Raw genomic sequence first — 50,537 nt, forward strand, 5'->3', positions numbered from 1 at the left:
TATTACTATGTAAATAACTTAATTTCACACATGGCTTATGCAAGTAGTCCCGTTAGGGTTATGCCATGGAGGATAAACTATTTGGAGGAGTAAATATGACAAATTTGCCTAAAGTCACTATACGTGATTTAGCTGAATCTGGTGTGCATTTTGGCCATAAAGTTAGTCGCTGGAATGCGAAAATGGCACCATATATATATGGTATACATCAACAGAATCGTATACACATAATAGACTTACGAAAAACATTACCATTGTTAGAGGCGGCGATGAAAGCTTTATACGATGTTGCATCTCAAGATGGTCGCATTTTATTTGTTGGTACGAAATTTCAAGCTTTAGATATTGTTGCAAGTGAAGCAGTTCGTTGTGGTCAGTATTATGTAAATGATCGATGGCTTGGTGGTATGCTTACTAATTGGAACACTGTTTCTTCTTCGATAAAAACTTTGATACAATATGAGAAAATATCCAATGATGAAGATAGCATCTTAACAAAAAAAGAATTAGGAAACATTGAAAAGAAAAGAAAAAAGCTTGATAAAGAATTGGGTGGAATTAGAGAAATGGGAGCAGTTCCTGATATTTTATTTATTATTGATACTAACAAAGAGCATATAGCGGTTAAAGAGGCTAAAAAACTGGGTATTCCTGTAGTTGGAGTACTTGATACCAATTCTGACCCAGATGGTATTGCTTATCCTATACCAGGAAATGATGATTCAAGAAAATCAATAGAGCTCTATTGTAAATTAGTTGCTGATTCTATATTAGCTGGAATAGAGTCTAGTTTGACAAGGTCTTGAGTTAAGGATGATGAGCTTATTCAAGAAAAAGAAGAGGATATTGTGCAAACTAAAAAGAAGCGTATTAAGGTTGAAACAGAAAGGGAGGTAATAGTAAGTAAATGAAGATGGATTCAAGTAGTATAAGGGAATTACGCGATAGAACAGGGCTTGGCTTAAGCGATTGTAAGAAAGCGTTAGAAGAGTGTGATGGTGATATTAAGAAAGCCGTTGATAGGTTACGTACAATAGGATTTGCTAAAGCTGACAAAAAGTCTGATAGAGTAGCTTCGGATGGGCTTATTGCTATGTGCTTGGCTAAAAATTATGGTGTATTGGTTAAAGTCAATTGTGAAACTGATTTTGTTGCTAGAAATGAGAAGTTCATAGCATTAGTTTCAAATTTAGCATCAATTGCTTGTCAAGAACGTTGTACTAGTCTTGATGAGTTAAAAAATGCCAAATATGAAGATGTTGGTACAGTGCAGGAAGCTATTATGAGTGGTACATCGGTTCTTGGTGAGAAGTTAGAGTTAAGCAATCTTTGCTACCTAGAGACTAAGGATGGGATTATTGCTGGCTATGTACATGGTGATATGCATGGCTTAGGTAAGATTGGTGCTTTAGTAGCATTGCAATCATCTGGTGATAAACAAGAGATTGGAAAGCAAATAGCTATGCATGTAGTTGCTATGAAACCTGAAGCTTTATCTATAGATGATTTAGATCAAGAAAAATTAAACAATGAGCGTTCTATAATTGAGGAGCAAGTAAAGAGCTTAAATAAACCTGAAGAGGTAGCGAAAAAAATAGTAGATGGACGAATGGCTAAATACTATGAAGAAGTTGTTCTGCTAGAGCAGAAGTTTATAAAAGATGATAAAATGAAGATTGCTGATTTTATAGAATCAAGTGCTGTTAAATTAGCTAATTATAAGTTACTTACTTTGGATGGTGCAAATAAGTAACAAAACTTCAGAAATAAAATACCCCAGAGTGTTATTCAAAATCTCTGGGGAGGCTTTGATGGGATCAAAGCTATTTGGCCATGATATGGAAGTTATAGATAAACTATCCAAAGACATAGTTGAAGTTTGTAATCTCGGAGTTCAAGTTTGTATTGTTGTTGGTGGTGGAAATATTTTTCGTGGTGCATCAGCATCTTTAAGTGGCTGTGAAAGAGCAAGCAGTGATTATATTGGAATGCTTGGCACTGTCATTAATGCTTTAATTTTGCAAAATTTTTTAGAAAAAAGCTCTATAGTCTCTAGGGTATTGTCTGCTATACCCATGACTACTATATGTGAGCCTTATATAAGAAGGAAGGCTATTCATCATTTAGAGAAAGGTAGAGTGGTCATTTTTGCAGCAGGCACAGGTAACCCATTTTTTACTACAGATACAGCTGCAGCTTTACGTGCTGTTGAAATGAATTGTGATGTTATTTTAAAAGGTACTCAAGTAAGTGGTGTATATTCTGCCGATCCAAAAAAAAATGAGAATGCTGTGATGTATGATAGGCTTTCTTATACAGATCTGCTAACTCGTGATTTAAAAGTTATGGATGCATCAGCAATTTCACTTGCTCGTGAGAATTCTATCCCAATTGTAGTTTTTTCTTTAAAAAGAGAAAAAATGGTTGATATTATTAAGGGTCAAGGCACTTATACTATAGTTTCAGATTGTAAACATTAGGTAATTTATGTTAAACGAAATAAAAGCTAAAACAAAGGAAAGAATGCTAAAAACTATTCAGTCTTTTCACGATGATATGAAAGGTGTACGTACTGGTAGAGCTAACGCATCATTACTTGATGGTATAGTTGTAAATATCTATGGTGGACATCAAAAACTGAACCAAGTTGCAGGCGTTTCAGCTATAGATAACAAAACTCTATCAGTTAAAGTTTGGGATGCTACTGTTATCGGTGAAGTAAAAAATGCGATAATCAATGCTAACCTGAATTTAAATCCTGTTGTTGAAGGAAATACTATACGTATAGTTCTTCCAGACTTAACACAAGAAACTCGTGAAAAATTAGTGAAATTATTGCATCAATTTTCTGAAAATGCACGAGTTGCAATTAGAAATATACGCAGAGATGTTATGGAAGAAATAGAGGAAATGAAGAAAAATAAGGAAATCTCAGAAGATGATTTTCATGTTGCCAAAAAGGAAATACAAAACATTACTGATGATAATGTAAAAAAAGTCGATGATGACTTATCTATTAAAGAAAAGGATATATTGCATCATTAAGTTAATATGAAAGAATTTTTCAGTATTGAAAAACATAAGAGGATTCGATATAGATACAGTTGTATGAATGCTGTGATTCAGATCTCATCATTACGCACACATTTGATCGTTATACCTTTTGAAATCTAGAAAAAAAGCTTTTCAGTTTGATTTTTTATTACAATAATTAAGTTTATACTCTTGAGTAAAAACGATGCTGAAACGCCTTTTCCTTATTTTTGCATTTGTATTACTCATCCCATTGTCAAATGTTGATGCCAGAAGATATATCAGAATTGTTGGATCTTCAACTGTTTTTCCTTTTATCTCATTTATATCTGAAGAATTCAGCCGTATATTTTCCTTTAAAACTCCAGTTGTAGAATCGATAGGAAGTGGATCAGGGTTCAAAATGTTTTGTTCAGGAATAGGGGAAGGCACACCAGATATCACTACTTCATCTCGCCCTATGAAGGAAGTAGAGAGAGAATTATGTAAAAGAAATAAAGTGAATGAAGTAATAGAGATCATAATTGGCTATGATGGAATTGTTATTGCAAATTCAAATCAAAGCCATAGATTTGATTTTACAAAAAATGACCTGTTTGAAACTTTATCTTCATATTCTGAAGACAATGATAGATTAGTAAAGAATAACAAGAAATTTTGGTCTGATGTAAATCAAGCTCTACCAAAAACAGAAATTAAAATCTATGGTCCACATCAAAATACAGGTACACATGAAACTTTGATTAATTTTATTATGCTTGATCAATATTCATGCATGAACTCAAGGATTTTCAAAGAGAATTATCAAGACCAAGAAAAAAGAAAGAAAGCATGTAGTAATATCAGAGATGATGGAAGATATATAGAAGTTGGAATTAATGAAAACATAATAATACAAAAATTGAAGAGCAATAAAAATGCTTTAGGAATATTTAGCTTCAGCTTTTTAGCGAAAAACCAAGATGAGATTCAAGGAAGCACAATCGCAGGAATTGAGCCAACTTATAAAAATATATCATCGGGGGAGTATATGTTAGCAAGGCCTTTATATCTTTATATAAAGAAAGAACACTTAGATACTGTTGATGGATTAAGGGAATTCATTAGAGAAGTTGTAGACTCTATTAGTACTGAAGGTGGATATTTATCTAGGCTTGGCTTAATTCCACTTTCAAGCGAAAATATGAAAAAAGTTTTGGAAAAGGTTCGTGATATAATATGATGACTTTGATATTTTTTTATTCTGGATACTAGGTTAAAAATAGAACGTTTAAATTTCTTGTTTTTATTGTTATCATGCTTAGATTTCCTAAGAACTTATTTACTACAAAATACAACAAGTTCTATTTATTTGAGAAAGTTGTGCGTCTTGTAGAACAGATTTTGTTGTAGGTTTCTCTGTAGCTATTTCAAGGTTTTCTTCTATGCTTTTTTGTTCTGTGTAATCTTTAACTTCTTGAATGAAATCTTCAAGCCACTTCTCACTACCTATCTTGGCATGTCGTTGTTGCTCACCTTTAAGAAGTTTTATTACAGCTGCATCTTGATTTTCAGGCACTCTTTGATATTTAAGCCGCAAGTCATGAATATCAGGAGGAGCTTTTTTCAAATGAGCTTCAAAGGTTGCTTTTGTGTTTTTTGTACTTTCTTCTTGTTGATCTTGATGGAATTTAAACCAGAAATCGCGAATATCAGAAGAAGCTTTATCCCAAAGAAGTTTAGTAATTTCTTTTATATTTCTCAGATCTTCTTGTTTCAATCTTTTACCATCACATATATATCGTTTATTAAGACCAACTTGCAGAGGATAAAGTAAAAGGGTAGTTTTGCTCTGTGAATGTATAGGTCTATTTAAAATCATTGCTAAATTTGTATCACAATCTTCTAATACTGCTTTAACTTTTTTAACATCTAAATAATCTATTGCTTGACGTAATTTGTGGTGAAGATCACTTGTTCTCTTTAAGTTTTTCACTTTTTGCATATGCGAATCATCACTTCCTTCCTCTTCTTGCATAGCTATATCACACGAAATACTCTCAATTTTTTGCTCCATTTTCTGTATACATTGATTAATTTCCTTTTGATTTTTTTTGAATATAATCAACTGTGAAATGGTACAAGGATTAGGTAGATCGTCTTTAAACTCTTTTTGTATATTACTAGGTAATTCGATTTTCAAAACTTCTTGTATATCGCTATCGTAATTATTTTTTATATTCTCAAAGTTGCCTTGTATAGCTTCACTAATTAATGAATCTCGAATGTTTTTTTGTCTTTCAGTTAATAACATACCTTACCTCTACCTCTTATGGCAAATTTAGCGCTGTAATTATACGTATTTATAATCAAGTCAAGAGAAAAAATTAGCAAAGCGGTTGAAGTTTTAATAACATATAGCTTTCACAGTACTGTCTATGGAAAGTCTGCAAGTTTTACGTTCAATTGCGTTTATTGTGGGAATTTTTCTATTGTTGTTTGGCGTAGCAATGCTTATTCCTGCTATTACTAATAATTATCTAGGTTACGAATGGAAAAATTTTCTGGTTGGATTTATAGTTACCTGCACATTTAGTGCGACTTTTATTCTACTGGGTAAACTAAATAGGGTACATGGAATGTCGGCAATTTTTGCGATTACCAGTTGTACCTGGATTGCATTATCTCTATTTGCAGCTATTCCATTTTATCTTGATAGTTTAAGCTACATTGATGCACTGTTTGAAGCAGTATCTGGGATTACAACCACAGGAGCAACTGTTCTAAGTTACATCGAGCAACAATCTCCGGGGATACTACTGTGGAGAGCAATGCTGCACAGTATAGGTGGTTTTGGAGTAATTACAGTAGGAATTGCAATTTTTCCCATATTTAAGGTTTTGAGCTTAAATAATTTACTCTATTCTGAGTACTCAGATGCTCTTAAAAGAAAGTTACCACATACGCGAAGCGTAGTAATACATATTGCAGAAATATATTACTGCCTAATTTTATTGTGCATATTTTCCTACTATCTAGCTGGCATGCCATTATTTGACGCAGTATGTCACGGAATGTCCGCTGTATCAACTGGTGGATTTGCTAACTATAACGATTCTATAGGCTACTACAATAACCCTATATTGGAGGTCATAACAATTATTTTTATGATTTTAGGCTCTTTACCTTTTCTGAGCTATTTAAAAATTATAAGACGATTAGACGTTTGTTATGATGAACAGGTCTCTTACTTTATTAAGATAGTTGTTATCTCATCTTTGCTTGCTTGTTTTTGGTTATATAAAAATTTTGACTTAGGAGTATTTTTATCATTTAGGTACAGCACATTCACCATTACCTCCTTTATCACATCAACTGGCTATGTAATGTGCAACTACTTGAATTGGAGCTTTATTTCAGTCTTAGCTTTCTTTTTAGCCTTTATTGGTGGATGTGGTGGTTCTGCTAGTGGTGGAATCAAAATCTTCCGTTTAGTCATTTTTCTAAAATCTATAAGGAATTACTTTAGCTCTTTATTAAATCCAAGTGAAAGCGATAGGGTAAAACTCAATGGTAAAATACTGGAAAATGATGAAGTTCAATCCGTCTTTACGTTTTTTGCGATTTACATGTTAACGTTCGCTATATCATCAATAGTGATGTCTTACTTGGGCAATACGGATTTTATAACTAGCATCAGCTCTGTTTCTGCAATGCTTACAAATTCTGGCCCAGGATTTAGTAACCTAATAGGTCCTTCAGGTAATTATTCCTCCTTTAGTGGTGGAGTAAAGCTATTTCTATCGTTTTTGATGCTGCTTGGTAGGCTTGAAATATTGCCAATTTATTTTTGTATAGGTAGTTTATACTGGAAACTTTGCCATTCCAGAGTGTAACGCTAATTCAGGTTTACATTTAAATTCTATTACATATTATTATAAGTATTACAAAACTTTAAAGGACAATTATGGCAGTTATGCCAGATAAATGGATAAGGAAAAAGGCTGAAAACTCTAGAATGATAGAGCCTTTTGTGAATCATAAAAGCAGTAAGGGTGTTGTATCTTTCGGATTATCATCTTATGGCTATGATGCAAGAGTTAGTAATAAGTTTAAGATTTTTACTAATGTTAATTCAGCTATTGTAGACCCCAAGAATTTTTCTGAGAATAGTTTCATAGATAAGGAAACAGATGTATGTATAATTCCACCAAATAGTTTTGTACTTGCCAGCACGGTGGAATATTTTCGTATACCAAGGAATGTACTGGTAATTTGTGTTGGTAAATCAACTTATGCAAGATGTGGTATTATAGTAAACGTCACACCTTTAGAGCCTGGATGGGAAGGTCACGTCACACTTGAATTCTCTAACACTACTCCACTTCCTGCAAAAATTTACGCTAATGAAGGTGCATGCCAGTTTGTGTTTTTAAGCGGCGAAAGTGAATGCGAGAAATCATACGATGATATGAAAGGAAAATATATGAATCAACATGGTATCACTTTGCCGCTGGTGAAATAAGTACTACTTTTGTTGTGAGCTACCAAGTTGTTCTACAGACAATATTCCATTATCGCCAAAGAGTAAAGTGCGTACTGAGTCACTTTGTTTTAGGTTATCAACTGCCCGTTTTCTGCTGCTTCCAATGCGTGTGCTAAAACCACATTGAAGGTCTGTGACACCCTCTTCAATAAGACTACATTGTAAACCAAATCCGGTAGCGTAACCTTCTGTTTTACCAGAAGAAATTATTCCCTTTATAGCTACATTGTGGTTATCTTTAATTGTTCTTACCACTCCTTTACCATCTTCAATATCATCATTTACAATTCCTGCTATAATAGTCCGATCTGTACCTCCTTTCACTGCTCGAGATATTATTTCTGTCCTTGATTCTGTAACGTTCTGCTGTTCCAATTCATCAACTTTTTCTTCAATACGCTTCTTGTACTCTTCATCACTAACTTCTATTGTTTGCTGCTCTATATTTATATTTCCTTGATAAGGAAAACATTTATTAATGCAATAAAGAATAAGCGCAGGTACTAATGAAGTTGCTATATTTGATATGATGAGCGGAATTAAAATTATAGCGGCAGCAATGTAGATGAAGATTTTAGCTGTAAATTTTGCTATTTTAGATAATATGAAGTCGTTTTTTTGAATACTTACTGCATTCAAAAAAAAATAGGTACACGCTACCCATGCTAGTGTAATAGCAGTTGGTATAATAATTGGAATAAGTAAAAAAGCCTCTATCAGCTTTCTTACAGAGCTAGTTGGCTTAATGCTGTCATTATTCAGTGATGCAAAATAATCTTGACCAAGATTGGCAATATGTTTTGCACCAGATAAGACTCGCTCACTATTTTTTTAGATAAGTTAAGTTGCATTTACTTTACCATATTTGTAATCATGCTAGTTATAATAACAATAAATATGATAAAACCAACATAAATCTTTTGCTTCCATGCTTCCTTACTTTTTCTTAGTAATTACTATAGATGGTCAGGTAAGGAAGCAATATTACTACTACTCCCTCCCTTAGAAACGCAGCATACAGGTTTCCCCACACTACGCTTGAGTCCCTTATCTAAGTTCTTCTTTTCTCGAACCGGCTTGTCTTTCATAAATCCTCAGAATACATCAACTTTAGTGGTGACACTAACAGTAGAGAACCTTCTCTTGAAAAGGAGCTTGCTAACATCCTTGTTCGTTTCACTCTCTCATCAAAATACTTTTTCCATTTTAAGTCAAGGGGATTTGCATCCACTCTGATTTTAACATGTCGTCTGATAGGTATATCAATCAGCTTAAGCAGTCTTAAATAACGTATCTCTTTTGGTTTGTTCTTGCATATGGGTGCAGCAAAAACCCATTGGCGTTGACCCATTACTTTGAAGTAACGATTCTTTATCCAACGTAATCCTTTACGAGGATGTCTTTTCTTTGCCCATTTCCATAAACTATGCCAAATTTCATTGTCGATCTTTCTAAACGCTTTTTTAGCACACACATAGTGATAGTAATTTCCCCATCCTCTCAGTAGAGAGTTGAGTGACTTAATTACTATAGCCTGAGTGTTCGCTATATTTGCTTTTATCAATGTACGTGCTTGATTAAGAAGTTTTTTAATACTTTCTTTCGAAGGTTTAATAATTAACTTCTTATTATATCTACGTACATTACAACCAAGAAAGTCAAACCCTGTTGTAATAAATGTAATCTTTGTCTTCTCTTCTGACAGAGCTAGACCTCTCTCATGAAGGAAAGATGATACTAATGGCTTAACTTCATTTTCCAGTAGTTCATGTGTAAAACCTGAAATAATAAAGTCATCTGCGTACCTAATTACATTCACTCCACTTCTGATTTTTCCTCTTCTTTTGCTACCTAATTTACCAAAGCGACTTTCTAATAGCTGTTCAAGACCATCTAAGGTAAAGTTAGCTAGTATTGGAGAAATTATACCTCCTTGCGGAGTGCCAGCAGTTGTGGGATACAAGGTTTTTGACTCTAGGAAACCAGCCTTTAACCAACTATGCAGAATTTTCTTCTCCATAGGAATATGCTTCATAAGCCATTCATGGTTAATGTTGTCAAAGCACCCTTTGATATCACCTTCTAGTATCCATTGTGGTCGATTGCGTCTTGCCAGTAATAAGTGACAAGCAGCAATAGCATCCGCGCAGGATCTTTTAGGTCTAAAGCCATAGGAGTGACGGTCGCTGATCGTTTCAGATACTGGCTCCAGGGCAAACAGATATAATGCTTGCATGGCTCTATCTTTTATCGTTGGTATTCCAAGAGGTCTTCTTTTGCCATTAGATTTACTGATATAAATCCGTTTTAGCGGAGAAGGTTTATATCCTCTTTGCTTTAACTGCTTTATTCCTTGAAATTTAGCATTGCAAGTTGACCATAGTTGACGATCTACACCCGCTGTGTTTTTTCCTTGGTTTTCAGTTACTCTCTTAACAGCCAAAGCTTTTCCGCTAAAAGAGCGTGTGAGAAGATGTTGTAAAGCTTTTACCTTACCCCATCTTCCTTCTTGGACAGCCTTAACAATACGTCTTTGTAGCCTTATAACAACTTTTTGGCACTTCTTCCATGGCAATTGCTTCCATGCTTCGGAGTTGTCGGTAGGTGCACTTACAGCTTTATCTGTAATCATCTGCTTTCCTCCCTTAAGTGGTTAACAAAGTTTCTTGTCACGAGGGACCAAATGGAAGTCTGCTCGTTTTCACGCGAATTAATGTTACAAATTCTATCCATTTCGTTACAAAATGGCATTCGCTTTCTCCATTCTCCTTTACCTGCACTTCCATCAGCATTCCTTGCGGTTTGCTTGCCATGTAGGCGAAAATACAGGCTTACCCTGTTTCTCCAGTCATACAACAGTGGGTTAGGTGGCTTCTCTATACCGGTGGAATTGTTATTTGCGTACATCTAGAAATGAAAAATGTAACTTATCCACATTACCTTTTGGTCAGAGCTTATCAGCATCTTTAGCTCTTTCATCGTATCGGTACTTATAAAGCTTCACTTACGTTCACCATACCACTAAGCCTAGCCCTCCAACCACATGATGCTTGCAGTTTATGCCCCTCTCACGATTGAGCATCTTCTTTTTCAAGAGGAGGTTCATTGTCCGCATCGCTTGGCACCAACCGGTTGCCCGATTCGCACTGATGCATAGACTCAGACGGCAAAACATCTGGTTTAATAAGTTTTATAATCCTTTCAGTTTCTTTCTGAATGAATTCCTCTCCTTTTAAACAATATGACCGAAGACTTTCAGGTCGCACCATTTCTTTATTAATTGATATCCTTTCAAGCCGCTAACACTGATTGCATTTGCCTAGTTACAAAAATAATGTCTGTGCTAAAACATGCTCATATATAGCTCTTTTTCTAATAGTTCGAATAGCTGGATATTCTTTCTGGCTCAATTTTTTATAACAAACCAATGGTTTGATTAAAATCAGGAGAATATGGAGGCAGATATATAACTTCAGCACCGACACTTTTAACAAATTCACTTATTTTCTATGAAAAGTTGCATTATCCAAAATCACCCAGCAAAAAGCTTGAACTAGCTATTAAAAACGTCTGTATCGCAATAGCCTTCAAAAATCATAGGCGCCATAATTTTTCCCTTATTCAAAGCTGCAATCATACTAATACGCTGACTTTTGTATTATCAATTCCAGATTAGTCGATATATACAAGAATTTCAGTGTTTTTTGTTACTATGAGTTTTTTAAGCTCAGCACGTTTTTTCTGCGTCCTTAAATAGTCCTAATTTTAATTTGTTTTAAGTTTAAAGTCTTTCGTTAGGTTTGCAGAATACATTTCCTTATTATCTTGGTTATAGAAAGTAAATTTGTGATCGTCTAAACCTAATATTGCAAAGCCAAAGCCGAAAAAGTTTCTAACTTCGTGTGCTAAGTAATTTCTACTATTTGGATAGTTAAATTCTACGTTTTGATAAACAGGTTCTTGATCTTGAGCGTGTAATAATGCACCGCCGTTTCCAACTATAATCTGATCTGGAACATTATCCATTAATAAAATCTGGGCTATATGAATGTGGCCAGAAACTATGGTAGTAACATTGCTTGGAAATTTATCTCCAAAAGCTTCAATTTGTGTAAGATTACCATGGCTTTTTAATGTCAAAAATTCTTTTTTTGGAGATCTCCAAAGCGGTTTATGAGTCAAAAACCACGTGGGCTTATCTTGTATCAATTTATCAAACTGCCTCTCAAAAGCATCAACTGTGCTTTGGGTTGTAAAAATTTCCTCACCGGATGAAGAGTCGAAGATAAAAAACTTCATCGGCCCAGCATCTAAGAACCAACTGGAAATAAGATCTTCACATTTTTGAGGGAAAAAGGGGTATGAATCTAAATATCTGAACCATCCTTCATAAGCTCTATTACAACTCTCATGATTTCCACGAACAAAAAGAAAAGGAGATTGTGTTAAAATATCTTTTGCAGGCTCAAACCAATCAGCGTACCAAGCTTCTTTGCTATATCCATAAATATCGCCGCACTTTTTTGTGTTTCTACATTTTGTTTGTCTATAATGATAATCACCAACATGGATAATTAAATCTGGTTTATGAAAAGCGATTGAATCTAAATTTTTTTTCAAAGGCCAGCTATCTACAGAATTACATTCTTGCTGAAATAACATATTTATTCTACATCCTGTATCACCAATAAAGGCAATTTTGCTGATCTTTTTTGCTAATACAGGAACCTTTATATTGTCAAGACTAATGTTTTGAGCATTTGTTTCTACTATCAGTTCACAAACTGTTTCGGTATTGTTAATTGAGCTGCGACTTAGCATTTCTACTTCCTTATCATCGACGTAAGCAATGGGACACATGTTATTGTCTATAATTGCACGTATGCTTAATTTATTTTCTGGAATGACTTGGGACCATGTGTATAATATTTGCGCATGGACGAAGTGAAAGCTAATTGTAAGAGAGAGGATTAAAAAAATGAAAATATTAGCTATATTCACTTGTATAAAAACCTAAGTTAAGAATTAGTAGTAATGTTATCTTAAATGATTAAAATTTGTAACCATAAAGTTTATAATTAAATTATACAGGCAATTCCTAAATTATCTTAGTATCAGATTGACACTTTGATGAAAAATCTTAAAATGGTTAAGTAACTTAAAGTAATTATGTAAAAACTAGAATAAAGTGCGGTCGTGGTGGAATTGGTAGACACGCAGCGTTGAGGTCGCTGTGGCTCACAAAGCCTTGGAAGTTCAAGTCTTCTCGACCGCACCAAGTTGTTTGGTGTAGGTGAAATGTTTATAGGAAATCAAAGTGGAAATAAAGTCGAAAGAGCCATCAGCGAAATCAGGCGCGGTCTGCCAATTTTAATATATGATGATGAAAATAACTATCTATTGCTTGCTGCTGCTGAAACTTTAGAAAAAAATTTATTTAGTCGATATAAGCTTATATCAGGTAATGTGTATGTTACTTTGACTGCAAGTAAGGTAAAATACATATGTCAGAGTAAAGAACATAGTAGCAAACGTCTGTTGATAAGCAATTTTGATGAACTGCTCCATTTAATAAACTGTTCAAAGGAAGATTGGGTAAAAGAGTTGCGATGCTCAAAGACAATAGATGCGTATGCTGTTGCCTTGCTTAAGTTCTCAGAATTATTGCCATACGCGTTAGTGGCTGATATGACTTTTGAGAATAAACATGAAATGCGAAATTGGTGTGAAGAAAATGACATTATTGCACTAAATACGTTACTTGTGGATGATTTTCAACAGAATCATAGTGTGTATGAAGTGTGCAAGACATCATTATTTTTAAAACAAACTCAAAAAGTAGATATCATATCTTATAGAACCAAAAGTGGCGGAAGAGAACATTATGCAATTATCATTGGCAATCCAGATAAAGATAATGAGCCGTTAGTGAGAATTCATTCTTCATGCTATACAGGAGACTTATTAGACAGCTTGTCATGTGATTGCAGAAGCCAGTTACATCAAGCGATTCAAATAATGACCGACTTTGGGAATGGCATTATATTATACTTGATGCAAGATGGGAGAGGTATTGGTCTAACTAGTAAGTTAAGAGCATACAGTATGCAAAGAAAATATAATCTTGATACTGTTGATGCAAATAGAGTATTGGGTTTTGAAGATGATGAAAGGAGCTTTGCTGTTGCAGCTAAAATACTTAAGAAATTGAACATTAACAAAATACAATTACTTACAAACAATGGTAGAAAGTTATCAGAGTTGAAAAATAACGGTATAGAAGTTACAAAGTGTATACCACTTATTATGGAACGCAATGAATATAATGATTCATATATGGAAACAAAATTTGGCAAGTTAGGCCATGGATTAAGGGTTTGTTAGCTTTTTTGTTATAACTACTTTGTTAGCTTGCTATGTTCATTAATATAAGTTAAGATTTTTAAGAATATTGAGATGCTGAAATTTTTAAAACAAGAAAAAAGTAATGAGTCATTGGATAAGGATATAAATTGGAATTCAAGTCGCTATAGCACAGTTGTTGCTCAGAGAAATACTTTACTTTTATTTACATTAATATTACTAGTTGCAATTTCTATAAGCATATTAGCTATATTTAAAATTAGCACAAGTAGCACTATTGAGCCATTCGTTATAGAAATTGACAAAAAGTCAGGAATAGTGCAATTGGTTGATCCTGTTACAGTAAAACAATATTCTGCAAATGAAACGCTGAACGATTATTTTATTTCAGAGTATATAAAAGCAAGGGAGGTTTTTGACCCATATAATTATAATTATAATTATTATACAAAAGTAAGGTTGTTTTCTTCGCCTAGTGTATATAGTGAATTTAGCAATTATATAAAATCGCAGAATATGAATGACCTTTTTAATTTATATTCAGATGCTAAAGGTGAGTTGAAAATTCGTTCAATTCAAAAATTAGGTAACGATGCTCTTCAAGTGAGATTTTCTATAGAATTTACACGAAAAGATGGAAATTCCTCAAGGAAAAATAAGATAGTTGTGATGTCGTATAAATATGCATCGCTTGAAATGAATGATCAGCAAAGATATATTAACCCGTTAGGGTTTCAAGTTATTTCATATAGAGTAGATGATGAATATGTGTAGGATATTGTTAGTTTTAGCTTTACTAATAAGTGGCAACTTAAATGCATCTATTAATAATAAACCTATTTCTGTAGATAGTAGAATAAAGACTTTTGTATATAGCCCTAATGAGGTGTTTACAGTAATTTTTAGTCAAGGTTACTATTCTTATATTGAGTTTGCAGAAGGGGAAAAAGTCAAAAATATTGCTGTTGGTGATGCATCAAGTTGGAAAATTAATCCTTATGATAATAAACTGCTTGTCATGCCATTTGAAGTCAGTAGTCGCACTAACATGATTATTACGACAACTAAAAAGAGAAATTACATTTTTGATCTAATTTCAAGACCAAATTACGATAAATACCCAGATGCTGATGCTAAAAAAGTGGATCATGATTATTCCGTCGAAAAGGATATATCTTACGTAATACGTTTTTATTATCCTCAAGAAGAAGATGAATTTGATGTTGATTTAGATGAGGTTTCTTTACCTACTCAAATGCAATACATTACAGAAAAGCCAGAAAAAATAATACAAGAAAATAATACAAGGTACAACTATACATATATTGATGAAGGCAGTAATGTGGATATAGTGCCGATAGAATTATTTGATGATGGTTATTTAACCTATTTAAAGTTTAGAAATAGTGATAAAATTCCTCAGGTTTTTATAGAAGGGAAATCCTGTAAAAGGCTGTTATTAGATGGTTATGTTATAATAAAAGGGGTACATAAAAAGCTATTAATGCGTTATGAAGGTAGTGAAGTTGAAGTTATAAATAGGTCACTTTAGTTGTGGTACATGTAATATGAATAAAGAAAGGAATAATAGTGTAGAAGATGAATCAGAGATAGAAAGCAAGGTAGTAACAGTTGGTTCTAATCAAGGTTATAAGGCATTGATGATAGTTATGGTAGCGTTCTTAGTTGGTGGAGTGTACTATCTTTATTTTAGTCCTTCTAATAAAGAGGGTCCAGAGATTGTTAAAAAAGAGGAAACAAAGCAAAACATTCAAGAATTGAAAGGAAAGTTAGAACAAGTTCCAGATAATGCAATAGTTTCCGAAAGAGTAGTAACTGATCTCTTGCCACCCTTACCTCCTCTTCCTATTCCACAAGTCATACCAGAAGTAAAACAAATCAAAAAAGAGGAAGTGACAAAAAAAGAAGAGCAACTAAAAGAAACTCCCTTGTCAAATATACCTATTTTACCAAAGCAAAATTTTCCTTCTGGTAATGTTATTAGCAATTTGCCTACTTCATTTTCTACAATAGGAAGCGGAGGTTATCCTAAAGAAAGGCGTAGTGCACAAATGTTAGCAATTTCAGGTAGTAGCGGGAAAGATAAAGCTGAAGATGCTGTTTTATCCAATACCTCAGCACAGTCGAGCAAAGCTACCAAAGCTGGAAAGCTTGGTTTAATGATTATTCAAGGTAAAGTTATTGACGCTATTCTTGAAACTGCAATAAGTTCTGACTTACAAGGAATGCTCCGTGCTATTGTTAGTAGAGACGTTTATGCAGAAACTGGTGATACAATTTTAATACCGAAAGGCTCAAGGTTAATAGGTGGTTATTCATTCGACTCAAATGTTGCAAAAGCCCGCGTGAACATAAATTGGAATAGGATCATTCTTCCTCATGGTATAGATGTTGCTATTTCATCATCTGGTACCGATGAGCTTGGAAGAGCAGGAATAGCAGGAATAGTTGATAATAAAATAGCAAGTGCATTATTCTCTTCAGTGGCACTTGCTGGTGTTTCGATTGGTTCAGCTGTTGTAGGACAAAAAGCCTCTAATCTTATCGATGCGCTAACTGCCATGGATGCAGTGAAGTCTATTACTGCAACTGAAATAGATATTTCTTCTCTCAAAGGGGCTATTGTTGAGAGATTGGAGAATTCTATAAAAACTGAAGTTGGGAAGGTAGGAGACGAAAAATGGAAATTGGGTATTAGAGCTATTGAAAAAATTCGAAATGCTAAAAGTGATCAGGATTTGCTGAGAATAATAAAGGAAGAAATAGTAAGTGTGATAAAAAGTTCTGGAGCTAGTGGAGTGGATGCAATTACTAGTGACAATATCGGTATAACTTTAGACGATGTACGTCAACTGTTGAGGCAAACTCAGAAAAGAAGCAAATCTGTTTATGATGAAGCAATTGGGAAGTCAATCAATGATTTTTCCAAAGACATGCGAGATATAGTTGATAGGAGTGTAGATAAAAAACCAACTATTTATGTTAATCAAGGAACTGCATTGAAAGTATTTGTTAACCAAGATATAGTATTTCCTCCACAGTCAATATTAAATAACTGAAATGAACTATGCTGCACTTGATACATACTTGGAGCCATTACAAGGGATATTTCAAGAGGAAGGTGTAAATGAAATATCAATAAATAAACCGAAGGAAGTATGGATTGAAAATCGCGGTGAAATAAGATGCGAAAAGTTAGAAATATTTGATCTCAACCATTTAAAATCTCTTAGCAGGTTGATTGCTCAAGCTACAGAACAAAAACTGAGCGAAGAGACACCGCTGCTTTCAGCTACATTACCAAATGGTTATCGTATACAGATAGTGTTTCCTCCAGCATGTGAGCCTGATAAAGTAGTCATTTCAATTCGTAAACCTTCTTCTATGCAATTGGCATTGGATGATTATGAAAAAATGGGGGCTTTTTCTGAAACTGTTATAGGAGTCACCGATAATCCAGTAGATCGTCACCTAGATTTGCTACTGAAACAAAAAAAAATAAAAGAGTTTTTAGAATATGCTGTAATAAATAAGAAAAATATCATAATTAGTGGTGGAACTTCCACTGGTAAAACCACTTTTACTAACGCTACTTTGCGTGCTATTCCATCTGAAGAAAGAATTATTACTGTTGAAGATGCGAGGGAGATAGTTTTGAATGATCATCCCAATAAAGTCCATTTAATTGCCTCTAAAGGAGGGCAAGGCAGGGCAAAAGTGACCACTCAAGATTTGATAGAGGCATGTTTACGTTTAAGACCAGATAGGATAATAGTTGGTGAATTACGTGGAGCAGAAGCTTTTAGTTTTCTTAGAGCAATAAACACTGGCCACCCAGGGTCAATATCAACTCTTCATGCGGATAGTCCGGCAATGGCTCTTGAGCAAATAAAACTTATGGTTATGCAAGCAAATCTTGGCATTCCCCCAGATCAGATCATACCATACATTAGAAATGTAATTGATATTGTTATTCAGCTAAAAAGAACCAGTGGAGGCAAAAGAAGCATTTCTGAGATATTATTTACTAGATCTTCAAATGAAAATGCTTAAATTTATACGTAAGTTAAGAAAAAGTAGTTTATGAGTAATGGAAATCACCTACGTAATGTTCTTATAGGAGGTGTGGTATCTTTTAGCATATTTGAATTTTGCTTCTATTTGTCTGGTATATTATTCTACCTGCTTGTTGACGGTCCAGATGGTGTAGATTTTAGAGCAATTAATCCTAGCTTGACACCTTTTCCTCAAGCTCTCTGGCCGACAATTTTTGATCATATACAATATTGTTGGCATCATCCAGAGCTATATAGCTTTGAGCTCAAAATTAAATTAGTTGTATCTTCTCTACTGCCTCAAATTGTTTTGATGATTATTTTGTGGAATGTGAGAGAAAGACTAATTGAGTGGCGGCCATTTAAAAAGAAAGAATCACTTCATGGAGATTCACAGTGGGCATCAGAGAAAGACATACGAAAAGCGGGATTAAGAAGCAAAAAAGGTCTATTGCTTGGTAAAGATAAGAGAGGATATTTTATTGCTGATGGGTTTCAGCATGCATTGCTCTTTGCACCTACAGGCTCTGGTAAAGGTGTTGGTTTTGTAATTCCTAATTTGTTATTTTGGAATGATTCGGTAATTGTGCATGATATAAAATTAGAAAACTATGAAATAACAAGTGGTTGGCGAGAGCGACAAGGACAAAAAGTATATGTATGGAACCCAGCGCAGCCAGATGGGGTAAGCCATTGTTATAATCCACTGGAATGGATTAGTGAAAAACCTGGACAGATGGTTGACGATGTGCAAAAAATAGCTAACCTAATCATGCCTGAACAAGATTTTTGGCAAAACGAAGCAAGAAGCTTATTTGTTGGGGTGGTACTATATTTACTTGCTGCACCAGAGAAAGTTAAATCTTTTGGTGAGGTTGTGCGTACGATGCGTAGCGATGACGTAGTTTACAATCTTGCTGTAGTTTTGGACACAATGGGTAAAATAATACATCCGGTAGCGTATATGAACATTGCAGCTTTTTTGCAAAAGGCTGACAAAGAAAGATCAGGTGTTGTGTCAACTATGAACTCGTCGCTTGAATTGTGGGCAAACCCATTGATCGATACTGCAACTGCATCAAGTGATTTTAATATTTTGGATTTTAAAAAGAAGAAAACTACAGTTTATGTTGGTTTAACTCCTGATAACTTAACTAGGCTCAGGCCTTTAATGCAGGTTTTTTACCAACAGGCAACTGAGTTTTTATGTAGAAAATTGCCATCGGATGACGAGCCTTACGGCGTATTATTTTTAATGGATGAGTTTCCAACACTTGGAAAAATGGAGCAATTTCAAACGGGCATCGCATACTTTCGTGGCTATCGAGTAAGGTTATTTTTAATTGTTCAAGATACTGAACAGCTTAAAGGAATATATGAAGAAGCAGGAATGAACTCCTTTTTATCAAACTCAACCTATAGAATAACTTTTGCAGCCAATAATATTGAAACGGCTAATTTGATATCTCAGCTTATAGGAAACAAAACTGTACAACAAGAATCATTAAACAAACCTAAATTTTTAGACTTGAATCCTGCATCAAGATCATTGCATATCTCTGAAACACAGAGAGCATTGCTCTTACCTCAAGAAATTATTATGCTGCCACGTGATGATCAAATAATTTTGATAGAATCGACTTATCCAATTAAGTCAAAGAAAATTTTGTACTATAGTGATAGCACATTCACAAGAAGGCTGATTAAACCAACACGTGTGCCTACACAAGAGCCATATGATCCAAACAAGGTCTTTTCTGCTGCTAACAAAGATAAGATTAGTAATGAAGAAGAGAGTAATGCTATTGAAGCTGCTGATTATCCTGTTGAGGCTAAAACTGAAGATGCAGTATACGATGAGCCAGAGATTGAAGATGGATTTGAAGACGAGGATATTGATGATAAATTTGAAGGTGGTGATGGTTTTGATGATGAGGAAGACGATGATGGGTTTGATGATGAAGACAGTAAGGATGAATTTGACGATGATGATGAATTTGAAGATGAGGACAAACTAGACGGCAATAAAATCGAGGATAGAGGTTAATTTTACCTATTTTTTAGCTTAGAAAATAATTAGTTTTTTCATATTAAATCATTTTTAATTAATTAGTACTAGATTAGCTATTTTAACTAGAGGAATAGTCATGATGAGTAAAAAAACATTAGCAGTTACAGCACTTGCTTTATTGTTGTCACAACAATCTTTTGCAAGTGAAACAGAAGGATTTTACTTTGGTGGTGGATATTACGGTCAATATTTGAACTTGGGTAAGTTGAAAGCAAAAATTGGAGGCAAAGATGCTAAAGATGATAACCGTGTATCTATAAATGACATAGACGCTCAGAGAACAGAAGGTCAGTTAATAAGTAAGTATAAAGGAGATTATAACCCACCTTTTGCTGCAAATGTAGCACTTGGTTACACAGGAGAACTAGGCAATAATAGCTATAGAGCTGAATTAGAAGGAATGTATTCTTCTGTGAAAGTGGATAATGTTGGTTTAACAAGCGGCCAGATGACAATATCGTATACAGAAGGTGGCAATCGATATGGATCAATTATTAACCATGACAAAATTGAGAACATATCTGTAATGGCAAATGTTTATCATTATTGGAAAAGTGATAGTTTCTCTTTTTCTCCCTACGTCGGTATTGGAATTGGTGCAACAAAAATGACGATGTTTGAAAAATCATCAATAAGACCTGCAGGTCAATTAAAGGCTGGCTTTGATTATCATATAAATGAAGATGTAAATATGCATATCGGATATAGAGGTTTTGGTGTTATTGGTAGCAGTGAATACAAACCAGAAACTTTAAAGTTTGATGATAAAGCAAAAAAAATGGCTCAACAAACAGGTAATGATAAAATGACTACTATCATACAGAACAGCTTTTTTCACACACATGGTATAGAAGCTGGACTCACTTTTCATTTTGCAAGCAAAGCTTAACTCTGATAGAGACTATTTTCCTGGTAGCACGTCTGCGTCACACGACTGTAGCTGCTAACCAGGTGACAACTTTCTCGTTATCTGAATATTTTCTTTCTTGTAATTCAGGCTCTTTTTTCTCAGTTCCAGCGTGTAGCGCTGGAACAACAATAAAGAACATATAAAGAGTAGTTATGCAAGGAGTCTATTTTTTATTCTTAATTAACTCTAAGGCTTTCTTCAGATCTATACTTTCAATATCTGCATTCTTGCCCAAAGCAACATTTGTTTTACCGCATTTTATATAGAATCCGTACCTACCGTTGCAGATAAAAACTTCTTTTCCCTTTTCATTAAAACCAAGAGATTTTAGCTCTTTGCGTGGGCTGCTCTCAATAATTTGTATAGCTTCGTTTAATTGTGTGTCTAATACCTCCTTAGAGCTTTTTTTAAGAGAAAAGTATCGACCATCATAGAGAATATAGTACCCAAATCGTCCAAGACCTATTTTTACTTCCTTTCCAGTTTCAGGGTGCTCTCCGATTATTTTCGGCAGGGAAAGTAATCGAGTGGCGGTATTTAGATCAATGTCATTAACATTTATATCTTTTGGTACAGAAATCTTCTTTTTCTTTTCTGACTCACTATTAAACTCCAGATAAAGTCCAAAAGGACCTTTTTTGATCATTACCTCTTGGCCTGTCACATCATCTATACCCAAACTTTTTGGATATTCTGAATTGTCATTACTGCCCGTAATTTCTTTTGTATGATTGCATGCAGGATAGTTAGAACATCCAAGAAACACACCGGCTTTTCCAAAATTTAATTTCAATATACCACCAGAGCAATTAGGACATTTTTTACCTATTTCTTCTTTTCCTTCCTCTGAACAAAACCAATCGACTACCAAGTCATTAATACCGCTAAAAATCTCATCATGCGTCATTTGCTTGACAGAGTTTACAAGACTAAAGAACGGCACCCAAAAGTAGCCTAGTTCTTTTTTCCAATCTGCACGTCCATTTGAGATTAAATCAAGCTTTTCTTCCATTTGTGCTGTGAAGTCATACTCTATACAACGCTGAAAAAAAGTTTCTAAAAATATGGTAACAATCTTACCGCGGCTGCTTGGAATAAATCTTTTATTATCTAGTGTAACGTATTCACGGTCCTGCAATACTGAAATAATTGTTGCATAAGTTGATGGCCGTCCTATACCGATCTCTTCCATTTTTTTTACTATACTCGCTTCACTATAACGAGGTGGCGGTTGAGTAAAATGCTGTTTCGGATCAACAGAAATCAACTTGCACGCTTCCTCTTCCTTCATGGCAGGTAGCAGGCCTTCATTTTCGGCTTCTATGTTATCTTGATAGACTTTATAAAAACCATCAAAGAATATACTCGACCCACTTGCTCGCAGAATTACTTTCTGATCAGCAGAATTAATTTCAACTACCACTTGATCAAGAATCGCCGATTCCATTTGACTTGCGATGGTTCTTTTCCAGATTAAATCATACAATTTAAATTGCTCTGGCGTTAAGTAATCTTTAATACTACCAGGCGTTCTACTTATATCAGTTGGACGAATTGCTTCATGTGCTTCTTGGGCATTTTTGACCTTTTTTACATATTTACGAGGAAACTGCGGTAAATATTTATCACCATATAATGACTTAATTGATCCCCTGATTGAGTTTATAGCCTCATCTGCAATATGAAACCCATCTGTACGCATGTAAGTTATCAATCCTACGGTTTCACCACCAATATTGATACCTTCATATAAATTTTGCGCTACTCGCATAACATTTTTCACATTAAAATACAGTTTATTCACTGCATCTTGCTGAAGACTTGAGGTGATAAATGGAGGAAGCGGGTTTCTCTTAACTTGCTTGCGTTCTACTGTGCTTACAGCATACTGCCTTGACTCGATCTCCCTGACTAAGTTCTTTGCCTCTTCTTCATTCTTAATATCAAATTTTTCTAGCTTTTTATTGTCATAGTGGCTTAGCATAGCAAAAAAAGCCTCATCTTTGCTATTTTGCATTTCTGCCTTTATGCTCCAATACTCCTGTGTTATAAATTTACTAATTTCATCTTCTCGTTCGCATATAAGCTTTAATGCAACAGACTGCACTCGCCCTGCAGATTTGCTTCCCGACAATTTTGTCCACAGCAGCGGTGACAAGCTAAATCCAACTAGATAATCCAAAGCTCTGCGTGCTTGCTGTGCACGCACTAAGTCCATATTAATTTCACGTGGATTTTTTATAGCTTCTTGCACTGCTCTTTTTGTTATTTCGTTAAAGACTACTCTATGAATGTTACTTTCATCATTGATTGCTTTTCTTTCCTTTAGTGCCTCTATCACATTCCAAGCTATTGCTTCCCCTTCTCTGTCTGGATCTGTTGCAAGGTATATATCTGATGTTTTACTAGCTTCCTTGACTAACTCTTTTACATACTTTTCTGCTTTTTCAATAATCTCATACTTCATGGCAAAGTCATTATCAGGATCAACAGAACCATTCTTCGCTGGCAGATCTCTGACGTGGCCAAAAGATGCAGCCACTTTGAATTCTTTACTCAAATATTTACCTATCGTCTTTGCCTTTGCTGGCGACTCAACTATTAATAATGCCATAATTATTAGTACTTAAAGGTAATATGTTGAAATATATAGAATAAAAAGTAAAAAAATATTTTAATGGTCTTTCCAATTTTTCTAAGTAATTGTTTGATGTTCGCAAAAAAACTAATGAAAGAACCTGCTTTATAAATTTTTCCAACTCCCTTACCATAAGGATAACGCTATACTATTTATCTTCGTCTGTGCAGATTAAACGACAAAAGCATAACGCAGTTGTCGTCTTATTTTTAATTTTTTGCACTATGTGCATCTTATTTCTTTACAAAACTTCTAGTTTTTTAACCATATAAGCTGAAACGGTCTGTTTAAGACAGGCCAATTTTCAGGATTAGAGCTAGCTAATAGGGGGTTTCTTTTGTCTTTTTTCTACTTGGTAAATTTCTTGATATTTGTAGCTAAAGTAATTTAAGAGAGGTGTCATCCCAGTGCTCCGACACTGGGATCCAGTTAAATTTACGAGTATAAAAGTAATCAACGTTTCTGATGATGGAAAAATGGATCCCAGTGTCGGAGCACTGGGATGACAAGAAAAGGAGTACTGGAATGACAAGAAGGACATTCCACCATGTCATTCCAGCGGATGACCAGATTTTTTTATTTGATCCCAGACTGGCTGGTTATGCAAGTTCCAATTTTAATAATATTTACATATAAGCCATACGCTTGAGTTGCAAAGTTCTAAAAAGCAGCCAAAATAAAAATAAGTAGACATTTACAAATTAAACTAAGTGTACAATCAACAAACAAGAGTATTGATTGCAACAATACTCTGTAGAATCGCAATATGGTATGACCATATGCTCTTTATTGATCTGGTTAATATAATTAGTAGAGAATTTTGTTATGCAAAAGATATCTACTACAGCATATTGCAATTGTTTGGAATTGCAGGACTGGGTGCAATGGTAAGACCACTTGGTGCATCTGTATTTGGTCACATTGGTGATAGGTATGGAAGGAGAATGGCGTTAACGATTGCTATCTTGCTAATATCGATTCCTTCTAGTCTCGTTGCGTTTATTCCAAGTTATGGCAAAATAGGAATAACCTCTACTATGTTGCTTCTTACAATCCATCTGATACAAGGGGTTGCACTTGGCGCTGAGCAAGGAGGTAGCTCTGTTTATCTCATAGAGCATTTACCTAATAAGAAAAAACTAGGAATGTTTTTTGGAATAATAAGTTTTGGTCGCTCCATTGGCATATTGCTCTCTGTGGTTGCAGTGATCATTTGTAAAAAAAACACTGATTTTAACGCTTGGGGTTGGAGGCTGCCGTTTATTTTTTCAGCCATTTTAGGCTTAATAAGCGCATATAGTATATATACACTAGGAGAAACTCCAGCGTATGAAAAAAATCGAGAACAAAGAAATTTACCTAATTTACCAATAATAGAGCTTACAAAACGCTATAAGAGAGCCCTGATACTTGCAATTTTAATATCTGTACCTGTTAATGTTGCTGTTGGATTTACCATATTTCTTAGAACAATTGCAAAAGAAATAGTGTCGGTTGAGACTTATGTCACAACGTATGTCAACGAAGTTGTACTCATTATAACCAGTATATTAATGCCGATATCTTCAATAGTGCTTGGAATTTTAGCTGATAAAACAGGAAGAGAACGCACTGCAATCTTATTTATAGTGATCACAACGGTAATATGTTGTCCTATGTTATCTATTGCATATTACTATAAAAGCTACCTAATAATTATGTTGAGTGTGATGGCTCTTTCTATAATCGAGAGGGGTATTAATCCTATAGGGATAGTTACTGCTGAGCTTTTTCCTACTAATGTTAGATTTAGTGGTGTTAGCTTATCACGCAACATCTCTTTTGCCTTGCATGGAGGATTTACTCCTATGATATGCACTTGGTTTACTATAATGTTTCCTAAAATAGACTTTGCTGCTGGGCTTTATGTAATTTTTTGCTTATTAGTCAGCTTAGTAGCAATATTGCAAATAAAACCACAAGATAAAAAGTGTGATTGGTAATTTTCTCTATTTAAATTTATTTCACTTATTTAGCTAATTTTTATTACAATTATAATTTTGGCTTTTATGAAAACTGCATACGTATGTCAATTCTGCGGTCATAGCACTGGAAGGTGGGTAGGAAGGTGTATTGCATGTGACAGTTGGGATACGGTTGTCGAAGAAATAGTACTAAAAACAGAAACGAGAAGTACATCTGCACCAATTTCAATAAAAGCGTTATCAGATAGTGAAATTATTACCCCCGATCGTTTTTTAACAGGAATAGAAGAGTTAGATAGAGTTTTTGGTGGAGGTATCGTTCAAGGTGCTAGCATTTTAATTGGTGGTGAACCTGGAATTGGAAAATCTACTCTTTTGCTTAGGATTGCAGCTAATGTTGTACAACTTTCCTCTTTTGAATGTCTTTATGTATCTGGCGAGGAATCTTTAGAGCAAGTGAGCCTCAGAGCAAAGCGTCTTAAAATAAATGAACCTAAAATTAAGCTTTTATCTACAGTATCTTTAACTGATGTAGTAGCAACAATAAGAAAAAATAAGAGTATTAAGTTCTTGATAATTGATTCTATACAAACAATGTATGATAGCAAAGTCACATCAGCACCAGGAACTGTAACTCAAGTCCGTACCTGCGCTCATGAATTGACTGTTCTTGCAAAGCAATATGGTGTTTCTCTCTTAATAGTTGGCCATATAACGAAAGATGGACAAATAGCGGGACCTAAAACCCTGGAGCATATGGTAGATACAGTACTATATTTTGAGGGTGAAAATAGTAATCAATATCGCATTTTACGTACTATTAAAAATAGATTTGGCCCTGCAAATGAAATTGGTGTTTTTGAGATGTCTAAAGCAGGACTCATGCCTGTTGATAATCCATCATCATTATTCTTGACCGTACATGATAGAGAAGTAGTTGGCAGCGCCGTATTTGCAGGAGTTGAAGGTTCAAGACCAATCTTAATGGAAGTGCAAGCATTAATAGCAAGGACTAATATGGCAACTCCAAGAAGAGCAGTAGTTGGTTGGGATATTAATAGATTAGCTATGATAATCGCGGTTCTAAGTGCTCGTTGTAAAATGTTTTTGCATGATAAAGAAGTATACCTAAACATTGCGGGAGGACTCAAAATACAGGAACCATCAGCTGACCTTGCTGTTGCTGCTTCCCTTATTTCAAGTTTAGTAAATTTACCTCTGCCAACTTCTTCAATAATCTGTGGTGAAGTTGCACTTTCAGGAGAAATTAGAAATGTTTCGCATGCTGATCTCAGACTAAAAGAAGCGCAGAAATTAGGATTCAAAAAAGCGATTATGCCTAAAAATGGCAATTATTCTTCTCATGATATTGAGATAATTAAGCTTGGTCATATAAAAGAGTTAAAAGAGGTCTTCAATCACAGTTAAATACTATCTGCATGAACATTTTGCTTGCGAGAAGGATGTCTTCCATAATGTCATTCAAGTAGCTGACACTGGCTTCTTTTTTTCTGGATTCCAGACTGGAATGACACCATAATACCTGTTGGAGTATGTATGTAGCCTTATCTCACACTTCTGTCATGCCAGTGCCCAGACACTGGCATCCAGTTTTTTCGTCATCAAAAACATTGTAAAGTGTTTAGCTGGATTCCAGTTTCATGCACTGACCATTTGCTGTTTTTACTCATAACTACTCTGTCTGGACGAATACGAAAACAAGTAGCTAATTATCGTATAAAAAAAGAAGATATAGAATATCCTCTTTTTTGTTATTAAAGATACATTAAATCTTGATTGTGTATTTCATCTGCTATAAGCAATAATTTTTCGCTCTCATCATAGAGATTTTTTGCACTATCTGCTAATTTCTCAATAGTTTGCAAATGATGTTCGGAAAGTTCAAGACTATAAAATGGTGATTCTCGAAAACATTGTTCTAGGCATTCTCGCATTGATGAAGTATTTTTACATTTGCTGGAGCATATACGAAGAGCGTCTCTCACCCCACTGTAACCTGAAAGATCATCCGACTTTTGTTGTAAGTCTGTTTCCTTTTTTTCACTTTTAAGATTCCGCATATTTCCTATCATAATATACTCCTTAATTTTTTAAATATATTAATACTAGAATACAAATATGAATATTATATTAATATAATTACTTTTAAGCATGAGTGACAAGCTGAAGTGATTTTTTGTTACTCAAAAAATGGGTTAGATTCTTTTCTTTAAAGATTTTCTATTTTTCGTATTTTTTTATAAAAACCATGGGCGCCCATTATTAGCTAAAGTAAAGGTCAAGTATCTGGAATTCTGGACATAAAATCCTCCTGTGTAAAAAAGAGTTAGAAAAAAAATGCAGTGCACATACGACAGATATACACTGAAGAATACATTTTTTAATAAGTTTGATTAAAAAGTCTGCAGACGAAGATAGATTTTGAGCTCTTAAAATATCTCTATTTGTCATTATAATTAGATTGAAAATATGCGGAAGTAATTTTTATACGTTAGCTATCTATAACGGAAAACCCAACCTAATTAATCACTTGCAACCAGCGTCACATGCTGGAATGAGATCATCTAAAAACGTCTTCTCTTATGATAATTAAGCTTGGTCACATAAAGGAATTGAAAAAAATCTTCAATCAGATTTAAACAGCGCTTCAGCAAACTCTTTGCCAGTAAATTCCCTTAGGTCTTCTACACTTTCACCAATTCCTATAGCATGTAATTTCACCTTATAAGCTTCTGCAAGCCCAATCACTACTCCACCTTTGGCAGTACCATCTAGCTTTGTTACAATTAACCCGGTAACACCAACCATTTTACTAAACGCCTCTAATTGGCTATAAGCATTTTGGCCAGTAGTTGCATCAAGAACTAAAATAACATCATGAGGAGCAGTATCATCTAATTTCTTTATTGTTCTATATATTTTTGACAGCTCTTGCATGAGATTTACATTGTTTTGTAGCCTTCCTGCTGTATCAATTAAAACAACATCAACGCTATCTTTTATCGCTTGATTTACAGCTCTATATGCCACACTTGCAGAATCGCTACCGTGCTCTCCAGTAACAATAGAGCAATCAGAACGTTCTGCCCAAATATTTAATTGCTCACTCGCAGCAGCTCTGAATGTGTCGCACGCAACAAGCATAACGGATTTTCCTTTTTCCTTATATTTATAGGCAAGTTTACCTATAGTTGTAGTTTTTCCATTACCATTCACTCCGCATACCATTATTATGTGTGGTTTTTTATTCAAAATGAGCGGCTGCACAACAGGGTTTAATATTGTTTCTATTTCGCTCATTAACTGCTGTGTGATAATGTTATGTTCAACTTCTGATTCAAATTTGATACTTGCGAGCTTATCAATAAGCAGTCTAGAAGTTTTATGACCTATATCCATGCTAATCAGCAGCTCTTCCAGCTCATCTAAAAGCGACTGATCTAGTTTTTTTTTACCAGAAAAAATATTTTTTACTCCATCACTAAAACGGGAGGAGGTTTTTAATAGTCCTTGATAAAGATTACTGAATAAACTCAAGAAATACTCCTTCTAAAATTACCATATAAAGAATGACATGCACTATATGTATTTGTAAAGTAAATACACTCGTAACCTATATATTTTGTGAGTAAAATGTACCGCTTGCTAGTGTATTTTACTTTAGTTTTTAACCTAAATATGTTATAATGTAAGTAATGGTTTACGGGTAATCTATGAGTTATAATGAGAAAATTTTAGATCATTACGAAAATCCAAGGAATGTTGGTTCTCTGGATAAAAATGATCCAAATGTTGGTACTGGTCTAGTTGGTGCACCATCATGCGGAGATGTAATGAAACTGCAAATAAAGGTCAATGACAAAGGTGTTATTGAAGACGCAAAATTTAAAACTTTTGGTTGTGGCTCTGCTATTGCTTCAAGCTCTTTGTTAACAGAAATGATCAAAGGAAGAACTATTGAAGACGTAACACAGATAAAGAACACTCAAATAGTGGAAGAATTGTCTTTGCCGCCAGTGAAGATACACTGTTCAGTACTTGCTGAGGATGCTATAAAAGCTGCTATTCATGATTATCAAAATAAACAAAAACATTGAGGAATATGAGTGAATTTCAAGGAGTAAATTCTGTTAAAAAACCTATCACTCTAACTGCAAATGCAGTAGAGAGAGTAAGGTTTTTATTGGACAAAAAGAAGCATGCTAACCTTAAAGAAGCAATAGGAATAAGAGTTCTAATTAAGCAAAAAGGATGCTCTGGTTTAAAATATGATATTGAATATGCATATGATATTCGTCCTTTGGAGTCGGTAATTGAAGAAAGCTGCAGTGATGGTCAAAAAGTCAAGGTGCTGATTGATCCAAAATCTATCATGTTTATCCTTGGCTCTGAAATGGATTATGTAGAGGAAAAATTCTCATCAGGTTTTATTTTCAAAAATCCTAATGAGAAAGGAAAATGTGGTTGTGGAGAGAGTTTTCATGTCTAGCAACCATTTCACATTATTTGGGATTGAACCGGCTTTTAACATCAGCTTTGATGAGCTGGAGAAAAAATATATTGAGCTGAGCAAAACTGATATAAATGAAAGAGAGTCCAAAAATATGGAAAATATCAACAAAGCTTATCAGGTACTGAAGTCACCGCTAAAGCGTGCCGAACATTTGTTGGATCTTTTTGACGTACAAAGCAAAAAAGAGCATCTTGATCCTGAAATATTAAATGAATCAATGGAAATAAGAGAATACTTTCTAGACTGCGATGATTTACAATTTGCAAGTAGGATGATTGATGAGAAGGTAAAAGATTGTACTAAAAACCTAGTTAATGCTTTTGCTACAAAAAATTTTGATGAAGCTGCTACGCAAGTTTTTAGATTGAGATATTTATATAAGTCATTTGAGGAGATGAAGGAAAATGCGGCCAGTTCAAATTTCTGAACCAAGTTCAAATGAGGTAGTTTTTGGTATAGATCTTGGAACTACTAACTCTTTAATTGCCATGGTAAATAAAGCTGGCAATGTAGAAATATTTAAAGATGAGCAAGGTCGTGAACTATTACCTTCTGTCATTTCATATGAAAAGGATGTACTAAAAGTAGGCTACGATGTTGGCGAAAACGCTATCTGCTCTATAAAACGCTTAATGGGTAAAAGTGTTAAAGACTTGCATAAAGAAGGTATCAATTGTGAAATAGATAACGAAAGTGAAAAAGTTATTAGGGTAAAATGCTCAGAAGAAAAGTATCTCACTCCTATTGAGATCTCTGCTGAGGTACTAAAAACTCTATGCAAGAGGGTAAAAAAATTCACAGGGATGAAAGTTAACAAAGCAGTGATTACTGTACCAGCTTATTTTGATGATTCAGCACGTAACGCAACCAAATATGCAGCAAAATTGGCTGGCATAGATGTTCTTCGCCTCATTAATGAACCAACCGCTGCAGCACTTTCTTACTCCATTGAAAAGAACAATAACAGTGGCATATATGCAGTTTATGACCTCGGTGGTGGAACATTTGACATTTCAATATTAAAATTACATCAAGGAGTGTTTCAAGTTCTTGCAGTTAGTGGTGATACTAAACTTGGTGGTGATGATTTTGATCATCTACTTAGTTTAATCGTGCTTGAAAAGTATAGAAAAGAGGTATCAAGTGCAGAAGAGATGCTTAACACCCAGCTACGCGAATGTTGTACCAAGAAAGGTGTCATCCCAGTGCCCCGACACTGGGATCCAGAAAGTTTGATTGCAAGTGAACACACCAGAAAGTTATATAATAAGAACTGGATTCCAGTGTCAAGCACTGGAATGACACCATCTGATACAACTATCTACAAATTACAACATTCATACACTAAAACTGGTATCTGCAATATACGTGCTATAAAAGAGTACCTAAGTGAAAATGCATCTGGCACTTTTGAATTCAGCATCAATGGTGAATTATTTAAGTGCAAAATTACCAAAGAAGAATTCGAGCAAGCAATCAGTCCTTTGGTTAATAAGACTATAAATATAGTTACTCGTACTATAAGCAACATAGATCTTAAAATCGATGATATAAAAGGGGTAATTTTAGTTGGTGGTGCAACTAGAGTGCCATTAGTGCAAAATTCACTAATCAAACTCTTTGGCAATAAAGTGCTGAATGATGTGGATCCGGACAAAGCAGTTGCCAATGGGGCAGCTTTGCAGGCTCATTATTTAACTTCAAACTCAAAAGATAGGAATATTCTCCTTGATGTGCTGCCTTTATCACTTGGCATAGAAACTATGGGGGGAATAGTTGAAAAAATTATACCAAGAAATACACCACTACCAGTTTCAGAAATAAAAGAGTTTACAACTTACGCTAACGGGCAAACAGCAATGAAAATTCACGTTTGTCAAGGAGAACGTGAAATGATAAAAGATAATAAATCTCTAGCACGATTTGAACTCAAAGGTATACCACAATTGCCTGCAGGTTCTGCAAAAGTTGAAATAGGATTTACAGTTAGCATTGATGGAATATTGACTGTCACTGCAAGAGAAAAAACTACTGGAGTCGAACAGACAGTTGAAATAAATTCAAGCTCTGGCTTAAGTGAAGAAGATATTCAAGATATGGTCAATCAGTCAGTAAATAACTTTGATGAAGACATGAAGGCTCGTTCCCTTGCAGAGGCTAAAATTAACGGTAACAAGCTCATACATCTAGTTGAAAATGTTTCCACTGAGCAAAAGTTAAAAAATTTACTACAGAACGCAAAAGACGCTTTACAGGAAAATGACTTAGACAACATTAATAATGCTATCTCTGAGTTAGAAAACTCTGCTTTAGAATTATGCGAATCAGCAGACAGATAGAGTTCATAAAACTTTGTGAAGTACCCTGTCAAATCTCAGAGCAATAGGTAACCTAAAATCAAACGGCAACCAATCAACTTTACCTAGTTTAAACGATAAACCAACCATGCCCACACGCCCGACAATATTTTCTGCTGGTATGAAACCAATTTCAGGAAATCTACTATCAAAAGAATTATTTCTATTGTCTCCCATAACAAAAAATTGATCATCAGGCACATAATAAACTGGAGTGTTGTATGATAACTTATTAGAAACATTATCTATTAGAATTTCATGCTCCTTGCCGCTCGGGAGTGTTTCGATATATCTTGCTATATTACGCTTTGACTCATAATCAAAAAAATTTTCAATTTGCCTTCGCTCTATTTTTTGATCATTTAGGTACAATTCCCCCTCTATCATTTGCACTTTATCGCCCGGTATTCCTATTACCCGCTTAACAAATCTAATGCTGTCATTTCTTGTAGGCTTGAAAACTATTATATCACCACGCTCCGGAGGGGTATAAAAGATTCTACCGCTAAAGATGTTTGGAGAAAATGGAAAAGAGTGTTTACTATAACCATATGAATATTTACTAGTAAAAATATAATCTCCCTCAAGTAGAGTGCTTTTCATTGAACCAGAAGGAATATGAAATGGCTCAAATAAAAAACTACGTATTGATAGCGCAATTAGTAGCAAAAAAAACAGTGAAGATAAAAACTTTCTCGTTCTTGCTATCCGGTTCTCTCTCAATTCTTTCAATTTTATTTTCTTTATAAATTTAAGCTTATCATAACACATAAAAGTGGTAATGTGAAATTTTACTCATGGGTGTTATTGCTCTTTTTCGAAAGTCGAAATAAGCTCTCAAGTAATTGACAATGATTGACAAACAATAGACATCGTTTGCTATGCAATATTGTATAAATCACAATGCTAGTTTTACTGAAAATTATACTATTTTAGATATAATTATAATATTTAAACTTAAGGTATAGGGATGAACCCTACAATTAGAAAGGTTTTTTGTATTCTACTTATAGTATTATTTATTTCTTTTTCTCATGTTGGAAGTGCTGCTAACTCTAATGACGATACAACTGCTCAAGTAATATGTAATATTATTGGCTACATTTGGGGAATAGGTGGACCGCTTATGACCGTAGTGATAATAGGAGCAGCTTTACTTGCAATATTTGGTAGAATGCCGTGGCCTGCTCTTTTCGCCCTTGGTGTATTTTGCGCTGTATTTTTTGGCGCTAAAACTATTGTCATAAAAGTAATGGGTGGTATAAACTCTACAAATACCTCTTTTATGGAAAAATGTGGAACGGAAGATAAAAAAAAGAGTGAATAGGGCTATTTCTTTCTAAAGCAGACTTGGTGCACAGCTTCAACTATATCTTCCACTTGTGGTAATGCTTTCTTTTCTAGGTTTGCAGCATAAGGTAAGGGGACATCCTTGCCGGTTACCCGTACAACCGGAGCGTCAAGGTAGTCAAATCCTTGTTCCATAACCATGGCTGAGAGTTCTGCTCCTATTCCTGCAAATGGCCAACCCTCTTCTATGCTTACTAATCTATTGGTCTTCTTAATAGAGTTAATAACTGTTTCAGTGTCAAGTGGTCTTAAGGTTCTGAGGTCGATAACTTCAGCTTCTATTCCTTCACTAGAGAGTAAATCTGCTGCATTTAACGCATCCATTAGTTTCAATGAAAAAGCAGTGATAGTTACATCCTTTCCTTCCCGTATAATAGCGGCTTTGCCTATCTCAAGTAGATAATCTTTATTTGATAGCTCAGAATCAGGAATCTCATGTTCATGCCCATAAGCGATCTCGTTTTCTAGAAATATTACTGGATTAGGATCACGAATTGCAGCTTTAAGCAGACCTCTGCAATCAGAGGCAAAGTAAGGTGCTATTACTTTCAAACCTGGAACATGCGAATACCAAGATGCAAAGCACTGAGAATGTTGTGCGGCAACTCTTGCTGCAGCTCCATTTGGTCCACGAAACACTATAGGGCATCCAAGTTGTCCACCTGACATATAATTTGTTTTTGTTGCGGAATTCACAATTTGGTCAATAGCTTGCATAGAAAAATTAAAAGTCATAAACTCGACAATAGGTTTGAGCCCAGCAAACGCTGCTCCAACAGCAAGACCAGCAAATCCATGTTCGGTAATAGGTGTATCAACTACCCTATTTTCTCCGAACTCTTTCAGTAATCCTTTTGTTACTTTATAAGCACCATCATACTCTGCAACTTCTTCACCCATGATAAATACATCAGGGTCATTTTGCATTTCTTCTCTGATTGCCGTGCATAACGCTTCTCTTACACTTAAGCTTGCCATTTGTAAATCTGTAAATTTCAACTGAAATAACTATATCAAAATTACCAGGAAGCGCACAAGTTAAGTTTTACAAGCATCATGTTGCATTGAGCATTGAATACTTACTTCTTTTAATTCAGTAGGTTGCGGTGATAGTGCGTATGTAACTCCACCGACTATCAATGAAGACATCACAGAAGTTGCAATCATCAATAGAATTGGTAATTGGAAGGCTATACTAAAGGCAACACCTACTGTCAACATGATTGCAAAGTTTACAGAAGCAATTTTTAAGAAAGACAGTTTTCCTTTTTCTGTTTTTTCTAGTAATACTTTATTTGCTTTGGTTTTGCTTAATTCACTATTAAGTGTTGTATTCTCGTTTTCCATATCTTTTATTTTTTGCTTTAGTGATTGATTCTCTTCACTGAGCTTATCAAGTATTTCTGACCGAGTCTCATGTCCAGCTAAGTCACTCTTTAACTTTTCTAGTGCTTTCTCAACATGTTTTAATTCTTTACCTGGCTTTTCTAACTTCCGAATTTGTCTACCTTGCAACTGAATTTGAGGTTGCAGACTTTCTAAAATTTGGTCATTAACTTCATTAGCTGCTCCGTCGTTATTTATTTCAGAGCAGAAAGAAGTATCAAATGTAGCCTCAGACTCTAGGCCGCTGTCGTCACTACTAACACTTTCACCAGTAATAGAATGAGAAGAGATTTGCTCACTCTGAATATTATCATTATTCTCTTTCCTTCTTTCATTCCACATTTGTATTTCCACTGCTATTGATTTTTCTCTATCATTTCCTAATTCAGTAATTCCATTCACAAATGAACTGACTCGAGTTATATTATCATTCTGAGATGAGTGGTCACAACTTCCTTCTCCAACTTGGATGTGAAAGCCTTTTATCTTCTTTCGCGAATGATTTTCTTCTGCTTCCTCTAACATTTGTACTATCGCTTCCTTATTTTCTGTATTACCTACCACCTCCCTTGGAGTCTTATTTTTACTTTTTAATGAAGGATTCACTCGATCATCACTTAGTAGTTGTTTTACCATGCTTTCATGTCCACAAGAAGTAGCAATGTGCAAAGCAGTTAGCCCATCATTTTTAGAACCATCTTTTACTCGAGCGCTAACACTTGCTTTCTTTTTTAGTAAAAGTTCCACTATTAACATATTGTTGCATGCTGTAGCAAGATGTAACAACGTCCAATCTTCTGCAGCTTCTTCTGAAATTTTTATACTAAATTGATGTTCTTTACTAAAATTTTTACTAAACTTGTTGTACTCTCCTGCATCTTTTCCTTTTAATTCATTCTTTATTCTTTCAAGTAAATTATCTTCATCCAAATCGCTACTTTCACTTACCTCATTTATTATTTCAAAAAACTTCTCCTTCTCTATTGCCATGACCTTTCCCTCTAAATTTATTTTTATCGCTGCATAATCTCACAAAAAAGTTAAATTTATCAAAATTCTATATTTTATATAAAATAAAATTTGCTGTTTCCAAAAATTGGTAAGCATGTTTTTGATGAGGTTATAGAAAACATACTTTTATGACACCATTTGTTGTACGAACTACCTTGGCGAAAATAGATGTTTATATAGTTATGTGGCAAAATGTTTTGCACTAGTTGTGCTATCTCGTTTTCCGTAATAGTTGAAAAAATTAGTGGAAAGTTGTTGTAAGTTTATGTATTTTGAGGCTGTAATGGTCAAAGGTACATGAAGTATGATCAGAGTTAAAGGTGCAAGAGAGCATAATTTGCAGGGTATTGATGTCAATATACCAAAAAATAAGTTAGTTGTTATAACTGGACTAAGTGGTTCTGGTAAGTCTAGCCTCGCATTCGATACGATTTATGCAGAAGGCCAACGCCGATACGTCGAAAGTCTATCGGCTTATGCACGTCAATTTCTTAATATTCAAGATAAACCAGATGTTGAGTCAATCACAGGCCTCTCTCCTGCAATATCAATTAATCAAAAGTCGATCTCAAAAAATCCAAGATCAACTGTTGGAACCGTTACTGAAATTTACGATTATGTACGTTTGATATATGCACGAGTAGGAATACCTTATTCGCCTGTAACTGGGTTGCCAATAACGAAACAGGCTGTATCTCAAATTGTAGATACTATTATAGCATTACCTTTAGAAACTAAAATATATATACTTGCTCCTATTGTGCGTGGCAGAAAAGGAGAGCACTTCAAAGAGATATTGGAAATTAAAAAGCAGGGTTACGTCAGACTAAAAATAGATGGTGAAACATACAATATAGATGACTTGCCTAAACTCGATAAAAACAAGAAACATGATATTTTTGTTATTGCAGATAGAATCTCCATATCAGATGATATAGGAAATCGACTACCAAGCAGTGTAGAATCAGCATTGAGGCTGGGCCATGGCTTAATGTATGCAGAAATAGTGAACTTACCTGATAACCACAATTCCGAGTATAAAAATGGTCAAACTTTAACTTTCTCAGAGAATTTTGCATGTCCTGAGTCTGGCTTTACTCTTGAAGAAATAGAGCCAAGATTGTTTTCTTTTAACAGCCCCTACGGTGCATGCAGTTCATGCAATGGGCTCGGTAAAAAACTAAGTGTTGATGCAAAGCTAATAGTGCCAGATGAAACGCTCTCAATATCTGAAGGTGCTTTAAAGCCAATTGGATCAATATTCCGTCAAGTGCATACAAACTATGGATTGCTAAAAAATACAATTCTATCACTGGCTGAAAATTACAAATTTAGCCTTGATGTTCCGTGGAAGAATATAGATCAAAAAGTGAAGGATTTAATACTTTTTGGCTCTAGAGAAATGAAATTTCAAGGTTTGGTCAGTATCCTAGAACGCCAGATGGATTACGATGCATCACTTATTGATAGGTATTGTTCTGTTACTGACTGCAAAGAATGTGCTGGCTATAGATTAAGAAAAGAAGCACTTACAGTGAAAATTGACGAAAAACATATAGGTGAAATATCAGGGCTCAGCATCGACGAATCCCTCAAGTGGTTTGGAAATTTATCAGACAAACTTGCAGAACAACAAAGGCAAATTTCAAATAAAATATTAAACGAAATAATCAAAAGGCTGACATTTTTAAAGAATGTAGGGCTAAATTACCTTACACTTGACCGTGAATCTAGCACTCTCTCTGGTGGTGAAAGCCAGAGGATCAGGCTTGCTTCGCAAATTGGCTCTGGTTTAACAGGAGTGCTATACGTGCTTGACGAACCCTCAATTGGCCTTCATCAATGTGATAATGATCGATTAATTGCCACACTTAAAAATCTGAGAGACATGGGTAATACTGTGATTGTTGTTGAACATGATGAAGACACAATAATGGCTGCTGATTATGTGATTGATATTGGTCCTGGAGCTGGTGTAAACGGAGGAAAAGTTGTTGCAGAAGGAACACCAGATCAGGTACAAAAAAATTCAGAGAGCATAACAGGACAGTATTTAAGTGGAAAGAAGGAAATTTCAATTTCAAAAAGAAGAAAGCAAACAACTCAGTTCATAAAGGTAGTTAACGCATGTGAGAATAACTTAAAAAATATAAATGTTGAATTTCCTATAGGGAATTTTATTTGTGTTACTGGAATATCAGGAGGAGGAAAATCAAGTTTAGTAATAGAAACACTATATAAATACTCAGCACAGAAGATAAATCATTCATCTGCAAAGCATGGTAAATGCGATAAAATAGAAGGCCTTGAGTATATAGATAAAATTATAGAAGTTGATCAGTCACCAATTGGTAGGACTCCAGCATCAAATCCAGCAACATATGTTGGTATGTTTACTCACATCAGAAATTGGTTTGCAGGTCTCCCAGAGTCGAAGGCACGAGGTTACAATGTAGGCCGATTTTCATTTAATACCAAGGGAGGAAGATGTGAAGCTTGTAAAGGTGATGGGCATTTAAAGATCGAGATGCATTTCCTACCGGATGTTTATGTGAAATGTGAGCAATGTAGAGGACAGAGGTATAACCGAGAAACATTGGAAGTTACTTACAAGGGAAAATCAATTTCTGATGTGCTTGATATGACAATAGATCAAGCATGTGACTTTTTTGAAAATCTTCCAATGATAAAGGAAAAGTTGATTTCTTTACAAGAAGTAGGGCTTGGCTATATAACGCTTGGACAGTCGTCAACAACGTTGTCCGGGGGTGAAGCACAACGAATAAAGCTGTCTAAGGAACTATCAAAGCGATTTACCGGGAAAACATTGTATATTCTCGATGAGCCAACAACTGGGTTACATTTTGAAGATGTAAATAATTTACTGAAAATACTCCATAGGCTAGTTGATTTAGGAAATACTGTTATAGTTATTGAGCACAATTTACATGTTATAAAAACTGCTGATTACATAATAGATATTGGTCCAGAGGGTGGAGTAAAAGGTGGCGAAGTGGTTGCTGTAGGAACTCCAGAAAAAGTTGCACAGACTCCAGAAAGTGTTACAGGCAAGTATCTTAAAACATATTTATTGGATCAAGTATCGACTATTTCTTAATAATTAGGTTATGAGGAATATTTTAAAAGGTATACCTAGCATATTTAATTCATGAATCTTCTCTTACTAAAGAAAGCTACAGATCTCATATTTCCAAACGCATGCGTAAGTTGTGAACGTATAATTGATAAAAGTTATGATTTATGTAGTGAATGCAACAAAAAAATCAATTTTTTAACTAAGCATTACTGTAATGTTTGTGGTGTAGTAATTCCAGATAACATTTATACATGTGGTAAGTGCATCAGCAACCCTCTACCATTTAAAGTATTAAGATCAGTTTTTGCTTATGATGAACATAGCAAAAATATGATTATAAATTTTAAATTTTTTGATAACTTAAATTATGTGAAAGTCTATGCAAAGTGGATGTACAAAACTAACAAAGACATATTTCAAAATGCAGAGGTCATAATTCCCATACCGCTACATAAAATACGCTTATTTAAACGTAAATATAATCAAGCAGCATTGCTCGCGAAGGAATTAAGTAAGTTATCTCATTTATCTTATACACCATTTCCAATAAAACGTATTCGTCACACTGTACCTCAAGCTGGTCTTTCACTTAAACGGCGTGAAAAAAATTTGAGAGAGGCTTTTAAAATAAACAACAGCGAAATTATCAAAAACAAAATCGTGATATTGGTTGATGATGTAGTAACAACTGGCGCAACTGCAAGGTCTTGCTCTCAGGAAATTTTAAACTCTGGTGCAAGAGAAGTGAGAGTGCTATCGCTTGCAAGAACTGTGTGAAAATCAGCTAAGGTACAACGTTTCATTTTTAGTAAAGGTTTAGTGTTTTACTTTACAAATTCCTCTCAAAAAATCCAGTTATAGTGTATGCTGGGTCTATAGTTATAGCTCTTTTTCTAATAGTTCGAATAGCTGGATATTTTTTCTGGCTCAATTTTTTATAACAAACCAATGGTTTGATTAAAATCAGGAGAATATGGAGGCAGATATATAACTTCAGCACTGACACTTTTAACAAATTCACTTATTTTCTATGAAAAGTTGCATTATCCAAAATCACCCAGCAAAAAGCTTGAACTAGCTATTAAAAACGTCTGTATCGCAATAGCCTTCAAAAATCATAGGTGCCATAATTTTTCCCTTATTCAAAGCTGCAATCATATTTTTGAATACTCACTGCATTCAGAAAAAAATAGGTACATGCTAGTGTAATAGCACTGGATATAATAATTGGAACAAGTAAAAAAGCCTCTATTAGCTTTCTTACAGAGCTGGCTGGTTTAATGCTGTTATTATTCAATGATGCAAAATAATTTTCACTAAGGTTGGCCATCCATTTTGCGCCAGATAAGACCCTCTCACTATTTTTTTAGATAAGTTGACTTGTATTTGCTTTCCCATGTTTATAATCATGCTAATAATAAATATGATAAGATCAACATAAATTTTTTACTTCCGTGTTTTTTCTGTTGTTGTTTATAATGGCTATAGTTACATCACATATTTCTTCCAATTAAATGTATCAGTTATTTATTGTAAATTACTGACTTTTTCAATGGTTTCTTTTTTTAAATAATTCCTAAAAATGTGTTTACTTTTGTTTTTAATTGTGTAGTAACTGCATCGTAAAGTTATAGGAGGTAAAGATGAATTTTGAAAATCTGAAAAAAATATTAAGTGCAATTGATAAAGATGAAAGTGTAAATAAAGATAACGTAGTTAATAAAATAAAAGAGGTATTGCGAAGGGAAGATACAATAGCGTATCAAGAGTGGGAAAGTAAAAATTTTAATGTAAATCATATATTTACCCAAAGTAATCCTGATGCTAAATTTACATTGTTAATTGCAGCTGTAGCAGCTGGCTGTAAGGATTTAGTGAATGTTTTATTAGATAGCCATGCGGATGTTCATGTAGAAGATGAAAATAGAGAGACTGCTTTGCATCATGCCGTTTATAGTCGATGTGTAGGTGTAGTAAATGCTCTGCTGGATAGAGGTGCGGGTGTTAATGTAAAAGATAGAAATGATCGGACTCCTTTACATTATGCTACTATATATAACTGCATAGATGTAGTAAATGCTCTACTGAATAGAGATGCGGGTGTTAATGTAAAGGATAGAAATGGTCGGACTCCTTTACATTGTGCTACTATGTATAACTTCATAGATGTAGTAGACGCTCTACTATACGGAGGTGCAAATACTAATATAAAAGATGGAAATGGTTCTACTCCTTTGCATTATGCTGCTAAAAATGGCTGTGTGCAGATAGTAAATGCTTTGCTAAGTAGAGGTGCAGATGTTTATAAGAAAGATAATTTTCAGAAAACCCCTTTATATTATGCCATTATAAATCACCAAGAAGGTACGGTAGAGGATATAAGAAGGTTTTTGAAAAGTAAGGTAGTAGGAGATAGTGTTGTTGTTGGTGGCTTAGTTGCCATATTAGGGAATTTTGTAGGAATGACGCTTTTTATAACCGAGACAATGGAAGGTACATTAACATCTGTTACGGCATTAATAGCTGTATCTGTATTAACAGCATTAACATCTGGTTATGCTAAATATCTAATATCAAAATTAGATAACGAAATAAAAGAAATAAAAGAGCGACAAAACGTAATGGAAGGGAGGCAAAGCTTAACAGAAGGGTGGCAAAGTGTAGATCTACAAAGCATATGTATACATAATGCTCTTTCGTAAATTTTTACTTCCGCACTTCTTTAGTGTTGCTTATGATAACTATAGATTTGGATTTTAATTAGAGGCTTTAATTACCTACTTTAAGTTATTGAATTTCTTATCATAGCATCTGTCATTCCAGTACCCTGGAATGACAGAAAAAGAACACTGAATTAAAAATACAACATACCATCTTATATCTTAATACTGCATAATACCTCGATCATAGATTGATTAAGGACACCTTGAGTTATCTCTTTAGTTAGTCTTGCTTTACTATGAAAAGCTTGTACTCTTTAAATGTATTATTTATAAATTAACTGTTTATAAGCTAAAATATGTCTAATAGAGCTAATATAACTTTTTTTATAGCTGGTGCTATTGCTTCCCTTGCATTAATTACATCTGGAGTTTTTGCTGTAGCTCCTTACGTTGCATTTTTATCTTCAGTTGCAGCTTTAAATATAGCTCCCCCTGTTATTTTTATTTTATTTGCGCTTTCTGCAGTAGTAATTGTGTTTTCATATAAAATGATTAAACAAAATAAAAAATCTCAAGAAAACTCGAAAGCTGAAGTTGAAGAGCTAAATAAAGAGTCAAGGAAAGAAGAAAATACGCTAGCTCCAATTAAAGAAGAATTAGAGAATGAAGAGGCTAAAGAAAATAAAAAGAAGCTTAGTGATCTAGAAAAAAAAGTCGAGAGAATTTCAGATAGTTTTGTAACGAAAGATAAAGTGGAGGGGTTAGAAAAAGTGGTTGGTGACCTTTCTGCACAGTTAATTAATAGTCCTGCAACAAAAAATGAAGTAGAAGCAAAGCTGAATATGGAATTTTACGCAAAAGGTGAAGAAAGAGGGTGGAATACAACATTTAGTGATATTATATTACCAAATGACATAAAAGAAAAATTGAAAGGGATTTGTGAGTTGCAAGGCAGAGGATATCTCTTGTACGGTCCACCAGGAACTGGTAAGACTAGTATTAGTAAGGCAATTGCAAATCAAACTAAATCTCTGTTTGCGTTTATGTCTATTTCTGCATCTTGCTTGTCTAATCAATCAAATATAGATCAGGTTTTTGAGAAAGCAGAGGCAAACAGTCCGTGTATAATTTTTATAGATGAGATTGACGGAATTGGTAAAAAGCGAACTGGTAATGAAGATGCAAAATTTTTAACTCAATTACTCACTAAATTGGATAAAGAATTTTTATCCTCAAAAAATATAACGGTGGTTGCTGCAACTAATTATAAGGAACATTTAGATCCTGCACTTATTAGGGGTGGTCGCCTAGATGTTCATATTAATATTCCTGCACTAGACGTGACTACACGTAGGAAAGTATTAGGAGAACGACTAAAAGAATTAAGCCCTAAAGATATTGAGACTATTGTAAATAATACTGATGGTTTTTCACCAGCAAATCTGATTGCTTTAATCGATCATATAAAAAAGAGTAAGCAAAAAGTAATTGAGGGCAAGCAAAGAAAGGTTCCTTTTTCCACTTTATGTAAAAATTTCAAGAAGGAACATAACATAAAAGATGAGCCAGATAAGAAATATCGTAACAGTAAAACTAAAAACGAGGGGTCGTCTGGAAGCTCATCCTCATCTAGAAGCTTATCTAGTAGAAGCTCATCAGTGAGCTCTTTATTGAGTGATGTATTTTCTCAAGGAAGTGCACAGCAAATCCGGCCATAAGGAGCATTACCACACAGTCTGGGATGACGCCATGCAAGTGACACAATTCGAATCATGTCATTCCAGTGCTTGACAATAGTTTTTATCCAGAAGGGTCATTGAACTTCTAAAAGGGTGTCATTCCAGTACTGGAATCCAGGAATTTTTTGAGCACGCAAGTTATACCAAGTTTTTTGTTGGTAAGAAAGGTTGGATCCCAGTACTGGGATGACAGAAAGAGGGCTACTCGGGTGACATCGAAGGGGCTACTTGCATGACAACAAAGGGGCTGCTTGCATAACTCAAATTCAAAGAAAAATTATTTAATGTCATTCCAGCGCGTGACGCTGGAATCCAGAAATAAAGAACAATGGATCCCAGTGTCAGCTACTCGGATGACATCCTTTTTTTCCTGGATACCAGCCGCATGACACTACTATATAGTAGGTCCCAATTTCATCCCAGTCTGGGATCTTCTTTCAAAAATTCAAAACAATCTATCAAAAAGGAGAATATTATGTCTACAATAATTTTATCATCAATTTTAAGTAAAGCGGGCAGTATTTTTGGGCCAATTGGCCAGATTGTTGGCTCAGAACTCGGTGCTCTGCTTGGTGCACAGCTTGATAATGCAATATTTGGTCTTGATGCCGAGCAAAAGATAACGCATGGGGCGAGGCTGAAAAATCTGCAAGTTCAAACCTCGACTTATGGCAAAGCAATTCCAATTATCTATGGCACTGCTCGCGTTGCTGGAAACATTATTTGGTCACAGCCAATAAAAGAGGAGGCGATAACCACTCAAAATAAAACAGGAAGAGGTATAAATATTACATATAACTACTATGCAACACTAGCAATTGCAATTTGCAAGGGGAAAGTAGAAAAATTAAATAGAATCTGGGCGGGTACAAAATCGCTTAGCTTTGACCAAATAGATTATACTTTTTACCACGGCAGAGAAGACCAAAACCCTATGTTATCAATTGAAGGTGAGAAGAATGTACCAGCTTATAGAGGAATATCTTACATAGTCATCAAAAATTTCCCTTTGGCAGACTATAGTAATCATGTTCCGGTGTTTACATTTGAAGTGCAAACTGCACTGAAGCTCAGTGGATTCTCAGTAGCAGAAAACATTAAAAATATCAATATCATACCAGGTTCAGGGGAGTTTGTGTATGATACGAAAATACAGAAGAAAATTGCACGAGAAAAAATAAGCAGTAGTCAATATATTCCCTATGGACCGACACAAAGAGTAAATCACAATAATCACACAAAAAAGAGCGATGCTATGCTTTCTTTGGACCAATTGAAGGAAAGTTTACCAAATGTTGAATGGGCATCGGTAGTGGTTAATTGGTTTGCAAGCAGTTTGAATATCAAAGATTAGACCTACTGCGAAACGGTATGGAACTAATTGAAGGATGAGTTAGGTCAACAGGAGGATCAATTAAAACTCATGTTTGAGGTTTAGCAGACCAGCAATTATGTTAAATCTCATGTTGTATTTCTTCTGAAAATTGCGATAGGTATGCGACATGATTTTAAAAACCTTAATTTCACGAATTTTATGCTCTACTCTCATTCTAAATGATGCCAGCTTTCGATTGTGCTCTTTTTGATCATCGGTCAGCGATTTTTTTCGATACCTTTTATATGGAATTACAACGTTACTCTGCAATTTTTGCCACCCTTGATAACCAGAATCAGCATACTTTATATTCTCTTTTGGCAACATTCTTTCCTGTTTTCGTATCTTAAAATCATGAATTCGACCTCTGTGTGACTTTGACACTGATAGAATTTGTCCATCGTCTCTTATAATGATTTCCGTTTTCATTGTGTTTAATCTTTTCTTTCCGGAGTAAGACAATTTTCTTTTCTTCCTATCTTTTGGCCGTTGTATTGGTTGTTCTGTAACATCTGCTAATATCTTCAAAATTCTTTCTGGAGTCATAGTTCTGTCCTTTTTTATTGAGATTTTTTTAGCCAAAAGAGGTTCCATTTTTTTGAGTAATCGGCAGATGTTTGAGTTATGCAAGTTGAATAGGTAGCTCAAGAATCGGTGCGTTATGTAAGTTCGATAATATAGAATTATACAGAGTATTTTATCTTCCAATACAGGCAATCTTGACGTTCTTCCATGGCATTTCTTCTGTTCTTGAACTTTTTCCCACTCTGGGCGCACTTTTTCTACAACCTTTTCGAATTCTTCTATTTTCAAACCTGTTACATCTCGAAAATTTCTCGGATGTTCTTTTAGATTATGGTAATTTAAGCTCATCTTCCCTCTCTATTCTCTTGCTATACCTCCTATTTTATAACAATTCCCTCTCTTTTGCAGCAGGTTTATTGTAAAATATATCCTGCAGTTGAATTTCAAGACGATTCTGCTATAGTGCCTGATGATTGGCAAGTAGGAAATATAACCAGAGATAATGCCCAGCTTATTTCAAAGGATGATAATGGTAATCCAAGATATGGCGGTACAGTTAGTGATGCAGCACCAATAAGATATATAGAAGAGCTGCATAGCAGAGGTTATAAGGTAATGCTCTACCCAATGTTCTTGCTTGACACAAAAAACAAAGAGTGGCGAGGAAAATTGGGCGGTACTCCTCAGGATATAAGTGATTTTTTTGAGAATCAGTATAGCAAATTCATAGGGCATTACACGAGCATTGCCAAACAAACTAAAGTGGAAGGGTTTATCATCGGATCTGAATTTGCGCAGCTCACCAGAGTAAAAGATGTAGAGGGTAACTATCCCGCAGTAGCAGAGCTAGTTAAAGTTGCAAAGCAAGTAAAGCTTCAGCTTGGAAAAGAAGTAAACGTAACTTACGCTGCCGATTGGAGTGAGTATCATTCATATGATGGTTGGTATAATATGGATGAACTATGGTCTTCAGAGTTTATCGATGTTGTTGGCATCGATGCTTATTTTCCACTCACCGATGGCGAAGAACCTCCTTTTGGCTATTCTGCGAAAGATGTAACGGGTGGTTGGAGCAGTGGGGTAGGGTATGATTATTTTTACGATTACTCAAAAAGTGATCCTGAGAAAATAAAGTATAATGACAGTAAATATGCGTGGAAAAATATCGAGAAATGGTGGAGTGAAGTTCATGTAAATCCTGATGGTAGTAAAACAAAATGGCAACCAAAAATGAAAAAAATATGGTTTACCGAGTATGGATTCCCCAGTATGAACGGCTGCACTAATGAGCCCAATGTGTTTGTTGATAAAGGTAGTATAGAGAGTAAATATCCACGATACTCAAACGGAGAGGTGAGCTTTCTTTCGCAGAAAACTGCAATCGAAGGAACATTAAAAAAGTGGCAAAGCTCAGAAATGGTGGAGAAAATGTTCCTCTGGGCGTGGGATGCAAGGCCGTTTCCTTATTTTCCCAACTTGTGTGACATGTGGGCTGACTGCCATAACTGGCAGACCGGGCACTGGATTCAGGGAAAAATTTTACAACTTAATATTTCTGATGTTTTGTCTGATCTGTTGCAAAAAGTAGGTCTCAAAGGCGATCAGTCTGATACAAGTGATGTTAAAGGATTACTATCTGGGTATGTAATAAATGATCAGCAACCCGTACGCTCAATTATTAAAATGCTGCGAAGGTGCTATTTTTTTGATGTGGTTGAACAGAACTCAAAACTGGAATTTATTCAAAAGGGCAGGGGAGTGACAACTGAAATACCAATTGGCGAGATGGTTACCAATAACGTTGCAAAACTTGTTAATATTAGTCAGCTAGATTTAAATAGTAAAGTCAATATTGTCTATTTTAACCGCAATTTTGGCTATCCAATTGATGTGAAATATGCTGAACTCCCAAGGCAGGGCAATGCTGCAACAGTTCCAATACCGCTAATTATGGAAGAGGGTGAGGCGCAAAATATAGCTGAAGTTTTACTTTATTCTGCGTGGCAAGAGAGAAATATATACAACTTTAAGCTACCGATAAAATATGCATGGCTTTTACCAAGTGATGTAATAGCAATTTCAGATGGCGAGAAAAGACATACGATGAGAATTATAAAAACAAAGTTTGAAAGCGTGTCCATTCAAGTAATGGGAGTTGGTTATGATCCCTCTATATACAAGCTCTTCTTTCCTTCAACAAGATCACTTATGCTTAAAGAATACCCTCCTTCTCACATCAGTAAATCTATCGTAGAAATGATAGATTTACCGCATATTAAAGGTAATATCGCAAATTTTGCTTTAATTGGTGAAGAGGAAAATTGGAAAGGAGCAACACTTTTTATTTTGTATGATGATAAAGATTATAAGCCTATCGCAAGTGCAAATATACAATCTACTTACGGATATATAATGGAATCTAGCAATGAGGAAATTGTAGTAGTATTACGCTTTGGCAAGCTGGATGCAACTGCATCAGCACTCGTTGGCAAAGAGATAATAAAATTCCAAAATGCTGAGCTTATAGGTAAAAACAAATATAAGCTTAGTGACCTAATTAGAGAACAAGAGGGCACTAAGAAGTATGAACACACCACAGGTGAGAAATTCATTCTACTTGATGATTCAATAGTTTCTTTTGAAGTGCAAGAAGGAAGAAAATTTTACCTAAAAGCAGTCACTTATGGTGATTCATTAGATAATACGGAAGCAAAAATTCTAAAAGTTGACAATTAATAGAGTATTTGCTAACATTAATATAAATAACGTGTAATATAATATGTCAAAAAAAGTAGTTAATACATTGAAATCTGAAATAAAAAAGTTCAAATATGCTGATTTCAAAGCTAAAATTAAGGATGAAGTAATTTCTGGTAAGGGAACATATACGGATCTTAATAGAATGGACATTACTATTAATGGTAAATCGATCAATCAAAGGTTTATCATAGGTTTGTACTCAAAACACAAAAATCTAATTCTGAAAGATGAAAACGGAAAAGAGGATTATCGTCCACTTCTTAAAGAAGTTTTTAGAGAGATGTTTATGCATGCTGATGCAACGATTCCCAATTCATCTATTATTGAAGAGTTGATAGATAATTATTATCAAGGTGGATATATTTCTCCTGCTGCTTTTATTATGAATCAAACACTTGGTTCGTTAAAATTGTGCACAATGGGTGGCGGCTCAACAAACAAGCAATATATGAGTTGTTACCAACCCGATTGTCTAAAACTTAATTTCAGTATGAAATGTACAAATATGTGCGACATTGACATGTATAATGAGGTAACGTGTGATTTATCCAGTTCAGTAGAATTTAAACTGAAATGTCAGGATGGAAATATGACATATGAAGATGGTAAAGTGCTGCTTACAATTCCTAAAGAGTTAGAAGATTACAAAGCTGGTGATGGCAGTCTGCTTGATAAGCTTACTGATATTATTAATAAGATTGTTGAATATTTAAAAAAGCTCTGTGAGAAATTGGGCTTTAAGTTTGATACAAAAATAGAGTACAATTCTGAGCGTAATATAAACATAGAGTACAACCTTGGCAAGCCACTGCTGGTGATAGATGAACCAGATATATATGCTGTCAATGGCTTAAGGCCCAAAGTACAGTAAAATTATCTTCTTTTAAAACAATACATAAGCAAAAATTTCTTGGTTGAATGTTTTATTATGCCGTGAATGTTGTGAGGTAAAATAATGACTGGCGATGTAAAAAAGCTATCGAATAAAGCACCAATAATACTAACTTGGGTACCAAGAGTATATGGTGCATCTTTACCTGATGGTAAAAACAGTGACCTTAATTACTTAGATATAATAAAAAATCATAAATTAATAAATAAAGAGGAAAGAGACATATATTTGGTTATCAACGGTCCAGGATTTGAGCAAAGTAAAATAGATGATCTGAAACATGAGCTTGGGGAAATTAAAGGGGTGCATGTTGTAGACTTACATCAATATAATTGGAGCAAAATAGATCAAGGATGGAAGATAGATGGAAGGGATATCAGTATAAAAGACTTCTTTAATAAGATGTATGAGATGAAAGAGGAGGAAAGGGTGTATTTTGCCGTTGAAATAGATACCTTTAGATTAATTGCTCTTGCTCTTTCAGAAAAAATGACAGGAGAGAAAGGTGCAATATATATATAGACTTTGATTCTTTGAAAGCCATTGACACTCATATAGGAAAAGACATAACGATATTTCTAAGGGAATTTTGCTAGGGCAAGTTACTGCACATGTTAATCAAGAGAGCGGCAAAATTATTAAAACGGATTTAAATAATGACTTGATTGCAGTAAGTTGTCCAAGTATAGCGATTAATATTTTAGCTCAATATAAAAGAGAAATACTGAGTCAAGAAAAAATGTGCTATGAGTTGGCAGAATGTTTATCTCGGTTTATGCAAAGAGAAGAATCACAATTTTTTACCGCATGTAAAAGATTGGAAGAAGAACAGCTATGGGATGATGAGACGAAGAGATTAGTGAGGGTTATTAAATACGGATTAAAGAAGATAGAGTATACAATAGGTGATCTCAAAAATGGTGAGATAAGAAAATTATATGAGCCACGGGTGTTAAGGTATATGCAACATCGTGAAGTAAGTATGAATTTGGGTCAATTTTATACTGTAAAAGTAATTCATGGTGAATTAATTGGTCAAGACGAAAGTAAACTGAAGCTGTTTTGCTTCGAAGAGAACAATGGCAATTACGTTCATATAATAGATAGTGACCTATCTTGGGCGAGAAGAGCAAACTTATACCATAAGCAGGTAAAAAGTGAGTTAGAAAAAGTACAAGTAGATCAGATGGAATTGGAAGATCTATCGTTAAAGTAATCAAGTGCAAACTCGGAAGAAATTCAAGTTACAGTTCATAATCTATATTAGT

39 protein-coding genes, 1 tRNA gene and 5 pseudogenes are annotated in these 50,537 nt (G+C 34.6%); 31 read left to right on the plus strand and 14 right to left on the minus strand.

All coding sequences use genetic code 11. The features are described from left to right. Positions 1 to 95: 95 nt before the first annotated feature. The 5 genes and pseudogenes from rpsB to LEM02_RS04700 all read left to right on the plus strand — a co-directional run. Positions 96 to 803 (plus strand): annotated as a pseudogene (rpsB, locus tag LEM02_RS04680) (30S ribosomal protein S2); the annotation flags it as partial. Between the two features lie 104 nt (positions 804 to 907). Continuing rightward, positions 908 to 1,753, plus strand: a complete 846-nt coding sequence (gene tsf / locus LEM02_RS04685; protein WP_108784350.1) for a translation elongation factor Ts — start codon at positions 908 to 910, stop codon at positions 1,751 to 1,753. Then, a complete protein-coding gene (gene pyrH, locus LEM02_RS04690; protein WP_226080109.1) occupies positions 1,737 to 2,480 on the plus strand; it encodes a UMP kinase in 744 nt (247 codons plus the stop codon). The genes tsf and pyrH overlap by 17 nt, the downstream gene beginning before the upstream one ends. 7 nt (positions 2,481 to 2,487) lie before the next feature. Beyond that, positions 2,488 to 3,045, plus strand: coding sequence for a ribosome recycling factor (gene frr / locus LEM02_RS04695; RefSeq protein ID WP_017532537.1), 558 nt, complete (start codon positions 2,488 to 2,490; stop codon positions 3,043 to 3,045). 193 nt (positions 3,046 to 3,238) lie between these two features. Continuing rightward, a complete protein-coding gene (locus tag LEM02_RS04700) occupies positions 3,239 to 4,255 on the plus strand; it encodes a substrate-binding domain-containing protein (RefSeq protein WP_135352867.1) in 1,017 nt (338 codons plus the stop codon). 102 nt (positions 4,256 to 4,357) lie between these two features. Here LEM02_RS04700 and LEM02_RS04705 read toward each other — a convergent pair whose 3' ends face one another. After that, entirely contained in the window at positions 4,358 to 5,326 is a 969-nt protein-coding gene (locus LEM02_RS04705) for a hypothetical protein (RefSeq protein ID WP_226080110.1), read from the minus strand. Between the two features lie 124 nt (positions 5,327 to 5,450). On the opposite strand from LEM02_RS04705, the gene LEM02_RS04710 reads away from it, so the two are divergent. Together LEM02_RS04710 and dcd are read left to right on the plus strand one after the other, a co-directional pair. Further along, entirely contained in the window at positions 5,451 to 6,908 is a 1,458-nt protein-coding gene (locus LEM02_RS04710) for a TrkH family potassium uptake protein (protein WP_226080111.1), read from the plus strand. Positions 6,909 to 6,979: 71 nt separating this feature from the next. Continuing rightward, positions 6,980 to 7,537 (plus strand): dCTP deaminase, encoded by a 558-nt coding sequence (gene dcd, locus LEM02_RS04715; RefSeq protein ID WP_226080114.1) that lies wholly within the window; start codon positions 6,980 to 6,982, stop codon positions 7,535 to 7,537. 3 nt (positions 7,538 to 7,540) lie between these two features. Here dcd and LEM02_RS04720 read toward each other — a convergent pair whose 3' ends face one another. From LEM02_RS04720 to LEM02_RS04735, 5 genes and pseudogenes are all read right to left on the minus strand, one after another. Then, positions 7,541 to 8,197 carry a hypothetical protein gene (locus LEM02_RS04720; RefSeq protein WP_226080116.1) on the minus strand — a complete coding sequence of 219 codons (657 nt, stop codon included), beginning with the start codon at positions 8,195 to 8,197 and terminating at the stop codon, positions 7,541 to 7,543. Positions 8,198 to 8,517: 320 nt separating this feature from the next. Beyond that, positions 8,518 to 8,646: pseudogene (locus LEM02_RS06715) on the minus strand (Rpn family recombination-promoting nuclease/putative transposase); the annotation flags it as partial. Next, positions 8,643 to 10,190, minus strand: a complete 1,548-nt coding sequence (gene ltrA / locus LEM02_RS04725; RefSeq protein WP_226080118.1) for a group II intron reverse transcriptase/maturase — start codon at positions 10,188 to 10,190, stop codon at positions 8,643 to 8,645. The pseudogene LEM02_RS06715 and the gene ltrA, both read right to left, overlap by 4 nt. 777 nt (positions 10,191 to 10,967) lie before the next feature. Next, a pseudogene (locus LEM02_RS04730) lies at positions 10,968 to 11,308 on the minus strand (transposase); the annotation flags it as partial. A gap of 15 nt (positions 11,309 to 11,323) precedes the next feature. Continuing rightward, entirely contained in the window at positions 11,324 to 12,559 is a 1,236-nt protein-coding gene (locus LEM02_RS04735) for a metallophosphoesterase family protein (protein ID WP_369409599.1), read from the minus strand. 189 nt (positions 12,560 to 12,748) lie between these two features. Between LEM02_RS04735 and LEM02_RS04740 the strand changes: the two genes are divergently transcribed. From LEM02_RS04740 to LEM02_RS04775, 8 genes are all read left to right on the plus strand, one after another. Continuing rightward, positions 12,749 to 12,836: transfer RNA gene (locus LEM02_RS04740), tRNA-Leu, on the plus strand. 20 nt (positions 12,837 to 12,856) lie between these two features. Continuing rightward, on the plus strand, positions 12,857 to 13,942 hold the full coding sequence (locus tag LEM02_RS04745; protein WP_226080122.1) for a GTP cyclohydrolase II: 1,086 nt from the start codon (positions 12,857 to 12,859) through the stop codon (positions 13,940 to 13,942). 72 nt (positions 13,943 to 14,014) lie between these two features. Beyond that, complete coding sequence (locus LEM02_RS04750) at positions 14,015 to 14,695, plus strand: VirB8 family type IV secretion system protein (RefSeq protein ID WP_007302609.1); 681 nt, start codon at positions 14,015 to 14,017, stop codon at positions 14,693 to 14,695. Then, positions 14,682 to 15,473, plus strand: coding sequence for a P-type conjugative transfer protein VirB9 (gene virB9 / locus LEM02_RS04755; RefSeq protein WP_226080125.1), 792 nt, complete (start codon positions 14,682 to 14,684; stop codon positions 15,471 to 15,473). The genes LEM02_RS04750 and virB9 overlap by 14 nt, the downstream gene beginning before the upstream one ends. A 16-nt stretch (positions 15,474 to 15,489) precedes the next feature. After that, positions 15,490 to 17,001 carry a TraB/TrbI/VirB10 family type IV secretion system protein gene (locus tag LEM02_RS04760; protein ID WP_226080127.1) on the plus strand — a complete coding sequence of 504 codons (1,512 nt, stop codon included), beginning with the start codon at positions 15,490 to 15,492 and terminating at the stop codon, positions 16,999 to 17,001. A gap of 1 nt (position 17,002) precedes the next feature. Further along, positions 17,003 to 17,995, plus strand: coding sequence for a P-type DNA transfer ATPase VirB11 (gene virB11, locus LEM02_RS04765; protein WP_226080128.1), 993 nt, complete (start codon positions 17,003 to 17,005; stop codon positions 17,993 to 17,995). A gap of 30 nt (positions 17,996 to 18,025) precedes the next feature. Beyond that, entirely contained in the window at positions 18,026 to 20,044 is a 2,019-nt protein-coding gene (locus LEM02_RS04770; protein WP_226080129.1) for a type IV secretory system conjugative DNA transfer family protein, read from the plus strand. Positions 20,045 to 20,144: 100 nt separating this feature from the next. Beyond that, complete coding sequence (locus LEM02_RS04775; protein WP_226080130.1) at positions 20,145 to 20,957, plus strand: P44/Msp2 family outer membrane protein; 813 nt, start codon at positions 20,145 to 20,147, stop codon at positions 20,955 to 20,957. Positions 20,958 to 21,141: 184 nt separating this feature from the next. Here the strand turns inward: LEM02_RS04775 and topA are convergent, their stop codons facing one another. Next, a complete protein-coding gene (topA, locus tag LEM02_RS04780) occupies positions 21,142 to 23,592 on the minus strand; it encodes a type I DNA topoisomerase (RefSeq protein WP_226080131.1) in 2,451 nt (816 codons plus the stop codon). Between the two features lie 734 nt (positions 23,593 to 24,326). On the opposite strand from topA, the gene LEM02_RS04785 reads away from it, so the two are divergent. Both LEM02_RS04785 and radA read left to right on the plus strand, forming a co-directional pair. Continuing rightward, on the plus strand, positions 24,327 to 25,598 hold the full coding sequence (locus tag LEM02_RS04785; RefSeq protein ID WP_226080134.1) for an MFS transporter: 1,272 nt from the start codon (positions 24,327 to 24,329) through the stop codon (positions 25,596 to 25,598). Between the two features lie 66 nt (positions 25,599 to 25,664). Next, entirely contained in the window at positions 25,665 to 27,008 is a 1,344-nt protein-coding gene (gene radA, locus LEM02_RS04790; protein ID WP_226080135.1) for a DNA repair protein RadA, read from the plus strand. A gap of 347 nt (positions 27,009 to 27,355) precedes the next feature. Here the strand turns inward: radA and LEM02_RS04795 are convergent, their stop codons facing one another. Both LEM02_RS04795 and ftsY read right to left on the minus strand, forming a co-directional pair. Then, complete coding sequence (locus tag LEM02_RS04795) at positions 27,356 to 27,661, minus strand: hypothetical protein (protein ID WP_226080136.1); 306 nt, start codon at positions 27,659 to 27,661, stop codon at positions 27,356 to 27,358. Positions 27,662 to 28,226: 565 nt separating this feature from the next. Continuing rightward, entirely contained in the window at positions 28,227 to 29,138 is a 912-nt protein-coding gene (gene ftsY, locus LEM02_RS04800) for a signal recognition particle-docking protein FtsY (protein ID WP_226080138.1), read from the minus strand. 176 nt (positions 29,139 to 29,314) lie between these two features. On the opposite strand from ftsY, the gene iscU reads away from it, so the two are divergent. The 4 genes from iscU to LEM02_RS04820 are packed head-to-tail and all read left to right on the plus strand — an operon-like array spanning position 29,315 to position 32,453. After that, positions 29,315 to 29,698 carry a Fe-S cluster assembly scaffold IscU gene (gene iscU, locus LEM02_RS04805; RefSeq protein WP_226080141.1) on the plus strand — a complete coding sequence of 128 codons (384 nt, stop codon included), beginning with the start codon at positions 29,315 to 29,317 and terminating at the stop codon, positions 29,696 to 29,698. Between the two features lie 5 nt (positions 29,699 to 29,703). After that, complete coding sequence (locus LEM02_RS04810; protein WP_226080143.1) at positions 29,704 to 30,090, plus strand: HesB/IscA family protein; 387 nt, start codon at positions 29,704 to 29,706, stop codon at positions 30,088 to 30,090. Further along, positions 30,083 to 30,541, plus strand: a complete 459-nt coding sequence (locus LEM02_RS04815) for an iron-sulfur cluster co-chaperone HscB C-terminal domain-containing protein (protein WP_226080145.1) — start codon at positions 30,083 to 30,085, stop codon at positions 30,539 to 30,541. The genes LEM02_RS04810 and LEM02_RS04815 overlap by 8 nt, the downstream gene beginning before the upstream one ends. After that, positions 30,519 to 32,453, plus strand: a complete 1,935-nt coding sequence (locus tag LEM02_RS04820) for an Hsp70 family protein (protein WP_226080154.1) — start codon at positions 30,519 to 30,521, stop codon at positions 32,451 to 32,453. The genes LEM02_RS04815 and LEM02_RS04820 overlap by 23 nt, the downstream gene beginning before the upstream one ends. A 3-nt stretch (positions 32,454 to 32,456) precedes the next feature. Here LEM02_RS04820 and lepB read toward each other — a convergent pair whose 3' ends face one another. After that, positions 32,457 to 33,242 carry a signal peptidase I gene (lepB, locus tag LEM02_RS04825; RefSeq protein ID WP_226080156.1) on the minus strand — a complete coding sequence of 262 codons (786 nt, stop codon included), beginning with the start codon at positions 33,240 to 33,242 and terminating at the stop codon, positions 32,457 to 32,459. Positions 33,243 to 33,441: 199 nt separating this feature from the next. Between lepB and LEM02_RS04830 the strand changes: the two genes are divergently transcribed. Further along, complete coding sequence (locus LEM02_RS04830) at positions 33,442 to 33,798, plus strand: TrbC/VirB2 family protein (protein ID WP_226080158.1); 357 nt, start codon at positions 33,442 to 33,444, stop codon at positions 33,796 to 33,798. Between the two features lie 2 nt (positions 33,799 to 33,800). On the opposite strand, the gene LEM02_RS04835 is transcribed toward LEM02_RS04830, so the two are convergent. Together LEM02_RS04835 and LEM02_RS04840 are read right to left on the minus strand one after the other, a co-directional pair. Continuing rightward, on the minus strand, positions 33,801 to 34,799 hold the full coding sequence (locus LEM02_RS04835; RefSeq protein WP_226080160.1) for a pyruvate dehydrogenase complex E1 component subunit beta: 999 nt from the start codon (positions 34,797 to 34,799) through the stop codon (positions 33,801 to 33,803). 60 nt (positions 34,800 to 34,859) lie between these two features. Beyond that, complete coding sequence (locus LEM02_RS04840; RefSeq protein WP_226080162.1) at positions 34,860 to 36,197, minus strand: ankyrin repeat domain-containing protein; 1,338 nt, start codon at positions 36,195 to 36,197, stop codon at positions 34,860 to 34,862. A gap of 325 nt (positions 36,198 to 36,522) precedes the next feature. Between LEM02_RS04840 and uvrA the strand changes: the two genes are divergently transcribed. Then, on the plus strand, positions 36,523 to 39,336 hold the full coding sequence (gene uvrA, locus LEM02_RS04845) for an excinuclease ABC subunit UvrA (RefSeq protein WP_226080165.1): 2,814 nt from the start codon (positions 36,523 to 36,525) through the stop codon (positions 39,334 to 39,336). 51 nt (positions 39,337 to 39,387) lie between these two features. Next, a complete protein-coding gene (locus LEM02_RS04850) occupies positions 39,388 to 40,092 on the plus strand; it encodes a ComF family protein (RefSeq protein ID WP_226080167.1) in 705 nt (234 codons plus the stop codon). Positions 40,093 to 40,245: 153 nt separating this feature from the next. Here the strand turns inward: LEM02_RS04850 and LEM02_RS04855 are convergent. Then, positions 40,246 to 40,476, minus strand: a pseudogene (locus LEM02_RS04855) (transposase); the annotation flags it as partial. A gap of 482 nt (positions 40,477 to 40,958) precedes the next feature. On the opposite strand from LEM02_RS04855, the gene LEM02_RS04860 reads away from it, so the two are divergent. The 3 genes from LEM02_RS04860 (at position 40,959) to LEM02_RS04870 (ending at position 45,071) form a co-directional block, all read left to right on the plus strand. After that, positions 40,959 to 42,017, plus strand: a complete 1,059-nt coding sequence (locus tag LEM02_RS04860; protein WP_226080169.1) for an ankyrin repeat domain-containing protein — start codon at positions 40,959 to 40,961, stop codon at positions 42,015 to 42,017. Between the two features lie 317 nt (positions 42,018 to 42,334). After that, positions 42,335 to 43,696 carry an AAA family ATPase gene (locus LEM02_RS04865; RefSeq protein WP_226080171.1) on the plus strand — a complete coding sequence of 454 codons (1,362 nt, stop codon included), beginning with the start codon at positions 42,335 to 42,337 and terminating at the stop codon, positions 43,694 to 43,696. A gap of 496 nt (positions 43,697 to 44,192) precedes the next feature. Further along, positions 44,193 to 45,071 (plus strand): hypothetical protein, encoded by an 879-nt coding sequence (locus tag LEM02_RS04870; RefSeq protein WP_226080173.1) that lies wholly within the window; start codon positions 44,193 to 44,195, stop codon positions 45,069 to 45,071. Positions 45,072 to 45,131: 60 nt separating this feature from the next. Here the strand turns inward: LEM02_RS04870 and LEM02_RS04875 are convergent, their stop codons facing one another. Further along, positions 45,132 to 45,965, minus strand: coding sequence for a transposase family protein (locus LEM02_RS04875; RefSeq protein ID WP_226080175.1), 834 nt, complete (start codon positions 45,963 to 45,965; stop codon positions 45,132 to 45,134). 69 nt (positions 45,966 to 46,034) lie between these two features. Here LEM02_RS04875 and LEM02_RS04880 point away from each other — a divergent pair. The 4 genes and pseudogenes from LEM02_RS04880 to LEM02_RS04895 form a co-directional block, all read left to right on the plus strand. Then, positions 46,035 to 48,353: pseudogene (locus tag LEM02_RS04880) on the plus strand (glycoside hydrolase/phage tail family protein); the annotation flags it as partial. Positions 48,354 to 48,396: 43 nt separating this feature from the next. Then, positions 48,397 to 49,248 (plus strand): hypothetical protein, encoded by an 852-nt coding sequence (locus tag LEM02_RS04885; RefSeq protein WP_226080177.1) that lies wholly within the window; start codon positions 48,397 to 48,399, stop codon positions 49,246 to 49,248. A gap of 84 nt (positions 49,249 to 49,332) precedes the next feature. Then, on the plus strand, positions 49,333 to 49,791 hold the full coding sequence (locus tag LEM02_RS04890) for a hypothetical protein (RefSeq protein WP_226080179.1): 459 nt from the start codon (positions 49,333 to 49,335) through the stop codon (positions 49,789 to 49,791). Between the two features lie 67 nt (positions 49,792 to 49,858). After that, on the plus strand, positions 49,859 to 50,485 hold the full coding sequence (locus tag LEM02_RS04895; protein WP_226080181.1) for a hypothetical protein: 627 nt from the start codon (positions 49,859 to 49,861) through the stop codon (positions 50,483 to 50,485). Positions 50,486 to 50,537 lie beyond the last annotated feature (52 nt).

The organism is Wolbachia endosymbiont of Tribolium confusum, from assembly GCF_020405475.1.
In the GTDB taxonomy this organism is placed as follows: Bacteria; Pseudomonadota; Alphaproteobacteria; order Rickettsiales; family Anaplasmataceae; genus Wolbachia.

Excerpts from the sequence above, each read along its gene's own strand:
- tsf (WP_108784350.1), top strand. The coding sequence starts at position 908 with ATGAAGATGGATTCAAGTAGTATAAGGGAATTACGCGATAGAACAGGG.
- pyrH (WP_226080109.1), top strand. The coding sequence starts at position 1,737 with ATGGTGCAAATAAGTAACAAAACTTCAGAAATAAAATACCCCAGAGTG.
- frr (WP_017532537.1), top strand. The coding sequence starts at position 2,488 with ATGTTAAACGAAATAAAAGCTAAAACAAAGGAAAGAATGCTAAAAACT.
- LEM02_RS04700 (WP_135352867.1), top strand. The coding sequence starts at position 3,239 with ATGCTGAAACGCCTTTTCCTTATTTTTGCATTTGTATTACTCATCCCA.
- LEM02_RS04705 (WP_226080110.1), bottom strand. The coding sequence starts at position 5,326 with ATGTTATTAACTGAAAGACAAAAAAACATTCGAGATTCATTAATTAGT.
- LEM02_RS04710 (WP_226080111.1), top strand. The coding sequence starts at position 5,451 with ATGGAAAGTCTGCAAGTTTTACGTTCAATTGCGTTTATTGTGGGAATT.
- dcd (WP_226080114.1), top strand. The coding sequence starts at position 6,980 with ATGGCAGTTATGCCAGATAAATGGATAAGGAAAAAGGCTGAAAACTCT.
- ltrA (WP_226080118.1), bottom strand. The coding sequence starts at position 10,190 with ATGATTACAGATAAAGCTGTAAGTGCACCTACCGACAACTCCGAAGCA.
- LEM02_RS04745 (WP_226080122.1), top strand. The coding sequence starts at position 12,857 with ATGTTTATAGGAAATCAAAGTGGAAATAAAGTCGAAAGAGCCATCAGC.
- LEM02_RS04750 (WP_007302609.1), top strand. The coding sequence starts at position 14,015 with ATGCTGAAATTTTTAAAACAAGAAAAAAGTAATGAGTCATTGGATAAG.
- virB9 (WP_226080125.1), top strand. The coding sequence starts at position 14,682 with ATGAATATGTGTAGGATATTGTTAGTTTTAGCTTTACTAATAAGTGGC.
- LEM02_RS04760 (WP_226080127.1), top strand. The coding sequence starts at position 15,490 with ATGAATAAAGAAAGGAATAATAGTGTAGAAGATGAATCAGAGATAGAA.
- virB11 (WP_226080128.1), top strand. The coding sequence starts at position 17,003 with ATGAACTATGCTGCACTTGATACATACTTGGAGCCATTACAAGGGATA.
- LEM02_RS04770 (WP_226080129.1), top strand. The coding sequence starts at position 18,026 with ATGAGTAATGGAAATCACCTACGTAATGTTCTTATAGGAGGTGTGGTA.
- LEM02_RS04775 (WP_226080130.1), top strand. The coding sequence starts at position 20,145 with ATGATGAGTAAAAAAACATTAGCAGTTACAGCACTTGCTTTATTGTTG.
- topA (WP_226080131.1), bottom strand. The coding sequence starts at position 23,592 with ATGGCATTATTAATAGTTGAGTCGCCAGCAAAGGCAAAGACGATAGGT.
- radA (WP_226080135.1), top strand. The coding sequence starts at position 25,665 with ATGAAAACTGCATACGTATGTCAATTCTGCGGTCATAGCACTGGAAGG.
- LEM02_RS04795 (WP_226080136.1), bottom strand. The coding sequence starts at position 27,661 with ATGCGGAATCTTAAAAGTGAAAAAAAGGAAACAGACTTACAACAAAAG.
- iscU (WP_226080141.1), top strand. The coding sequence starts at position 29,315 with ATGAGTTATAATGAGAAAATTTTAGATCATTACGAAAATCCAAGGAAT.
- LEM02_RS04810 (WP_226080143.1), top strand. The coding sequence starts at position 29,704 with ATGAGTGAATTTCAAGGAGTAAATTCTGTTAAAAAACCTATCACTCTA.
- LEM02_RS04815 (WP_226080145.1), top strand. The coding sequence starts at position 30,083 with ATGTCTAGCAACCATTTCACATTATTTGGGATTGAACCGGCTTTTAAC.
- LEM02_RS04820 (WP_226080154.1), top strand. The coding sequence starts at position 30,519 with ATGCGGCCAGTTCAAATTTCTGAACCAAGTTCAAATGAGGTAGTTTTT.
- lepB (WP_226080156.1), bottom strand. The coding sequence starts at position 33,242 with ATGTGTTATGATAAGCTTAAATTTATAAAGAAAATAAAATTGAAAGAA.
- LEM02_RS04830 (WP_226080158.1), top strand. The coding sequence starts at position 33,442 with ATGAACCCTACAATTAGAAAGGTTTTTTGTATTCTACTTATAGTATTA.
- LEM02_RS04835 (WP_226080160.1), bottom strand. The coding sequence starts at position 34,799 with ATGGCAAGCTTAAGTGTAAGAGAAGCGTTATGCACGGCAATCAGAGAA.
- LEM02_RS04840 (WP_226080162.1), bottom strand. The coding sequence starts at position 36,197 with ATGGCAATAGAGAAGGAGAAGTTTTTTGAAATAATAAATGAGGTAAGT.
- uvrA (WP_226080165.1), top strand. The coding sequence starts at position 36,523 with ATGATCAGAGTTAAAGGTGCAAGAGAGCATAATTTGCAGGGTATTGAT.
- LEM02_RS04850 (WP_226080167.1), top strand. The coding sequence starts at position 39,388 with ATGAATCTTCTCTTACTAAAGAAAGCTACAGATCTCATATTTCCAAAC.
- LEM02_RS04860 (WP_226080169.1), top strand. The coding sequence starts at position 40,959 with ATGAATTTTGAAAATCTGAAAAAAATATTAAGTGCAATTGATAAAGAT.
- LEM02_RS04865 (WP_226080171.1), top strand. The coding sequence starts at position 42,335 with ATGTCTAATAGAGCTAATATAACTTTTTTTATAGCTGGTGCTATTGCT.
- LEM02_RS04870 (WP_226080173.1), top strand. The coding sequence starts at position 44,193 with ATGTCTACAATAATTTTATCATCAATTTTAAGTAAAGCGGGCAGTATT.
- LEM02_RS04875 (WP_226080175.1), bottom strand. The coding sequence starts at position 45,965 with ATGAGCTTAAATTACCATAATCTAAAAGAACATCCGAGAAATTTTCGA.
- LEM02_RS04885 (WP_226080177.1), top strand. The coding sequence starts at position 48,397 with ATGTCAAAAAAAGTAGTTAATACATTGAAATCTGAAATAAAAAAGTTC.
- LEM02_RS04890 (WP_226080179.1), top strand. The coding sequence starts at position 49,333 with ATGACTGGCGATGTAAAAAAGCTATCGAATAAAGCACCAATAATACTA.